The following is a 49,368-nucleotide window of genomic DNA, read 5'->3' as shown; positions in this document are numbered from 1 at the left end:
TTTGTCGCTCGGACAAAAGAGTAAGTCGCCGGCTACGCCGGCGAAACAGCGGCGCCCGCCAAGAACGACGAGCCAACAAAGCCCCCTGGGCCCCTCAATCCGCCTGGATCTTCGCCGTCCTGACCACCCCACCCCACAGTGTCAGCTCCCGCTGAATGCGATCAGCCAGCGGCTTGGGGCCGGAAATGTTGAGGTCATAGCCACCGGCAACCATGCGCTGCCTGAACGCCGGATCATCGCCAATGGTCTTCTGTGCCTTGATCAGCTTGTCGACCACATCGGCAGGCAGCTTCGGCGGGCCAATCAGTGCGTACCAGCCCGTCAGGTCATAGTCCTTGAGACCGGATTCGATCATGGTCGGCACATTCGGCAGCGCTGGATTGCGCGTCTTCGACGTGACGGCCAGCGCCCGCACCTTGCCGCCATTGATATGGCCGATCGCCGTACCCGTGATGTCGAACATGAACGTCACCTTGCCGCTTACCACGTCGGCCATGGCAGGCGAGTTGCCCTTGTACGGTACGTGCAGCATCTTGACGTGGCTCATCTGGGCGAGCAGTTCGGCCGACAGGTGGTTGGACGCACCAACGCCCGCCGAGCCGAACGACACATCGTCCGGATGCTTGCGTGCGTAATCGACCAGTTCCCCTACGTTCTTCGCCGGGAAGTCCTTGTTCACCAGCAGCACGTTGGTGTAGTCGGTGATCAGGCCAATGTACGTGAAGTCCTTGAGCGGGTTGAATTTGACCGAGCGCTGGATCAGCGGCGTCATGGTCATGGTCGGGCTGGCGACGAAGTACAGGGTGTAGCCATCCGGCTCGGACTTGGCCGTCAGATCGGCGGCAATGGCACCGCTCGCGCCAGCGCGGTTGTCCACCACCACGGGCTGATGCAGCGCACGGCCAAGCTGCTCGGCGTAGAGGCGTGCGGCCGTATCGACCGGGCCACCCGGTGCATAGCCTACGATCAGCTTTACCGGGCGCGACGGATACGCGTCCGCAGCCCATGCGGCCCCATGCAGCAGTGTCGCCATCATTGCGGCGACGGTCATCCAACGTTTCATCTTGTCTCCTCCAGGATTGCTTTGTGTTCCCCACCGGACACCGGCTGCCGGGCCGGCGGGAAGAAAAATCTGCGCCGGGCCGTCAGCCCAGCAGCGCCCGCAGCGGCTGCTTGAGCAGCTTGCCGCTCGCCGTCGTGGGAATCACGTCGATCACGCGCACTTCTGCCGGGCGCTTGTACGGTGCCAGGCTGTCGCGCAGGTAGGCATCGAGCTTGGCGCGATCGGGCTCGACCCCGTCCTGCATCTCGATGAAGGCCACCACCTCCTCGTTGCCGTCGCTGGTGCTGCGCCCGACCACTGCCGACTGGCGCACGCCCGGGAACGCGTTGATCACGGACTCCACTTCGATCGGGTACACGTTGAAGCCGGAGCGGATAATCAGGTCTTTGGAACGACCCGAGATGAACAGCGCGCCGTCAGCGTCCAGGTAGCCAAGGTCGCCGGTATTGAGCCAGCCGCCGGGCAGCAGCGCCTCGGCGGTCTGCTCCGGATTGCGGTAGTAGCCGAGCATCACGCCCGGGCCGCGCACGCGGATCTGCCCGCGCTCGCCGGCCGGCAGCGCATTGCCGTCGCCGTCGGTGATGCTGATCTCCACGCCTTCGACGATGTAGCCGGCCGAGCAATCGGCGCGCGGGGCTTCCATGCGCGTGATGAACAGCGAGCCGGCGTATTCGGTGATGCCGTAGCCATGGTGCAGCGGCTGGCCGAAATACGCTTCCACATCGCCCTTCAGGGTCGGATCGAGCGGCGCGCCGCCGGTATAGAGATAGCGCAGGCGCGGATAGGCCTTGCGCCCGCGTTGCTGCGCCACCGCCATGATGCGCGTGAACATGGTCGGCACGCCCTGCAGGATGCTGATCCCGGGAGTGTCCAGCGCCTCGAAGACCTCGTCCGCATCGAAGCGGGGACGCACGAACAGGCTGGCGCCGCCATACAAGGTGGCCAGCAGCACCGTGGCGATGCCGAAGATGTGCGACATCGGCAGCGCACCGTAGGCGACATCGTCCGGCCCCATATTGCGCGAGGTCGCGGAAATGCGGGCGAAGTGCGTGAGGCCTTCATGCGGCACCATCACGCCCTTGGGCGCACCGGTGGTGCCCGACGTATAAATCAGCGTGGCCACCTTGCGCGCCTGCCCGGCCGGCACGCGCTCCGGCGTGGTTGCAGCGCGCGCCACGGTCATGCCATCCGCATAGACCGGGCAACCTGTCGCCGTGGCATCCAGCCGCCGGCCGTGCGCGGCGGCGACGTCGGAAACATGGCCCGTGAACAGGACCAGGAGCGGCTGCGCGTGGTCGCGGATGTTGTCGATCTCGCGCGCCGACAGGCGTGCGTTGACCTGGATCGGCCACGCGTGCAGCGTGCTGCAGGCAAACATCGTGACGATCATCTCGTTGCAGTTCTCGCCGACCACGATCACGCGGTCGCCCTCGCCCACGCCCTGCGCGGCCAGCCAGTCCCGCGTGCTCTCGATGCGGCGCCACAGGTCGCCGTAACGGATCACGGTGCCGTTCTCATAGAGGCACGGCGCTTGCGGTGTCTGCGTGGCCCAGTGGCGTGGAAGGTCGTGGATAAACTCGGGGCGGAAGGAAGACATGATGCTCGCTGCTCGGTCGGGATTGGATACGGCGAATATGGCAAATACGGCGGATGCGTCGAAGGATGCACGGCAACGCACTTGCTGCAGGTCAGGGAGTTTGCGCCATGTATTCCGGCTAAGCCATTTCGAATTCGCTAAGGCCGTGTTCGGCGCCGCCACGTCCTCCGCGCAACGGTTCCGCCGGTACGAAGATCACCTTTGCCATTGGTGAAGAACCGAACGGCAAGCCCCTCATACAATCGGCCGGCACAGTGAAGGGCCGCCGCGCAGACGCCATGCGGCCCGCGTACCACAGGGGACATTCAGATGGATTTGCGTTTTACCGCTGAGGAACAGGCCTTCCGCGAAGAAGTCCGGACTTTCGTCCAGGCCAATCTGCCGGAGGACATCCGCAACAAGGTGCTGAACCACCAGCGAGTCGAGAAGGACGACTATGTCCGCTGGCACCGTATCCTCAACGCGCACGGCTGGGGCGCGCCGACCTGGCCCAAGGAATGGGGCGGCACCGGCTGGAATGCGCTGCAGCGCCTGATCTTCGAGATCGAGACCCTGCGCGCCGGCGCGCCGCGCATGCTGCCGTTCGGCCTGACCATGATCGGCCCGGTGCTGATGAAGTACGCCAGCCAGGCGCACAAGGAACGCTTCCTGCCGCGCATTCCCAACGTCGACGACTTCTGGTGCCAGGGCTATTCCGAGCCGGGCTCCGGTTCGGACCTGGCCTCGCTCAAGACGCGCGCCGTGCGCAAGGGCGACAAGTACATCGTCAACGGCCAGAAGACGTGGACCACCATGGCTCACTTCGCCGACTGGATCTTCTGCCTGGTGCGCACCGACCCCGAGGCCAAGGCCCAGGAAGGCATCTCGATGCTGTTGATCGACATGAAGTCGCCTGGCGTCACCGTGCGTCCGATCAAGACGCTGGACGGCGGCCACGACGTCAACGAGACCTGGTTCGAAGACGTGGAAGTGCCCGTCGAAAACCTGCTCGGCGAAGAGAACAAGGCCTGGACCTACGCCAAGTACCTGCTTGGCCATGAGCGCACCGGCATTGCCGGCATCGGTCACTGCCACCGCGAACTGCGCCAGCTCAAGCACTACGCCAGCCAGGCCACCGACGGCGCCGGCCGCCCGCTGATCGAAGACGTGCGCATGCGTGACAAGATCGCCCGCATCGAGATGGACATCATGGCGCTCGAAATGCTGCTGCTGCGCGTGGCCACGCAATCGGGCGGCCAGCCCGGCCCCGAGGCCTCGATCGTCAAGATCCGCGGCTCGGAGATCCAGCAGGACCTGGCCATGCTGATGATGGAAGTCGCCGGCCCCAACGCCTGGCCGTACTCGCCGGACTGGCTCGAACCGGGCGCAGTGCAGCCGGTGTCGGGTCCGGACTGGGCCGCCTCGGCGTCGTCGACCTACTACGATATGCGCAAGACCTCGATCTACGGTGGTGCCACCGAAGTGCAGAAGAACATCATCTCCAAGATGATCCTGGGTTTCTGAAGGGATAGCAGACATGGACTTCACCTACAGCGAAGAACAGCAGATGCTGGCGGACAGCCTGCGCCGCTTCATCGATACCGAATACACGTTCGACGCGCGCCGCAAGAGCTCGCGCGCCGGCGAGGCCCTGGACCGCGGCGTGTGGAACAAGCTGGCCGAAATGGGCGTGCTGGGCCTGACCGTACCGGCCGACTTCGGCGGCTTCGGCGAAGGCGCCGCGAGCCAGCTCGTGGTGCAGCGCGAACTGGGCCGCGGCCTGGTGCTGGAACCGGTCACGCCGAGCGGCGTGATGTCGGCGGCTATCCTCTCGGCCTACGGCAGCCAGCAGCAGAAGGAAGAATGGCTGCCGGCGATTGCCAGCGGCGAGCGCATCGTGACGCTGGCGTACCTGGAGCCGACCACGCGCTACCGTCCCGAGACCGCGCGCGCCAGCGCCGAACGCAGCGGCAACGGCTATGTGCTGAACGGCACCAAGAGCCTGGTCTGGCACGGCGCCTCGGCCGATGCCTACCTGCTGAGCGCACGCATTGCCGGCAGCAACGACGTCGCCCTGTTCCTGGTGCCGCGTGACAGCGCCGGCCTGAACGTGACCGGCTACCCGACCATCGATGGCATGCGCGCCGCCGACGTGTCGCTGCAGAACGTCACCGTGAGCGCCGACGCCCTGGTGGGCCAGCCGGCCGACGGCCTGGCAGCGCTGGGCCTGGGCATGGAGCACGGCGTGGCCGCGCTGTGCGCCGAAGGCGCGGGCGCGATGGAGAAGCTGATCGAGATCACCGGCGAGTACCTGGGCACGCGCCAGCAGTTCGGCAAGCCGCTGGGTGCCTTCCAGGCGCTGCAGCACCGCATGGCAGACATGCTGGTGCAGAAGGAGCTGGCCCTGTCGATGGCCTATGTGGCAGTCCAGGCGCTGGACGAAACCGATCCGGCACGCCGCCGCCGCATGCTGTCGGCCGCCAAGGTCACGCTGGCGCGCGCCGGCCGCTATGTCGGTCAGCAGGCCGTTCAGTTGCATGGCGGCATGGGCATGACCGACGAACTTGCCGTGGGCGACTACTTCAAGCGCCTGACCATGCTCGACCAGCTGCTCGGCGACAGCGACCACCACCTGCAGCGCTTCGGCGAAGTGATGGAAACCGCTGCCTGAGGCCAGCGTCGCCAGCGCCGGCGGCGTTCCTGCAAAGCGTCAGGAGCGCCCTCCCGCGCGCTAGCGACCCGGCTGCCTGATTTGCACACCGGTCAGGTCCGGGGCCGGCAATTGCGGCGATGGACTTCCCGAGACCTTCCCGAAGCGTTGATCGCCGCTGTTCCAATCGCGTGCAGCCGCCTCGATCTCCGCCTGGTTGCGCGCGACGAAGTTCCACCACACCAGGATCTCCTCGCCGAACGGCGCGCCACCGATCACCAGCAAGCGCGCTGGCCCGGAGCATTGCACGTGGAGCTGCGAACGCCCGGTGCCCAGATAGAGCAGCGTATCGGGCTCCAGCATTTCGCCTTCGATCTGCGCCTCGCCACTCAATACGAGCACGGCGTGCTCAAAACCCGCATCGAGCGGCAACGACGCCTGCGCCGCTCGATCGGCCGTGAGGTCAAGCCCGGTCAGCGGGGAATACACCTCGACCGGTGAGGTTTCGCCGAAAGCCGTCCCCACCAGCACCGTGACACGGAATCCTCCGTGCGCGGTGACCGGCAGGTCCGGATAGTTCCTGAACGCCGGCTTGCCATGGCGTTCGGCTTCAGGCAGTGCAATCCACAGCTGTGCCGCATGCAAGCCGCCGCCTTCCGGGGTGACGGAATCCTCCGCATGAGAGATGCCGTGGGCCGCCGTCATCAGGTTGACCTGCCCGGGCCGGATCACCTGCTCGGAGCCCAGGCTGTCCCGGTGCATGACCTCGCCTTCGATCATCCACGTGAACGTCTGCAAGCCGATATGCGGATGCGGCCCGACGCGCAGGCCGTCGCCGGGCCCGAACACGATGGGACCCGCATGGTCCAGGAAACACCAGGCGCCGACCATGCGGCGCTGGCGACTGGGCAGAGCGCGGTGGATGACCAGTTCGCCGACTTCGGCCTTGCGCGTCGAAATGCGCTCCATCACGGGGCTGCCAGGGCACGGCGGGCAATCGGTGGAGCGGGACACGCTCCGGTCCGCTGTGACATCACTCATGGGAATTCTCCTGTCCAAGTTCCTGCGTAATGTAGAGAAAAAACGCCCGCGCCATCTCCGTCTCCAGCGTGCGGTCTGACAAGCGGTACGTACCGGACCGGTTGACCAGCGTATAGATCAGCGTCCCCACCATGGCCTGGTAGGCAAAGCGGATACGCGTTTCCAGTTCGGGCGAAGCGCCCGCCGGATGCAGCCGCGCCAGGCGCGGCACCACCAGCTCCACGTAGTCCTGGTTCATCCGCTTGAGCGGGTCTTCGCCGGTGACGGCGCGCTCGATCAGCGACGCGCGCAATACCCCCTCGTTGCGGTACGCCCACATGCGGTTGTTGCGCGCGAGCGATTCCACCACCTCGCGCAGGGTCATCTGCCCGGCATCGAACAGCGCGACGCGCTGCGCCATCCCTTCGCGCAATTGCGCCACCAGCAAGGTCTGCAGGGCACGGAAGTAGCTCTCCTTGCCATCGAAGCGGCTGTAGAAGGCCCCGGTAGTCACGCCGGCATGGGCGCAGATGTCCTGGATCGGGACCTGGTCCAGCGTGCGGTCGCGCAACAGGCGGCGGCCGGCTTCCAGCAACCGCTCCGTCGTCCTCTTGCCGCGCGAGTAGCGCGGTACTGCGAATCCTTCCTGTCCTTCCAGGGGCGTCAGGGCTTGTTTCATCGTGGCCGGAATTCGTGTCCGTGTTTTCCCCAGTGTTGACAAGCTTATCAGGCGCACCACCGAGGGCTCGGACAAGACCTGACATGCCGCATCAGCCACTGAAGGAGGCGATAAGCGGAATATCCTGCATTGTGTAGACGATCAGCTGAAAAAAAAGTATCGCTTCCGGCCGGCAAAATTGTCGCCTATTCTCAACTGCAAAGCGCCTTTTCTCTCTGCCCACATCGTGGCCATAAAGGCGGCGGACCTGATCCGCCCTCAATCGCGAACGATGTCGGGCCGCGTGAAAATCAGATTGCAGACAGCGACAGCACGCGCATGGGTCCGGGCGGCATGGCTGATCGAAGCAACGGAAGGATGCCGGCAGTTGGGTGGAGGAAGCCCAAAGGCATTGTCCGCCCTGGCGTGCCACCGGAATCGAGCGCAGCGCGCATCTTCCGGATGGCAGGCAATGGCCGTTTGGGACAGCAGTTGCCGCGGTTGCCAACTGACTTTGATCCATGCGCCCCGATGCCGACGACATGAAGACCGAGCCGCCCAAGCCCTATATCACCTGGCTTGTCGTGATTTATGTGCTTTGCGGTCTGATATACATGGGCTGGCGCATCAGTACCATCAATCATGCAGCTGCGTGGCTCTCCCTTCCGCTCTACGCGGCCGAAATCTATGGCTACCTGAGCGGGCTGCTGTTCGTTCTGATGACGTACCGGTTGAGCGTGCGTGAGCCGGCGCCCGCGCCGGAAGGGCTCAAGGTCGACGTCTTCGTTCCTACCTACAACGAGTCGGTCGACCTGCTGCGCCGCACGCTGCTGGCGGCCAAATGGATGGACTACCCGCATGAGACCTGGCTGCTCGACGACGGGCGTCGCGAGAGCATGCGCAAGCTTGCCGCGGAGCTGGGCTGCCGCTACCTGTCGCGCGAAGACAACCTGCACGCCAAGGCCGGCAACCTGAACCAGGCACTGACGCGCACGGACGGCGAATTCATCGCGATATTCGATGCCGACCACGCGCCGCGCAAGGATTTCCTGATGAAGACGCTGGGGTTCTTCCGCGACCCAAAGGTGGCATTCGTCCAGACACCCCAGGATTTCTTCAACATCGATTCATTCGGGCACCGCCTTGGCAAGAAGCGCGTCTGGGACGAGCAGGCGCTGTTTTTCAAAATCATCCAGCGCGGCAAGGACGTCCTCAACGCCGCCTTCTTCTGCGGCAGCTGCGCAGTGGTCCGGCGCGCGGCGCTGAACGAGATCGGCGGGTTCGCCACGGAAACCGTGACCGAAGACGTGCACACCGCCATCAAGCTGCACAAGCTCGGGTACCGGTCGGTCTATTACGGCGAATCGCTGGCGTTCGGCCTCGCGCCACACAGCATAGACACCTACCTGAAGCAGCGCATGCGCTGGGGCATGGGTTCCATGCAGGTGTTCCGGCGCGAGAACATCCTGTTCGGGCGCGGCCTCACGCTGGGGCAGCGGCTGAACTATTTCGCCTCGGCGCTGTTCTTCTTCGAGGGCTGGCAGAAGCTCATCTTCTTCCTGACGCCGCCGGCCGTGTTCCTGTTCGGCCAATTGCCCATCGTCGCTCCGCTGGACACATTCCTGTTCCTGTTCTGCCTCTACTACCTGCTGTCCATGCTGGTACACCTGGAACTGGGGCGCGGCTACAACTCGCTGTTCCTCAGCGAACAGTATGCAATGGCCCGCTTCTTCGCCTTCATGTCTACCAGCATGGGGCTGTTTCGCCGCGATATCCCCTTCGCAGTCACCGATAAGCAGTTGTCCGATTCCGGCAAGGTATGGTTGTGGCTGTCGCCACTGCTGGTGCTTGCCGGCATCGCGGCCATCAGCGTGCCCGTGGGGGTGTACCGCATGTACACGGGCAGTATTCCGGTAGGTGCGGGCGTTGTCACCATGGTCTGGACGCTGGTCACGCTGGCCACCGCCGTTTCGGTGGCTACATTCGCCCGCCGCCATGCCGCCAACCGTCGCGTCGAGTACAGGTTTCCGCTGCGCTTGCCGATCACGCTCGAAGTGAATGGCGCGACTTACCTCGGGCTCACCTCGGACCTGTCTCCGAATGGCGCGCTTTATGTCGGACAACATGTCGGCGGCCTGGCGCGCGGCGGTACCGTGGACGTGCTCATTCACCTCCCCAGCCTGATCGTGCAAGACGTGGCCGTGGCCACCTTTGTCAGCCATCGTCGCAGCGACCCGGCCGGCGCCGCTACGGTCGGGCTGCGCTTCCAATGGGATGCCCGCGGCAATACGGGCGCGCTGGAGACCTTCCTGTATGGCAGTCGGCTGCAGCTCGACATGGGGAACCTGACGGAGACCGAGACACCGCCGCTGACACGGCTGGCCGAACTGCTGCGCCGGCAAGGCAGCGGTCCCTTGTTCGCGCAGAGCTGGGCGGCCGGGCTACTGATGCAGCCGCTGCGCCCGGGCAAGCTGCCGGTTGCCATCGCCACCATCGAAGGTGCCGCACCGTTGCTGTTCAGCAGCATTGAGCTGGACCTGGGGGCCGGCACCACGCTGCGTCAGTCCACTGCAGGTAAGCTGACCGAGCAGACCGTCAGCCTTACGCCCAGCGGCCGGCTCAGCACACCCACCGGCGATTTTCACCTGTACAACATTACACCGTGCGCAAGCACGGTCTGAAAAAGGGAAGCTTCATGACGCGGTGCATGCCCAAACCGTATCAGGTCCGCCCTGCAGTGGCGCCTCTTGCGCCCCTGGCACTTCCATTGGCCATGGCCCTGCTGGCCGGCGCGGCAGCGCTATCTCCGCTGCCGGCGCGGGCGGGAACCCTGTTCGGCGGCGCCAGCCTGGCCGGCGGCGGCGAGCGTAGCGAATATGTGGGCGTGACATCAGGCTGGTTGCCCGTACCCTACCTGACGCAGAAGCTCGTGGTGAGCGATTACCACTACAGCTACGGCTCCAACGGCACATCCGTGTCGGTGAACGGCCAGGCCGCCGAGGCGGCACTGGGGCTCCAGAAGGGCTGGGACACCGGCTGGCTGGAAGCCACCGCCGGCGCGCGCTACCGCTACAACCGCGTCTCGCCGCAAGGCGCCGACAACAGAAACGACGGCGGCCAATGGGGTCTGGCGCTGACCCTGCTGGGACAGCAGGAGTTTGCACAGCACTGGCTTGTCAACGGCATCGCCTCATATACCTTTGGCCCGCAGGCCTACTGGGCACGCGGGCGCGTGATGTACAAAGTGTTCGGCAAGGCCTGGGCCGGTGTGGAACTGATCAAGCATGGCGACCCGTTCTACCACTCCACACAAGGCGGCCTGGTATTGACGGGAATCCCGCTCACGCAAACCCTGAACCTGGGTTTCTTCACCGGCGTGAAGAAGACATCCGGCGTGTCGCGCGCCTTTTACGGCGGCCTGGAAATCAGCAAATCCTTCTGAAGGCCGTACCGCCCGCCCTGGAAACCAGAACCCGTCATGTCGTACGTTGCCGCACGCGCGCGCGTCGCAATGACAGACCAGGCGCGTCGTCGTTGCCTGGCTCGTGCCAGCGCGCTCGGCAGCAGCAATCCGGCAAAGCCCAAGAAAAAAGCGGCGGTGGAACCGAATCCCGATTCCACCGCCTCCCTTCTTCCATTCAAACCCGGAGCGCCTTACAACGTGGCAGCCGTCCCCAGGATCGCCGTCGCCTGACTGGACAGCGTACCGCCATTGCCATGGACCACGGCGACTTCCGCGTCCTTGACCTGACGGTCACCGCATTCGCCACGCAGCTGGCGCACGGCTTCGATCGTGATGAACATCCCATACATGCCCGGATGCACGCATGACAGCCCCCCACCGTTGGTGTTCACCGGCAGTCGACCGCCCGGAGCAATCCCGCCGCCACTGACGAAGTGACCGCCCTCGCCCTTCGGACAGAAGCCAAGGTCTTCCAGGAACAGCAGCGTGTTGATGGTGAACGCGTCGTACAGTTCAGCGACGTCGACATCCGACGGCTTGAGGCCGGCCATGGCGAACGCGCGCTCGCCGGATTCCTTCGCTGCCGTGACGGTGAGATCGGGCATGCACGAGATCTGGCGGTGCCATGTCGCGGTGGCGTTGCCGAGCACATAGACCGGCGGCTTGGCCATGTCCTTGGCACGGTCGGCACGAACCATCACGTAGGCGCCGGCACCGTCCGTCACCAGGCAGCAGTCACGCACCGACAGCGGGTCAGACACCATGCGCGCATTGAGCACGTCGTCGATGCTGAGCGGATCGCGCATCTGCGCTTCCGGATTGAGCTGCGCCCACTTGCGCGCGGCCACGGCCACTTCGGCCAGGTGTTCGCGCGTGGTGCCGTACTGGTGCATGTGGCGCGCGGCGGCCAGTGCGTACGACGTGATCGGGCTCAGCGGCTGGTACGGGTTTTCGTACGGCTGTGGATCGAGCACGGCGCGAACCTTGCCGATGCCGGCGCGGCCCACGGTCGAGGTGCGCTGGTTGCTGCCGTAGCAGACCAGCACCGCGTCGCACAGACCAGCTTCAAGCGCCATCATGGCCGGCAGCATGTGCGAAACGAAGCTCGAGCCGCCGATCATGGTGCTGTCGACGAACTTCGGCTTGATGCCGAGGTACTCGGCCACCGGCATCACCCACATGGTGGCGCCGACGCTGGCGGTGGCGATGCCGTCGATGTCGCGCATCGACATGCCGGCATCCTTCACGGCTGCCTTGGCGGCTTCCACCAGGATTTCCATTTCAGTCTTGCCGTGGGCTTCGCCCAGGCCGGCCTGGCCGACGCCGACGATGGCGACGCTGCCGCGCAGAGAAGACAGACTCATTTTGCTTGGCCCTCCACCGGATCGAACACGACGAGAGCGGGCTCGCCTTCTGCCTTGCCAGGCGCCACGCGCGCCTTGACGCGCATGCCGATGCGCACGGACGCCGGGGCGATGCCCTCGACCCGGCTCATCATGCGCACGCCTTCGTCCAGGTCGACCAGCACAATGTTGTAGTCGCCGCCGGCTTCGGGCTTGCGGCGGATCACGCTGGTGGAGTAGACCGTGCCGGTGCCTTTCGGCTCGGTCCAGTCAAGCGCGTCACCGCCGCAGTGCGGGCAGATGTTGCGCGGGAAAAATACGTGCTGCTTGCAGTCCTGGCAGTGCTGGATGCGGAACTGGCCGGCGGCCAGCATGTCCGCGTAGACCTTGTCCGGACCCGCCGCCGCTCCTTGTTGGGGCATGGTGTCTCCTTCACAAATGATGCCGCCATGGGGCTTCCATGGCACAGCTGCCAGATTGCCGCACTATGCGCGGTGCAGCAATTCGCATCTGCCAAAGGCAGGATTCCCGAATGCGGAAATCCCCCTTCGGGCACGCCGATGCTCAGATGACCAGCTCGATCAGGAACGGACCCTTGCGCTGGTTGGCCATGCGGAAGAGGTCGGCAAATGTCTTCATGTCGTGCGCGCATGCGCCCTCCACGCCCATGCCATTGGCCATCTGCACCCAGTTCAGGTCGGGGCTGCCGATGTCGAGCATGTCGAGCGCGGTCTTGCCCGGGTTGGCGCCCACGCCGGCCAGCTCGCCCAGCAGGATGGCGTATTTGCGGTTGGCCAGCAGCACCACGGTGACGTCGAGTTGCTCGCGTGCCATGGTCCACAGCGACTGCAGCGTGTACATGCCGGAGCCATCGGCCTGCAAGGCCACCACACGGCGGCCCGGCGCGGCCACGGCGGCGCCGGTGGCCAGCGGCAGGCCGGCACCGATGGCGCCGCCCGTGAGCTGCAGCCAGTCGTGCGGCGCGGCGTTCACGGTGCCCGGATAGAAGGCCCGCCCGAAGCTGACGCTCTCCTCCACGACGATGGCCTGTTCCGGCAACAGCGCCGTCAGCGTCTTCGCCACGGCTTCCGATGTGACCGCGCCGCGCGGGATGTTGGCAGATGCCGCAGATGCTGATTGCGGCAGCGCCGCGTTCCTTGCCCCAACCTCGTCGGCGAGCCGGGCCAGCGCATCGGCGAGATCCTCTTCGGGCCGCGCCAGCACGTGCACCACGGCATCTTCCGGATACGGACGCGGCGACTTGCCCGGATAGGCGAAGAACGTCACGGGCGCCTGCGCACCGACCAGGATCACGTTGCGGATGCCTGCCAGCCGGTCACGCGCGACATCGCCGGAATAGGGAATGCGATCCACCGCCAGCCGCCCGCGTCCGCGCGACACGCGCGCGTTCGACATGGGCGTGATCAGCCGTGCCTGCGTGGTAGCGGCAACGCGGTGTGCGTCGGCGAGCGGCGCTTCGCGCAGCGCGCCGCCCGCCAGCACGATCAGGGTTGGCTGGCCGGAGCGCAGCACGCGCGCGGCGTTCTGCACGGCGTCCGGCGCGACCTTGGGCACGGACAGCGGCGGCAGTGGCGCGGCCACTTCACCGCCGGCATCCCAGCAAACGTCCGAAGGGAGGATCAGGCTGGCGACGCCGCCCGGCGCGGCGCGTGCGGCCTGCACCGCCGCCGCGGCATCCGCGCCGACCGACGCGGCATGCGTGGCCGTGCGCGTCCACACCGACACCGGGCGGGCCCAGCCCTCGGTGTCGGCGGTGAGCGGCGCATCGAGCGGGCGATGGTAGGTGGCCTGGTCGCCGATGATATTGACCACCGGCGTCTGCGCGCGGCGCGCGTTGTGCAGGTTGGCCAGGCCGTTGGCCAACCCGGGGCCGCAATGCAGCAGCGTGGCGGCAGGCTTGTCGGCCATGCGCGCGTAGCCGTCGGCGGCGCCGGTGACGACACCTTCGAACAGTCCCAGCACGCAGCGCATGCCGGGAATGCGGTCGAGCGCCGCCACAAAGTGCATCTCGCTCGTGCCGGGGTTGGCAAAACAGGTGTCGACACCGCTGGCCAGCAGGGTCTTGACCAGGCTTTCAGCGCCATTCAACGCTTGGGAGGTTTCCATGGTTCGGGTTCCATGATTCAGGACGGGTTGGCTTCGGACGGCGGCCGGAACCCGGCCAGCAAGTCGAAATCGAGACAGACGAATTCCGTGGGGAATTCAATGCGGGCGTAGTACACGATCACATCGTCGACGCAGGCGTAGCGGCGCAGATCGGCCACGGGGGCCCCGACTGCAAGGTCCAGCGCCACAGCGGATTCCGCCCCGGCCGCGACGATGGTCAGCCGCTGGCGCGCGGCGCTGACCTGCAGGCCGGGAAAGCGGTCCAGCACCTGCACCGAGGCGCCATGCCGGAAGGCCTCCGGCTCGCGCGCAAAGACGCCGGCCTCGATGTACACCTCGCAGATGGCGAAAGGCCGCCCCTCCGCCCGGTGCAGGCGGCGCAGGAAATGATATTCAGGGGCCCGCCGGCCGCTGCACGGCAGACCCAGGTCGGCGGGCAAGGCCACGTTGCCCCCGGACTCCACCAGCGCCTCGGTGTCGATGGCATCGCCCACGGCAACGGCCTCGTCCCAGCTCGTGGACAGTGACACACGCCGCTGTGGCCGCCGGCCGGCCTTGACGAAAGTACCGCGTCCGCGCGAACGCTCGAGCAACCCTTCCTCGTCCAGCAGCGACAGGGCCTGGTGCATGGTCATGCGGGCCACGCCGTACTGGCGGCACAACGCCTCCAGCGACGGAATCTGCGCGCCGGGCCCCCACGCCCCGCTTTCGATCTGGCGGCGGAAGATGGTGGCGAGCTGCAGGTAGACGGGCTGGCGGCTACGGGAAAGGAGTTCTGTCGATGGCTTGTCCGGCATGGCTGGCCAGGCTGATGCTCTGCCCGGTTCAATCACCGTGCGTGGGGCACCCTGCACCAGACGGTATGCCGGACTTTATAAAGGTCTACAAACCTAGACTACTAGGGTTTACCGCGATCAAGGTTCTCTCTTTGTGGTTATTAATCATCATTCTTTTGATCGCTATCACCCGGCCATTAATGTGTCAACTCGCACATTCACATTTTGAAATTTTTCGTAACACTTTGAGATAATCGAATCGTGCGACAGCGACAATGGCGTTCGTTCGCGCCCTAGCGGTTCCCAGCGCAGCAGTTCAACAAGCAAGATTTTCAAATCTTTTCCGACACCCGGCCCGGCGCACGGATTTCCAAGATCAAAGTGGAAAAATCATCAACTTATTCGCGTGGCGAAGTAGCGCAGGCGCCCGCAATTCTTCCCGGCGCGCTAGAGACATGGTCCGGTACCCTGCAACGGCTGGGCGCAAGCCGGATCCTTGCCCTGGCAGTCCTCGCTCATGTGATTCTCTGGACACTTTTGCCAAGCCTGCTATTGCAGAATGCATCACTCGACATTATCGAGGCGCTGGGCTGGGGCCATGAATGGCAACTTGGGTATGAGAAGGATCCGCCGCTCTGGCCATGGGTAACAGAAGTTCTGACCATGTGGCCAGGCAAGAATCTTTGGGCCTGCTATCTTGCCGCCCAAGTCTGTATCGGAACGGTCTTTGTCGCGGTCTGGCAGTTGGGCCGCCGCATCACAACCAAGCGCGAAGCACTCATCGGAGTGCTTCTGCTGGAAGGCGTCTATTACTTCAACTTCCCCACCCCGGAGTTCAACGACATCATCCTGCAGATGCCGTTTGGCGCGCTGTTTGGCTGGCTGTTGCATCGCGCACTGACCGACAATCGCCTCGGCGACTGGTGCCTGAGCGGACTCGTTGCCGGCCTTGGGCTATGGGCGCGCTATTCGATGGGGGCCTATCTCATCCCCATGGCCATCTTTGTGCTGGCGCACCCGCAGGCCCGCCGTCGTCTCGCCGAACCGGGTCCGTGGGTATTGGTATCGACCGCGCTGCTCACGTTCCTTCCGCATATGCTCTGGATCGTCGATACCGGTTTCATGTCTATCGAATATGTTGCCCGGCGCGCGCCCGAGGCCGCCAGGGGCGCCTACCTGATCAAGCTGGTTTCGTTTATCGGCGCGCAGCTGGCCGCGGTCATTCCGATGCTGCTCCTCGCAATGATGCTGTGGCGCTGGAAGGACAAGAACGCAGCGCCAACGCCCTCGGAGCCGCGTCAATTCGACCGGGCCTATCTTGCCGCCCTGGCCCTGGGGCCCCTGCTCTTTTCGCTGGGCCTGTCGGCCATCACGCATAGACCGCCGCGGGTCATGTGGGCGGCGCCGCTGCTGTGCTTCGTAGGGTTGCTGATCGCTACCGAGATCAGGCCGGTGCTGACGACGGAGCGGCTCCGTACCTTCAGCCGCGCGTGGATGGTGGCCCTGCTGCTTCCCGCATTGTTGTTCGCGCTCGATCAACTGGGCCGGCCAATCCTCCTCGGCAAGGAAAGCCGGACGCATTTTCCGGGTCGGGAACTTGCCGCGGAAGTGACAACCCGATGGCAAGCCGAGACAGGCAAGCCGCTGAAGTACGTGATTGGCGATACATGGTATGCGGGGAATGCCGCGTTCTATTCTGACGATCGCCCCACGGCCTTTTTTGGCTACGGCGGCTATCGCTTCAACCCCTGGGTGACACCTGAGGACCTGGACAAGTCCGGTGCAATGCTGGTCTGGGATGCCGAACACGAGGGAGCAGGCATTCCGCCATTTTTTGCGGAACACTATCCTGGGGCAACCATACAGCCAGCAGTGACTCTCCATGGCCCGGCTTCGGACCATAAGCTGGGCATGGCAATACTCTTCCCCAACCAACGTGGTGAGTGAACGAGTCCCACCGTCATTCAACGGCTTCCCGGTGCAGGCGCAATGCACGGATGCCGTTGCGCGCTGCCAGCCTTCAGCGATGTTGTTGGCGAGCGTCTGACCAAGGCGAATAGCGCGGCTGCTCGCCATCATGCGCCCGCGTCTTATGGGAGCGGCGCTCTGCTCGCGCCCGCTTCAGCGTCGGCGGGCACCCGACGGCCAGGCCTTTCACGCGCCCGGCCTGCGTTGCCACAGTGCCAACGGCACCACATCCTCGCGCCAACGCCATGCAGCAAGCGGCCAGAATGCGTTATGCCCCAACTTCCCCGGGGCCTGCGCGACTGCCGCTTCGCAGTCATTCTCAGGAGTCAATCCATGTTGATGCGAGACGTGATCCCCCAAGTGCTGAACCGCGGTACTGCCATGCTGACCCAGGACCTGCTGGAGACACCCCCGCAGAAGACGTTCCACCACGCGATCGATATCTATCTCAAGGATTCCAATGCCTTCATGAATACCTATTTCGCCCGCTATTTCGAATGGCAGGGCATCTGCCGGGAACGCTGGTTCCACGAATGCATCCATGACAACCTGCTGGCAGCCGGCGGCGTCTTCGTGACCAAGCGCGCGCACCAGGAGTATGTCGAGGAGACGTTCCCATTCCAGCGCGTGGACTGCTACCTGAACACGTTCCAGGTCAAGCAGTGCTCGGCGTATCTGTTGTTCCGCTTCTGCGTCGGCGGCAAGCCGGTGTCGCTGGGGTACCAGCAGATCGTTTTTGCCGACAAGGAAAAGCGGATCAGCCGCTTCCCGCGCGGCATCATCGAGCGCGTCAAGGAATATGAACTGGTCCTGCCGGCACTGGCCAGCTAAGGCCAGGTAGCACTAGCAATCGTCGGCCCGCGGCCGGCAAGACCGCGGGCCGAGATGCAGGCCCGGCGCCGCCGGATCGGGTCAGCCGGCGACGCTGGCGCGCAGGCGCCCGTCCGCCATGGGCGTGAAGCGCGGCAGCCGCAGCGTGAAGGTGGTATGCGAGCCGGCCACGGACTCGCACTCGATGCGCCCGCCGAACGACTCGATGGCCCGGCGGCAGAACGCCAGCCCCAGCCCGGCGCCGGTACCATGCGCCTTGGTGGAGAAGAAGGGATCGAAGATGCGCGGCAAGACGTTCGCCGGAATGCCCGAGCCGGTGTCGCGGAAGCGCACGATGTGAAACGGGCCCTCGGCCGAGCCGACAATGTCGATACCGCCGTCGCCGCGCGCGCGGATCGCATGGAGCGCATTCTTCAGCAGGTTGAACAGCACGTACACCAGCAGCGTGTCCGAGCCCACGAAGCGCCAGGCGTCGTCGATGCCGCGCACCTGCACGCGGGCACGGTCGTCGCCCTGGAACGGATAGCGTTCGAGTGCGGCGCGCACGCAGTCGCCGATGCCGTGGGGCGCGAAGGTGCTGCGGTCCAGTCGCTCCAGCGTGACCGAGGCCAGCGCCATGTCGATGACGGTGCTGGTGCCATCCACCTCCCTGGTAATCGCGCCCACCAGGCTGGACACCCGCTCGAGCTGGCCGGGACGCATGCGGTCTTCGCACAGCCCGTGCTCCACGGCCAGCCGGTAGCCCTGCAGCACCTCGGGCCAGGTCCGCGCCATCTCCTGCGCCTGCATGCGGATGGAAGCGAGCGGCGTGCGCACTTCATGCGCCACCGTGGCGGCCAGCGAATACGGATGCATCAAGTCGTAGCGCACCACGCTGACCGCGAGCATGCCAAGGCTCAAGGCCACGAACACCACGCCGGGCGGGTAGAAGGCATAACCGTAGTTGGCCGCGTAGTCCACGGCCGCCAGCGAGTACAGCACCACCGCCATGAGGCACAGGTTGTAGCGCTTGCGGCGTTCCGCGGTCGCGTTGCGGCGGGCTTCGAGCAGGATCCAGGCACTGCGCATCGCCACCAGCACGGTCTGCAACAGATGCAGCGGATGCAGCGGGCCGGCCTTCGGGTAGTCACCGAAGAAGTACGTATAGTAGCCCGCCACCACCTGGTTGCTCGACAGCAGCAGCATGGCCAGGACCACGCTCATGCCATACGAGGCAAGCAGGATCGGCCGCTCATCGCGCCGCTCGGTCACCTCGGCGATGAAGTGATAGTACGTCGTCGGCAGGAACAGGATGAACAGGTAGCCGAGCCGCGCGAGCAGCGTGGCCACGTCGGGATGCTGGGCCTGGAACAGGAAGACCCACGTCCCCTGCCAGGCGAAGGTGGTCACGCACAGCAGAAAGAACGACGCCGACACGCGCGTCACGCCCTTGGTCACCAGCACATAGAGGCCGTAACCGAGAAAGGTGGACGAGACGAAGGCTGGCAGGGCGGCGTACATGCGTGGCGCGGTGAGTGGGTGTCCCCGAAGCAACACGACATGTTAAGTCGGGGCAGCCTGCGGCGTGCATCATTTGATTGCATTCTGAGCTAACTTGCGCTTAACGCATCCCCTACTAGCTGGGGGTTCCAGAAACACCAGGGCGGCGGCGGAGTGCTTGCGCACCCTGCCGCCGCCCCGCTTCCGGACTGCCGACGCTTACCAGCGCGCGTCGTTCTCCCACTGCTTCATTTCTTCCTCGACACGCTCCTTCGTGTAGCCGTAGCGCTCGCGGATGCGACCGGCAAGCTGGTCGCGCTTGCCCTTGATCTGCGTGATGTCGTCATCGGTGAGCTTGCCCCACTTTTCCTTGATCTTGCCCTTGGCCTGGTCCCACTTTCCTTCGATCTGTTCCCAGTTCATGTGGTGCTCCTTGTCGTCGATGTTCCGTGATGGTCGGCGCATGCCGGCTTCGGTACCGGCCGGCTTAGCGGCCGTACTTGGCCTTCACATCTGCCACGCACTTGTCCTTGCTGTCGCCTGTCATCGCGTCGCAACGCTCCTTGTCAGCCTTGTAGGCGGCGTCCATGGTGTCCTTGCGTGCATCGCGACGGGCTTCGGCGACATCGGTGCGCGTACCGGTCGCGGCGGCCTTTTCGATCTTGGCCTCACCCAGGGCCTTCTCATGGGCTGTCTTGGCGTCCTTCTTGCACACGTCCTTGTCGTTGCCGGACTTGTCGTCGCACATTTCCTTGGCCACGTCGTAGTCGCGGTCGGCCTTGGTCTTCATGGCCTTGGCACGCGCCTTTTCGGTACCGTCGCGCTTGGCTTCGGCGTCGGCCTTGGCGACGTCGCGGTCGCGCTTGGCCTCGGCCTTGCACACGTCCTTGGCGTTCCCGCTCATGCCATCGCACTTGCCCTTGGCTGCCTTGTAATTGTCGTCGGCCTGCTTGACTGCGGTGTCATAGTCGGCCTTGGACCCGGCTGGGTGGGTCTGGGCCATGACATAGCTTGCCGGGACGGCAACCATCATCGAACACACTGCTGCTGACAGCCATTTCTTCATCATGTCGGACTCCTTCCACGTGAATGATTGGCGGGATTGCCGTCGCAGCTGACAGCCGGGTTCCCCCGGCGGCCCTGCTGCATGTGTTCAGCGTAGGTTTTGAGCCGCCGCTCCTGCAGGAGTAGCGTTCCGAAAGCGGCGTCAGAGGATTCCGACAGAGCAATGGCCAGGCGAGGGAAAAGGGACGCCTGCGAGGCGAAGGGGCGATGCTGGGCATGGCCATTCCGTGCCCCGCAAACAAAAGGCCCGTCTCGGGAGACGGGCCTTGTTACCGCTTACATCAGGAGGACAGTGAGTCCGACAACCGGTTGTTCGGCTCGTCGACTTCCTCGTCCGGCCAGTTGCGCCCGACCATCCACTCGTACAGCGTGGGCAGCACGATCAGTGTCAGCATCGTGGCGGTGATCAGGCCGCCGATGATGACGATGGCGAGCGGGCGCTGGGTCTCGGAGCCGATGGCGCGCGAGATCGCCATCGGGAACAGGCCCAGCATGGCCAGCAGCGCCGTCATCAGCACCGTGCGCAGGCGGTCCATGGAGCCGGTCAGCACGGCCTGGCGCACCGGCATGCCTTCATCGCGCAACTGGTTGAAGTACGTCACCATCACCACACCGTTCAGCACGGCCTGCCCGAACAGTGCGATGAAGCCGATGGCCGCCGACACCGACAGCGGAATGCCCGTGAGAAACAGCGCGAACACGCCGCCGATCAGTGCGAACGGGATGTTCGAGATGATCAGCGTGGCGCTCTTGAACGACTTGAACGCATTGAACAGCAGCAGGAAGATCACCAGCACCGACAGCGGGACCACGATCGACAGCCGCGCCATGGCGCGTTCCTGGTTCTCGAACTCGCCCGACCAGCTGATCTTGACGTCGTCCGCCTTCACGTTCTTCGCCACCAGCGCCTGCATGTCCTTCACCACGCTGCCCATGTCGCGGTCGTGGATAAAGATGCCGATCGAGGTGGTGCGCTGGCCGTTCTCGCGGCTGATGTTCATGGCGCCCGAGGCAGCACGGAACGTCACCAGTTGCGACAGCGGCACCTGCGCGCCATCGGCGGTCTGCATGAAGATGTTCGGCAGGTTCGGCAGCTCGCGCTCCGACGGCTTCAGGCGCACGGCCACGCTGAAGTGCTTTTCCCCTTCCCACAGCTCCGTGGCGGCCTTGCCGGCCAGCGCGGTTTCCATCAGGTCCTGCACATCGGCCACGTTGATGCCGTAGCGCGCGGCCTGGGCGCGGTCGAAATCGAGCACGTACTGCGGCAGTTCGCCGTCACGGTCGATAAAGGCGCGCATGACGCCCTTGACCGACTGCACATTGGCCAGGATCTGGTCCGCCACCTGTTTGTTGTGCTCCAGGCTGTCGCTCTGCACCTTGATGACGATCTGGCCCTTGATCTGCGAGATCGATTCCAGGATGTTGTCACGCACCGGCTGCGAGAAGTTGGGCTCGATGCCCGGCAGCTGGCGCAGGTTGTGGTTGATCTCCTCGATGATCTTGCGCTTGTCGTAGCCGGCGCGCCATTGTTTGTCGTTCTTCAGGTCGACAAGGATTTCAACGGTGTTGATCAGCTTCGGGTCGGTGCCGTCGTCGGGGCGGCCCACCTTGGAGATGGTCGTGTTGACTTCCGGCGTCTTGCGGATCACGCCGCGCAGCTTGCGCGCCTGGTCGCGGGCCTCGTCGATCGAGACCGAGGCCGGCAGGTCGAAGCTGACCCACATCGAGCCTTCGTCGAGTTCGGGCAGGAATTCGCTGCCCAGGAACTTGCCCACGCCGACGGTCGCCACCAGCAGGCCCAGCGCCACGCCGACCACCGTCTTCTTGTTGTCGAGGGCCCAGGCCAGCATGGGCTCGTACAACCGCTTGCAGTAGCGCACCACGAAGTTGTCGTCGTGCGCAATGTTCTTCTTCAGCAGCAGGTGGCACAGCAGCGGCACCAGCGTCAGCGAGATGATCAGCGAACCGATCAGCGCGCCCGTCACGGTATAGGCCATCGGCGCGAAGATCTTCCCTTCATGCCGTTGCAAGGTGAAGATCGGGATGTGCGCGGCGATGATGATCACCATCGAGAACACGGTCGGCCGGCCGACTTCCGTGGTGGCCTGCAGGATCGCGTAGAGCCGCGCCTTGCTGTCCTGGATCTGCTGCTCCTTCAGCTCGCCCAGGCGCTTGAAGATGTTCTCGACCACGATCACCGCGCCGTCGACGATGATACCGAAGTCCATCGCGCCCAAAGACAGCAGGTTGGCCGGGATGCCGACCCAGGTCAGCCCGATGAAGGTCGACAGCAGCGCCAGCGGGATCACCAGCGCCACGATGGCCGCCGCGCGCACGTTGGCCAGGAACAGGTAGAGCACCGCCATCACCAGCAGCGCGCCTTCCACCAGGTTGCCAAACACCGTGTGCAGCGTCTTGTCGATCAGCGTGGACCGGTCGTAGTACGGCACGATCTTCACGCCCTTGGGCAGGATCTGGTCGTCGAGCAGATCAATCTTCTTCTTGAGCGCGTCCAGCACCAGCGACGGGTTCTCGCCCTTGCGCATCACCACGATGCCCGAGACGATGTCGTCTTCGTCGTCCTGGCCCATCAGGCCCTGCGGCGGAGCCGAACCGATCTTCACGTCGGCGATGTCCTTGACCAGGATCGGCGTGCCGTTGTTTTCGGCCACCACCACATTGGCGATGTCGGCCGACGTCCGGAAGCTGCCCAGCGAGCGCAGCAGGAACTGCTGGCGCCCGTGCGCCACGGCGCCGCCGCCGGCGTTCGAGTTGGCCCGCTGCAGTGCGGTGAACAGCTGCGCCAGCGATATCTTGGCGTCACGCATGCGCGCCACGTTCGGGTTGACCTCGTACTGCTTGGTGGTGCCGCCGATGGTGACCACGTCCGCCACGCCGGGCACCTGCCGCATGTTCTTCTCGACCACCCAGTCCTGCAGCGTGCGCAGTTCCTGCGGCGTGTAGCCCTTGCCGGTCAGCCGGAAGCGGTAGATCTCGCCGATTGCCGTGGACAGCGGCGCCAGGTCCGGGTGCACGCCGTCGGGCAGGTCCACGCCGCGCAGGCGCTCCAGGATCTGCTGGCGTGCGGTCACGTCGGTGGCCTTGTCGTTGAAGGTCACCATCATGAACGACAGGCCGAACTGCGTATGCGAGAACACGCGCACCGAATTGGGCGTGCCCGCCATCGCGGTTTCGATCGGGATGGTCACCTGGCGCTCCACTTCCTCGGCGGCGCGGCCGGGGTAGAGCGTAATGATGTTGACCTGGATGTCGGACACATCCGGGAAGGCCTCGATCGGCAGGTTCTTGAACGCGGCCAGGCCGCCGCCCACGAAGATCAGCAGGCCCAGCCAGACGAACAGCTTCTGGTGCAGGGCAAAATTGACGATACGCGAAATCATCTGGCGGCCGTCCTTATTGCTTGGCCGCAGCGCGCGCCTTGTTGACGGCGGTGGCGTCGCGCAGGATGTCCTGCAGGTACAGGTTGCCTTCGGTCACCACGATTTCGCCGTCCTTGATGCCGTCGAGCACTTCGCTCACGCCGGGCAACGTCACACCCAGCTTCACCGGACGGCGCACGAAGGTATTGGGCGCGGTGCGCACGAACACATAATTGCGGTTATCGGCCAGGAACACGGCCTTGGAGGGCACCGCGATGCCGGTGAACGAGGCGGCCTTCAGTTTTGCCGTGACGAACATCTCGGCCTTCAGGCGCCGGTCGGGATTGGGAACAGTGAGGCGGACCTTGATGCTGCGCGCGGTGGGATCGACATAGTCGGCCATCTTCACCACCGTACCGGTGAAGGTTTCGCCCGGGTACGCGGCGGTGGACAACTGCACGTTCACACCGGCCTTGAACAGGCCCATGTCCGCCTCGGCGGCATCCACCTGCGCCCACAGCGTGGTGGGGTCGGTCACCAGGAACAGTGGTGCGGCGGTGGGCTGGTCCGGGCGCAGTTCCATGCCCGGGTTGATGTTGCGTTCCACCACCAGGCCGTCAATCGGGCTGCGCAGGGCAAAGCGGTTGACGCCCTCGCCCACGATCGCACCGTACTGACGCAACGCGGCCTGCGTGCGCTGCAGGTCGGCGGTCGCGCGGGCTGCTTCAGCCTGGGCTTGTTCCAGGTCTTTCTGCGCGATCACACCGGCCGCGTACAGCTCACGTTGGCGAGCCAGCGCCTTGGAGGCCACAGCGTTGTCGGCGGCGGCCTTGCGCGCGTCGGCCTGGGCCACGCCGAAGTCCGACGAAGTGAGGTTGGCCAGCGGCTGGCCAGCCTTCACCGTGGTGCCGGGCTGCACCAGGATTTCCGTCACGCGGCCCGCGAACGGCGTGGACACGCGCACGGTCTTGTCCTCATTCCAGACCAGGCGGCCCGGCAGGCTCAACATGCGCTCGCCACCGGTATGGGCCGGCTCGCCCGCGATGCCTGGCAGCGCCTTCACGCTGGCCGGGAACTGGACGGTCTCGCCGCTCACCTTGGGCTCGTCATCGGCTTTGGGCGCTTCGTCCTTGCCGCACGCGGCAAGCGCGAGCGCGCACAGGGACAAGGCGGCCACGCGCGCGGGCATGCCGGCGCGGGAAAACTGGAACACTTCGGACAGCAGATTAGGGACGCGGCGCATCGGTACGGACCTGGGAATTCGGGATGGAGCTGACGGGAGTGGTGGTGGACTGCAACGCCGTGCGGTATGCCGACAAGGCTTTGGCGTAGTCGCCCTGTGCATTGGTGGCGTCGAGCCGGGTCTGGCGCAGCGCGCGGCGTGCATCGAGCAGGTCGAGCACGCCGGTGGCGCCCTTGGTATAGGCAAACTCGGCGCTTCCGGCTACGGATTCGGCGGCGGGCACGACCGATTCGCGCATCTGCCTGAGCGACAGGCGCGCGGCTTCGAGCTGGTTGCGCAGGCGCTCGACTTCGTTCTGGGCCTCGAGCAGCACCCGGTTGCGGTCGTCGAGCGCGGCGTAGTAGTCGACCTCGGCGCGGCGCGCTTCGCCGCCGTTGCTGTGGCGCACGAACAGCGGGATGGAGACAAAGACGCCGTAGCTGTTGCCGCTGCCGTTCGTGTTGGTCTCGGAAACCGGGTAGTGCTCGTATTGCGCGCCCACGGTCACGTCGGGCACGCGGCCAGCGCGGGCCAGGTCGCGCGCCGAGGCGGCGGCGGCCAGCCTGGCCTCGGCCGCGGTCACGTCGGGACGGCGCTGCGCGATATCCGGATCGACCGGCGGCGTCGGCTCGTCGAGCGATGGCCAGTCCGGCACCAGGCGGTTATCGGCCAGCGTGCCCGGCACCCCCATGGCCTGGGCCAGCTGCGCCTTGTCGCGCATATGGTCGGCCATGGCCTGCCGCATGTCGTTCTGCGCACGCAGGTTGTCGAGCTGGAGCTTGGTCACGTCGGCGCGCGAGACATCACCGGCCTTCAGCCGGGTCTCGTTGGCCTGTTGCGTGCGGGTATAGAGCGCCACCGTCTCGGTCAGCACCTGGACACGTTCCTGGCTGACCACGGCATCGTAGAACGCCTGCTCGACCGCGCCGGTCTGCTGCGCGACCACGGCCTGCAGTGCCTCGCCGGCCGCCACGCTGGCCTTCTGCGCGGCATCCTTGCGCAGATTGCCCTTGTTGGCGGTCTCGACCAGCTGGTCGATGCGGAAGGTCGAATCGACGGTCTTGCTGCGCAAGTTGCCCGAGCCGACACCGGCGTGCGGGTTGATGTTCTGCACGCCCACGCTCAGCACAGGGTTCGGGCGTTGCGATGCGATCTGGATGTCCGCCTGGCTGGCTTCTTCGCCGCGGCGCGCTGCAATGATGTCGCGGTTGCAGCGCAACGCGTCCTGGCGCGCCTGGGCCAGTGTCAGGCTGGCCTTGGGAGGCGGCGGCATGCAAGGCCCGTCGGGCGGAAGCGGCTGGCTGGCGGCTTGGGCCAGCGGGGCCGTCAGGCCAGCTACGGCCGCCAGGATGACGGCGGCGGCAGCGCTTGAAGCAGGAAAATGCACGATTCGGTCTGGCTCGGTTTGACAACAGTCAGAGGTAAACGACCGTGCCCGCCGATTGGTGCACCGAACTGACGATATTTCGTCGCCTGGCGCGTCATTGGCGGCGTTTTTTGCCTTGTCCGGTACTTGCGCACGATCTCCCGCCCGCATTCAACCCGAATCGGATTACAAAGCGCTTTCATCCTGGCAAAAAAACGCGCTAACTGCAGCGATAACACCGAATCGAGGGAAAACCCCAGTGCCCAAAATGCACCAAATAGGTGCATTTTGCCTTAGGAATATCGTCAGGTCTAGGCCCGATCATCCAGGCCCAGGCTTCTGCCGATAATTTCCTTCATGATCTCGCTGCTGCCGGCATAAATACGCGAGATACGGGCATCGGTGTACATGCGGCAGATACGGTACTCCTCCATGTAGCCGGCGCCGCCGTGGAACTGCACGCCCTCGTCGACCACCCGACCCTGCAACTCGGAAGTCAGCAGCTTGGCGGAAGCCGCGGTCTCGACGGTCAGCGTGCCGGCATTGTGCTGCAGCACGCACTGGTCGACGAACGTCTGCAGGGCGTCGAGCTGGGCACGCAGCGCCGCCAGCCGGAAGCGCGAATCCTGGAACGTGCCGATGGCCCGACCGAACGCCTTGCGCTCCTTCACGTAGTCCAGCGTGATGTCGAACGCCACCTGCGCCGACGCCATGTAGCCGCAGGCGCCGATCAGTCGTTCCTCGGCCAGGTGCCGCGTCAGGTAGCGGAAGGCCTGGCCGGGCTCGCCCAGCACGTTGGCCTTGGGCACCTTGACGTTGTCAAAGAAGAGTTCAGAGGTGTCCTGCGAGTGCAGCCCCATCTTGCGCAGCTTGCGCCCGCGCTCGAAGCCGGGCATGTCGCGCTCGACGATGAACAGGCCCAGCCCGTGGCTGCGCTCGGGATCGGTACGCGCCACCACCACCACGTAATCGGCAAGCTGCCCGTTCGAGATATAGGTCTTGGCGCCGTTTAGCAGCCAGTGGTCGCCCTTGTCTTCGGCGCGGGTGCGGATGCCCGCCAGGTCCGAACCGGTCTGGGGCTCGGTCATGGCAATGGCGAAGATCTTCTCGCCGCGCGCCGCGCCGGGCAGGAGGCGCTGGCGCTGCTCTTCGTTGCCGATGCGGCCGACATACGGCGCCACCAGCCGCGAATGCAGCGTGCCGAAGAAGCCCGTGTCGCCATGGCGCGCATTCTCTTCGATGAGGATCTGCTCATAGCGGAAGTCCTCGACGCCGGCGCCGCCGTACTGCTCGTCCGCCCACATCAGCAGGTAGCCCTGCTCGCCGGCCTTGCGGAACACATCGCGATCCACGCAGCCCTGCTCGCGCCAGCGCTCGCCGTGCGGAGCGACCTCGCGCTGGTAGAAGCGGCGCGCGGACTCGCGGAAGCTCTCGTGTTCGGCGTCGAAGATAAGGCGTTGCATGCGGTTGTCTCCTTTCTTGGTTTTGCTGACGGAATCGGTCCAGTGTCGGCCTTGCGGCCGGTGTCAGGTTCGTCGGAAAGGATGATTTTTGGGCGCAGGTTGTGGCGCCGGCAACCGCAAAGGCTGCAACCGCTAGGCTTGCGCGGCAACCTTGCGCGGACGCCCGCCCAGCCGGCCATTGCGCCTGGCGGCGGCTGCCTTCTCCGGGCTGGCACTGGCGCCGCCGCGGCGACCCATATCGGCGGCCATCCACCGCCGCGAGCCAAGAAATCCCTCAAGCAATGCCGGCAGGTACAGATCGGCATCGAGCCGGGGGAAGTGGATACCCAGGCCGGAAGGGCTGACCTGCGCGTCGACCAGATCGGCAGGCCGGGCGTGTTCGAGGCCCTGTACCGCCGCCAGCGGGAATGCCAGCTCGAGGCCTGAAGACAGGGCAATCACCACGCGTTCCACGCGCCGGTCATAGCGCACGGACACCACTGCCGGATTCGCGGCCTTTCGTGCAGCGCCACGTGCGTTGGCTGCAGCGATCTCAGCATCAGTCAGGACCATGGATGGTTCTCCATTCCGTACACAAGCCAGTCAGGTGAGCGCTCAGTCCATTGATGATCCGCATCAGGTCTCGCGCGCCAAAGTCGTAGTTCTCTCGCAACTCCGGAGGCCCGAACGGGCAATGCAAGTGGAACACGGCCTCGCATCCTTTCCCGATCACATGGACATGCGCGGGCCGATGATCGTTCGGGTAGATGACCACGCGCAATCCGAGTAGCGAAAGGACAGTCGGCATTCGATTCTAGCAAACCTAAACAGGTTGGGTTATTGAATCTCTGCCCGATCGTATTTCGCTACGGATGCTGCCGCCATGAGACAACAGCTCGTTCAATGCAACTTTATTGATATGAAACGAAGATAACTTTCATTGTTCAACCCACTCGCCCAGACCGATACTGAAGGCATACAAAACATGAAGAGGGAGCGGGAAATGGAAGTCGCCCTGTGGACAGCCGGTGCGCTCGGGCTGGTGGCGCTTGGCGCGACCATGACTTACCTGATCGGCGTGGCCGTGCCGGAGCCGGTGTTCGAACGCGCCCAGCAGCATGGCCGCTATGCCGGGCTCGAAGCCGCGGCAGACAGGCGCCGCGGTGGCGGCAGGCGGATTCGCCGGACGCGCATCCTGCCGGCCGCACATCCCGTTCCCCGCCTGATGCCGGTCCGCGCCTGAGCGCCTTCGGCCACTTTCAAGACTGCGGAAAATCCCAGCGCTGCGACCAGTCCGATTCCTCGGTCCGCTGGCGCTCCAGTACATCCTGCAATACGGCGGCAGCGGCTACTTCCGGACGCGGGTCAAGCGAAGCGGGATGGACCGGCGGGATGCCATGCGCCATGCGGCGGCGTGGCTGCCAACCATACCATGGCCCCAGCGCATCGCGTGCGTCACTTACCCCTCGGCGCCGCGGCGGCGGGCATGGCTGCCGGCACGGCACGCACAGGCCCCATCGGCAACGACGTGCCTGGCAGCTCCACTCGCGTCATCCCCGTGCGTGACGGCCGCATCGGTGCCATGCCTTCGGCGGGATGCAGGGCCTGGCCGTTGTCGTAGCCGGTGGCCACGGACTCCAGGTAGCCCGGCGGAAACTTCTGTTCCGGCGTGACGGCGGATGGCACGGGCAACGTGCCTTGTGCCAGCGCCACGCTGTTCGCGCACAGCCCCAGCACACGCAGCAGGATGACGGCGCGCCGTACCTGGCGCAGTACAGTACGGGCGCCCGGCGGCTCGCCTCGGGATTCGGAAGGGGTCGTCATCACGGTTCTCCAGGGGAGCCATTGCTCCGGTTGGGACATCGAGCACGGCGTTGCGCTCGACGCTCGATCCGCAATGACCGTGCCACGCGCCGGATCACCCGTGTGGCGTGCATTGCGCCACTTGCCGGGACCTAGAAGAACGAACGGCGCCAACAGGCGCCGTTTGCGGTGTTGGCCGTGAACCAACAACCGGAACGCGAGGCCGCTAGCGGGCGCGCACCATGGGCGGCGGATACCAGTTGCCCCCGGCCACGGCGGCATCCGGCCCATAGGTACGGAAGGTCAGGTGGTAGTCCTGCCCGCCCGGCGTGGGCAGCCAGTTGGCATCCGGCGCACCGGTCGGCCTGGTCGGCGCGAAGTACAGGGTCAGCGAACCGTCCTTGCCATATTGCAGGTTCGATTCCTTGTTGAGCAGGTACCGCTTCTTCGGGTTCTCCATCACGCGGAAGTTGACGGCGTCGACCGCGATCACGGACCAGAAGTACCGCACGTGGCCAGCTGGGAGGTCGGCCTTCGGGAAAGTCATGGCGTAGGCATTGGCGCCATTGAGGCGGTTTCCCTCGCCATCCGTGGCACCCTGGAAATACACCACCTCTTCCGCGGTATTCGCCCAGATACCGCCGAAGTTGATGCGCGACCTCGCCTTGTAGTCGTCACCATACTGGCCGATGACCGCCGGGCGCGTCCAGCCATCGCGCCGGACACCGAGTTCCGTGGTCATCGACTGCATGAACTGCGGGATTGCCTTGTCCCGGATCACGCGGTCGACGCGTTCGCGCCCGGCCGGGTCGGCTGCCACCTCCGCCGCGATTTGCCGCACGCGCGCCTGCAACGGTTCCATGCCGGGATTGATGTCAGGTTCAGAATCGAGCGCCGCGGCGGCCGCATCAAACGCCTCCACCCCAGGCAGCCGCGTGTTGGCAAAAACCGGCGTGGCCGGCACCGGATCGATACGCGGCGTGCCCGTCATGCGGATCTGGATCTGGCGCTGCAACTGCACTGCCTGCTTGCGGTTCTTGCCGATCTCCACACGCGCCAGGACCCTGGCCGTCCTGCCCGGCAGGTCGATGCGGCGAATGTCGGGCTGCAATGGCACGCCGGCCCCCTTCAGGCACAGTCCATAACGGCTTGCCGCCCGCTGCGGATAGTTGCGCTCGTTGATATTGGCAACCGTCTCGCCCCAGCCATTGAGGATCTGCACGGTGTAGTAGCGCCCCTTGATCAGCGGCACGCTGAGGACGATGCAGGTACGCTCGTCCACGCCGATCCATGCCTCGCTGTAGACCACGTCCAGGTTCGGGTTGGCCCAGCTCACACCGCCGACGTCGCGGTGAAGCATCTCGTTCCAGCGGAAACCCTCCTTCTGGAAATCGAGCTGCTCCTGGCGCAGCACCAGCAGCCGTCCGAGCAGATAGACATAGGCGTCGGCCACGTCCTGGTCGGCAGCGGCAGCGGCAGCGGCAGCGGCAGCGGCAGCGGCAGCGGCAGCGGCAGCGGCAGCGGTATCGGGCACCGGTGCTGCCTCTTGCTTGCAAGCGCATGCTGACAGCAGCGCGGCAACCGTGATGGTCAACAGGACTGCGTGAGGTCGCATACGCGTCTCCGGTCGATGGCTCGGAACCCGACAGATTGCGCCAGCTCACGGCACCGCGCAATGCCCGATTGCGCCGGATATGCGCCTTAACACACAATACCGCGCGGCCGCTGTCCGCCATCACGCATGTGCGGCCGCCCAGCCCTACGCAGGCTTGACCGCCCATGCCAGCACAGCCGGCATGGGCACGACAAAGTCATTGCCTTTCATATAGGCCGCTACCGTGCCGCGCAGCACGGCGCGAATCTCGTCGCGCGCCTTCGAACTTTGCGCGCGCAGCGTGGCCGCGGCGCGCACCGTGCCTTGCGCCAGCGCGTCAAAGAGCTGGTCCGGCGTGGAGAAACGCCACTGCTGCGGCACCTGGCGGCAAGCCGCCGCGGTAAAGCCCGCGCCCTGCAAAGCGGTGATGCATTGCGACGGGTCGCTGAACTGGAAGAAATTGGGACCGGCCGGCAGCCCCACATCCATCGAACCATAGGCCCGGATCGCGGCGTACACCGCGCCGAAGCCAATGGCGCGTTCCGGCGCGTCCCACACCGTGAAGCCAATGCGCCCGCCGGGACGCAGCACGCGAAAGGCTTCGCGCAGGGCCTGGTCGGGATCGGTGAGGTGGCACATGCCGAAGCCATTGACTACGGCATCGAAGCTGCCTGCCTCGAAGGGCAGGTCCTGTGCATCGGCTTGCTCGAAGCGCAAGCCGGGATGGGTCTTGCGCGCCAGCTCCACCTGGGCCGCGGAGAAATCAATGCCGACGGTGTCCGCGCCGCGCCGCGCCGCTGCCGCCGCAACGTAGCCGGCGCCGCTGGCTACGTCCAGCACGTGCTGGCCGCTGGCAACCTGGGCACTGTCCAGCAAGGCATCGACTGATTGCGTGGTGACGACTGTGAGCTGCTCGTGGTAGCGGCTGACAACCCCGGGATCTTCCCAGCCGGCCAGCTCGAAATCACGGAAACTCTCCCCCGTGTGATCCATTGCACCCTCCCTTGGCGAAAAGTCGCTGCGGGGCGCTGGACTGCCGCCCATTCTGGCGACGCGAGCCCTCCCGGGCGCGTCATCGCCAGATAAGCGAAGTATAGTCACCACGGGCCCGTCGGTCAGCAGGGTGTGCAAGGCATCCGGTGCGGACACCACCGGGCTGGTTATGGCACGCCAAGACGGAGCGTCAGCGCGCTCCGCTCACTCGCCATACGGTATTGCCGACATCGTCCACGACCAGCAGTCCGCCGCGCTTGTCGATGGCGACACCGACCGGGCGGCCCTGCGCATCGCCACTCTGGTCGATGAAGCCGCTCAGCACGTCGAACGGCGCGCCACTGGGACGGCCGTTGTCAAACGGCACGAAGATCACCTTGTAGCCGGCCAGCGGCTTGCGGTTCCACGAACCGTGCTGGCTAACGAACATGCCGTGCTGGAACCGGGCAGGCAGGCTGTTGCCAGACGCCGCTGTCATGCCCAGCGAGGCCGTGTGCGCGCCGACCGCATAGTCCGGCACGATGGCCCTGGCGACCATGTCCGGCGCCGCGGGCTTGACGCGCTCATCCACATGCTGGCCGTAGTAGCTGTAGGGCCAGCCATAGAAGCCGCCGTCCCTGACCGAGGTGATGTAGTCCGGCACGAGGTCGCTGCCGATCTCGTCGCGCTCGTTGACCGAGGTCCACAGCGCGCCGGTCGTGGGCTCCCACGCCATGCCACTGGGATTGCGCAGGCCGCTCGCGAACACGCGATGCTGCCCGGTCGCGCGGTCGACTTCCCAGATGGCCGCGCGCCCCGCTTCCTTGTCGATGCCGTTCTCGCCAACATTGCTGTTCGAACCCACGGTCACATACAGCTTGCTGCCATCAGGGCTGGCGATGATGTTCTTGGTCCAGTGGTGGTTGATGGGACCGTCGGGCAAGTCCACCACCTTCTGCGCCGGCGCCGTGATGCTGGTCTGCCCCGGCTGGTACGGAAAGCGCAGCACGGCATCGGTATCGGCCACGTAGAAGTCATTGCCGACCAGCACCATGCCAAACGGCGAGTGCAGGTCCTTCAGGAATACCGAGCGCACGTCGGCCACGCCGTCGCCGTTGGTGTCACGCAGCAGCGTGATGCGGTTGGCGCTGGGCGTGCCGGCCCCTGCGCGCGCCAGCACCTTCTTCATGATCCAGCCGCGAATGCCCTTGCTGTCGCCGGGCTTGGGCGGTGCGTTGGTCTCGGCGACGAGCACGTCGCCGTTGGGCAGCACGTAGACCCAGCGCGGGTGGTCGAGCTTGCCGGCAAAGGCCACCACGGACAGGCCCTCGGCGGCCGTCGGCTTTGCGCCGTCGGCCCAGCCTTTCGCCGGTGCGATATGGATGGTCGGAATGGCAGTCTTGTTCGGTGGCGGCAATTGCGGCGTGGGGCCGAAGCCCGCTTCCGAAGGAAGCTTCGCCGATTCACCGCACCCGGCAAGGACCACGGCAACAGCGAACGCGGCAATGGCGCGCGCACGTGAGTGCAACACGGGATAGCGTGGCTGCGGCATGGCGGCACCTCCGGTCAAAGCGGTCTGCCTTGACTATAGGTGCGCCCCCGGAACGTCTCTGTCAGTGCAGGCGGATCGCGCTGTAGGACATTGCCCGACAAGCGCGCCTGCGCACCGCGAGCATCAGCCGCGATGCGGCGTATCGAGGCCCTTGATCACGGCCGGCCTGGCCACGAATGCTTCCAGCGCGCGCGTCACGTGCGGGAAATCGGCAATGCCCACCAGCTCACCGGCCTCGTAGAAACCGAGCAGGTTGCGCACCCACGGGAAGGTGGCGATATCGGCAATGGTGTAGTCCTGGCCCATGATCCACGGCCGGTCGGCCAGCCGCTGGTTCAGCACGTTGAGCAGTCGGCGGCTTTCGGCCACATAGCGGTCGCGCGGGCGCTTGTCCTCGTAATCCTTGCCGGCAAATCGATTGAAGAAGCCCACCTGGCCGAACATGGGCCCGATGCCGCCCATCTGGAACATCACCCACTGGATGGTCTCGTACCGGCCCGCGGCATCGGTGGGAATGAGCTTGCCGGACTTGTCGGCCAGGTACAGCAGGATGGCGCCCGATTCCCACAACGGCAGCGGCTTGCCGCCCGGGCCATCGGGATCGATGATGGCCGGGATCTTGTTGTTGGGATTGAGCGAAAGGAACTCCGGCGACAACTGGTCGTTATGGTCGAAGCGCACCAGGTGCGGCTCGTAGGGCAGCCCGGTTTCCTCCAGCATGGTCGACACCTTCACGCCGTTGGGCGTGGGCAGCGAATAGAGCTGGATGCGGTCAGGATGCTGCGCGGGCCATTTGCGGGTAATGGGGAAGGCGGACAGGTCGGACACGTAGACTCCTGGCGAATGACGCCGCCGCGTGCGCGGCCGCGCCTAAAATCCCGATAATAAACCGCGCCTGCCGCCTGTGCAGGCGGCACCGCGATCGTATTGCACTTGGCGCTGCCGAGCTTGCTCTGCGACACGACAGCGTCAGGCTGCATCGCGCGACGAACTTCAGCGACTCGTACGGCATGGCGTGCTGGCCGGAAAGCGTCAACGGTCAACGCCAGGCGTCAGAGGAAAACCAGAAGAAGAAAAACGGAAAACCCGGCAGAAGACCGGAAAGACGAATAGACGAAAAGCGGGCGAACGGAATAGCGGAGGTGGTGCCCATGGGCAGGATCGAACTGCCGACCTCTCCCTTACCAAGGGAGTGCTCTACCACTGAGCCACATGGGCGACGTCCGGTGCAGGGCACTGGAGCGGGAGACGAGTCTCGAACTCGCGACCTCAACCTTGGCAAGGTTGCGCTCTACCAACTGAGCTACTCCCGCGTTGTTTGGCTCCCCGACCTGGGCTCGAACCAGGGACCTACGGATTAACAGTCCGGCGCTCTACCGACTGAGCTATCGGGGAACAACGCTTCCTCGTTGAGAGGAGGCCGGATTGTACAACGATGGACCGGCAGGGTGTCAAGGGATGCGCCGCAATTTTTTTGGTTCTTCGCCGGATTGCGGGGGATGGGTAATGATGGGGTTGTCGTGCTTGGCATGCGCTGCTGTTTCGCCGGCGTAGCCGGCGACCTACTTCTTGTCCGAGCGACAAGAAGTAGGCAAGAAGCGCGTTTACTTGCCCTAACGGGCGAATATTGATCGTAGCGTGCTGACGGTGCTGTATGGGTATGGGCTTCAGAGTGTGCCTGGCTGCCTGCCGCGTGGTGCGCGTGCGTCGGTAGGCTTTCGAACAATGATTGAACGAGCCCCGAAACTGTCCGTGGCCCCTGCTGCTGCAGGTATCGCATCATCGCCTTCGGCTGCGCTGCGCGCGGCTCAGTAGTCCGGGCACACAGGCCGCAGGCCTTGGACGAGCGCCCGCGCAGCCTCATGACCACACCCGATCCGGCGCTACACTCTCCCACTACGCACCCGGAGCCCACCCCATGCCAACCCTGCGCACTCTCTACCCCGCCATCGAACCCTACGCCACCGGCACGCTCGATGTCGGCGACGGCCATGTCATCTACTACGAGCGCGTCGGCACGCCCGGCGCCAAGCCGGCGGTGTTCCTGCACGGCGGCCCCGGCGGCGGCATCAGCGCCGACCACCGGCGGCTGTTCGATCCCGCCCGCTACGACGTACTGCTGTTCGACCAGCGCGGCTGCGGCCGCTCCACGCCGCACGCTGGCCTGGAGGCGAATACCACATGGCATCTCGTGGACGATATCGAACGCCTGCGCGAACTCGCGGGCGTCGGGCGCTGGCTGGTGTTCGGCGGGTCCTGGGGTTCCACGCTGGCGCTGGCCTATGCGCAGAAGCACCCGCAGCGCACCAGCGAGCTGGTGCTGCGCGGCGTCTATACCGTGTCACAGGCCGAGCTGGACTGGTACTACCAGTTTGGCGTGTCGGAGATGTTCCCGGAGAAATGGGCGCGCTTCCAGGCGCCTGTCCCGCAAGCGGAACGCGGCAACATGATGGCCGCCTATAGCAAGCTGCTGACGGGCGACGACCATGAAAAGCAGTTGGAGGCGGCACGCGCCTGGAGCGTCTGGGAAGGAGAGACCATCACCCTGCTACCCGACGCCGGCAACAGCGCCAAGCACGACGACGCGCATTTCGCGCTGGCGTTCGCGCGGCTGGAGAACCATTACTTCACGCACCGCGCCTGGCTGGAAGACGGACAGCTGTTGCGCGACGCCCATCGATTGGCGGGCATCCCCGGCACGATCGTGCATGGCCGCTACGACATGCCCTGCCCCGCGCGCTACGCGTTTGCGCTGCACCAGGCATGGCCCGATGCCGACTTTCACCTGATCGAAGGCGCCGGGCACGCGTGGACCGAGCCCGGCATCCTCGACCAGCTTATCCGCGCAACGGACCGCTTCGCGCAGTGCTGATATCCCCCCGGCCTCAGTCGCGGTCTGGCGCACCCGGCGGAAACAGCTTCCGGTAGGGCCGCGCCTCGTCCACCACGCGGGCGAACGCCGGACGGGCCAGCAGCCGGCTGCGATAGCCCCGCACATTGGCGAGCGCGGGACCGATCGGGTGGACCCAGTCGGCATAAAACAGCGACGGCGCCGCGGCGCAATCGGCCAGCGTGAACGCGCCCCCGGCAGCCCACTCGCGCCCCGCGAGCGCACCGTCCAGCCACTGGTAGGCGGTGTCGAGCAGCTTCCTGGCATCGGCGACGCCCGACGCATCGCGCTGCGCGGGCGCGCGGAGGTAGTCGAGCACGATGCGCTGCATCGGCGTCATGACGTAGTTGTCGAAGAAGCGGTCCATCATGCGGACTTCGAGCGCGGCATCCGGGTCCTGCGGAATCCAGTGCACGGGGCCGCGATGGTGCGTGTCGAGATACTCGATGATGATGCTCGACTCCATGACGCTGCGCCCGGCATCGACCAGCAAGGGCATGCGCTGCAGCGGCCAGAGCTCGGCGTGCTCGGCAAGTACGTCGGCGTGGTCCGGCGACAGCATGCGCCATTCGAACGGTATGCCGTTCTCGTACAGCGCGATCAGGACTTTCTGGCAGTACGAGGAAAACGGGTGCGCATACAGCTGCATGGTTGTCTCCGGGGTGATGGATCGATCAGAACACGCCTAGCGCAAGGCCGGCGGCGAGACCGGCGCCCATCTCGGCGCAGCGCTCCAGCTCGTCGGCGCCGATCTGCTTGGGCGCGAGGATGCGTTCGGGCGTCTGCGCGTGCGTGCAGACGATCAAACCCGGCACCACGCTTTTCAGGCGCCAGCCGGTCGCGATGCGCTCGATCTGCCGCAGCGCGTTCTGCCCGTCGCTGCCCGCGCAGATCATGACCGCGTAAGGACGGCCGTTTACGCGGTCGAGCGCGGCGTAGTAGCAGCGGTCGAAGAAATCCTTCATCAGGCCGGACATGGCGGCCAGGTTCTCCGGCGTCGCGAACAGGTAGCCGTCGGCGGCCAGCACATCGTCCGGCCCCGCCTCCACCGCACGCCGCAGGCTGACCGTGACGCCCTCCTGCTGAGCCGCGGCGTCGGCGGCGGCCCGGGCCATCTGTCCGGTGCCGCCAGTCATGGTGTGGTAGACGATCAGCAGGGTCTTCATTCGTGCACGCTCGTGCTTGCCGTGTTGGGGCGACTGTAGCACGCGCGTGCGCGCCGCCTACCGCTGCGCCAGCCGCTCGGACAGGCGTGCCAGCAGCGCCGCGCCATCGCCGCGCCACGCGCTGCCATGCATGCACGCCAGCGTGGCAGGATGCATGTGGTAGAGCAATGGCCTGTCATCCACCACCAGGTACTGGTTGAAGGAAAAGCCGCCCGGCATGTCCTGCGGCGGGACGGGCGTGGAGATGCGGTAGATGCCGCCGGCAATCTCGTCGACGGTGGTGGCGGGTCCGGTGTGTTCCATGTTCACGTCCGCTCTTTCCGCCGGGGCAACCCGGCCATCACGCATTGCAGGGCATGCCCTGCAGCTTCGCTGACCCGCTCGGGGTCATGCAGCAATCCGGTCAGCCGCTGCCACGCGGGGTAGTCGAGGATGACCATGGCCAACGCGAACGTCCTGTCATCGACGCGCGCGCCGGCAACGCGCTCCAGTACCTGGCGCACGAGCTCCCCGGTCTGGCTGCGGCCGGCTTCCGCGATCTGCGCGAGCGCGGGCAGCATTTGCGCATCGCGCGGCATCCATCGCATCCACGGGTCCATGTACGCGTACTGGCCGTGCAGCATGTCGACCAGCCCCTGCATCAGCGCGCTGCTGTCGCGCAGGCCGAGCAATGCCTGCACATCGACGCGCGGCGCCTGCTCCGCCACCATTCCCGTGCAATGCGGCAGCAAGGCCTCGCGCGAGGGAAAGTGCTTGTAGACGGTAGCGACCGAAACGCCGGCCGCGTGCGCGATCTCGGCATGCGTGGTCGCGAGCGCGCCCTTCTCGGCATGCAGCGCCACCGTGGCCGTGACAATCCTGCGGATAGTGTCGGCTTCCATCTCTTTGCGCAGAGTGTTGTCGTAGGCTCGCGGACTCATGGGCCTTTGCTGACCGGGTTCGACTGGTATTGGATATAGAAGGTCTATACCCAAATGGCAAGGCGAAAAAACGACACCGGGCGCCGCACGGGCACCCGGTGTCGCTTCATTGCATGGGCGCGCAGCTTGCGTGAATCACCAGCGCCCGTCGAAGCGCCCCGCCAGCCCCTTCGTACGAAACGCGTCGACCACGAACTCGATGAACACGCGCGTGCGGGCCGGCAGCAATGTGCGGCTCGGATAGTAGAGCGAGATCGGGCCATTGTCGGCATACCAGCCGGGCAGCAACCGCATCAGCGCACCGCTCTCCAGGCGCGGCGCCGCGTGCGGCATGGGCAGCAGCGCAATGCCCAGCCCGTGCATGGCGGCGTGGGCCATGGCTTCCGGATCGTCGAAGATCAGCCGCGCGCGGTGTTCGGCCGGTGCCTGCTCGCCGACCTGGTTGCGCAAGGTCCACGCACGCAGGCGTCCGGTGGCACCCGAGCGCCGCACAATGCCATCGAATGCGGCCAGGTCGGACGGGTGCCGGGGCAACGGCCGTCCCTTCATGTATGCCGGCGATGCCACCGCTACCACGTGGGTGTGCGCCAGTTCGCGCGCGACCACGCCCTCGGTCAGCTCGATGCCGCCGCCAATGGCCGCATCGAAGCCGTCTCGAATCAGGTCGGTCGGCCGGTTCTCAAAGTGCCAGTCGGGCACGATGGCCGGATACCGCGCAAGGAATTCGCCCAGCAGCGGCACCAGGTATTCGCGCCCGAACGCCAGCGCCATGCTGACCTTGAGCACGCCAGCCGGCTTGCCGGCGTCCTGGGCCGCTCCGGCAAACGCATTGCGCAGTGCCGAGTAGGGGTCGGACACCTGCGTGAAGAACTGCTCCCCGCCCGTGGTCAGCGTCAGCCGCCGCGTACTGCGGTGGAACAGGCGCAGGCCCAGGTGCCGCTCCAGGCGCGCCACGTTCTTGCTGACGGCCGCCGGCGTGAGCCCGAGCCGGCGCGCCGCCGCCGAAAAACTGCCGGTCTCGGCACTCTGGACGAAGGATTCAAGCAGGTTGAGGGCTTCCATGCCCACCAGCTTATACCAGCGGTTGAAAAACATGATCCGCATTCATGCCTACTGGTAGGGGAATGCACTAGCCATACTTCCGTGCACCACCCCCTTGATCCTTTCAGGAGCACAAACATCATGAGCACACCTCTTTCAGGCAAGGTTGCATTCGTTACCGGCGGCGCACGTGGCATTGGCGCCGCGGTAGTTCGCCGCCTGGCACGCGAAGGCGCAGACGTGGCCTTCACCTATCAGAGTTCGGGCGCCGGCGCGCAGGCGCTGGCGGAATCGATCCAGGCTGCCGGCGGACGCGTCAAAGCCTTCCATGCCGACGCGGCGGACGCGGCCTCGCTGGCGCGCGCTGTCGACGATGCGGCAAGCCATTTCGGCAAGATCGACATCCTGGTCAACAACGCCGGCGTGCTGCTGCTGGGGCCGGTCGACAGCTTCCCGCTCGAGGACTTCGACAAGACCCTGGCCGTGAACGTGCGCGCGGTGTTCGTGGCGGCCAGGGCAGCCCTGCCCCACATGGGCGAAGGCGGCCGCATCATCAACATCGGCAGCTGCAATGCGGACCGGATTCCGTTCGCCGGCGGCAGCGCGTATGCCATGAGCAAGGCCGCACTGAAGGGCCTGGTGCAGGGCATGTCGCGTGATCTCGGGCCCAGGGGCATTACCGTGAACAACGTGCAGCCCGGCCCGACCAATACCGACATGAATCCCGAGCACACCGACTTTGCCAGCTCGCTGCACGGCCTGATGGCCTTGCAGCGCCACGCGGATCCGGACGAGATCGCCGGCATGGTGGCCTACCTCGCCAGCCCGGAAGCAGGCTTTGTCACCGGCGCCAGCCTGAACATCGACGGCGGCTTCAGCGCCTGACGGCACGCCACTGCCTTCGCGGGGATAAGGGTCCTCCGCCCGCCGCATAAGGAAGCGCGGAGATATTCGTTAGTGCAGGGCAGCGCCCGGGTTACGGTTGCGTGCTGAGCGGGCTGGCTCCAGCCCCATGATCCCCAGGCACGCACACCGATGACTGCATCCCGACGACAATTCCTCCGCTATGGCACGGCGGCCACCGCCGCCATCGCCACCGACACCCTGCGGCTTGCCGCCTTCCCTGGCGCCGGGTCCGCACGCGCGCAGGGCCGTCCGCTGCTGAAGGCAGGCGACCAGAAAGGCGGCCTGCGCGCGCTGCTCGAATCCGCCGATGGCCTGCGCGGACTGTCCTACGACATCCAGTGGACCGAGTTCCCCGCCGCCGCGCCGCTCGCTGAAGCGCTCAATGCGGGCGCGGTCGACTGCGGCCCGATCGGCGATGCGCCGGCCATTTTCGCGCTGGCCGCGGGCACGCGCATCCGCCTGGTCGGCGCCAACCGCTCCGACCCCTATGGCACAGCGATCCTGGTGCGGCCCGACTCCGCTCTGAAGACCGCGGCGGACCTGAAGGGCAAGAGCATTGGCACCAACCGCGGCTCGATCGGGCATTTCGTCGCGCTCAAGGCGCTGGAATCGGCCGGGCTGCGGCCGGAGGATGCCAACATCCGCTTCCTGCCGCCCGCCGATACCAAGCTGGCGCTGGCGAGCGGCTCCGTCGACGCGTGGGCCACGTGGGAGCCCTATACCGCCATGGCGGAAACCAGTGGGCATGCGCGCGTGCTGGTCAGCGGGCGCGGCTTATGGTCTGGCCTGAGCTATCTCGCCGCCACCGACGCTGCGCTGGCGGCAAAACGCGCCGTGCTGGCCGATTTCCTGCAGCGCGTGGTGCGCGCGCAGGCCTGGTCCTACCAGCACGTGCCCGAATTCTCGGCGACGCTGGCGCGCATCATCGGCATTTCGCCGGAGGCTGCGCGCCTGCAGTTCGAACGCCGGCGGACGCAGTGGCAAAAGATCGACGATGCCGTCATCGCCGAGCAGCAGCGCACTGCCGACTTCTACCTGAAGGCCGGCCTGCTCAAGCAGCGGCTCGACGCACGCGCAACCTTCGACACGGGCTTCGCCATCGCCTGATGGTCAGTGGTCAATAGCCGTAGCTGACCGGGGCTTCATAGTAGTAGCCGTGCGGCTGCGGGGCGCAAGGCACGTAGCCGCCGACATCGTCGCGATAGCAGTAGCCCGGCGGGACGGCCGGCGCGGCATAGCTCACGCGGGCCGGCGGCGCATAGGCAACCGGTGCCGGCGCATAAGCGACCGGCGCGGCCACGACTGGCCCGGAGGCAACCGCCGCGCCGAATGCCAGGCCGACCAGCGCGCCAAGGGCCAGCGCCACGCCGGCCTGAGAGCCGCCGCCATGGTGATAGCGTTCATGCGCCGACGCCGGCCCGGCAGCCAGCAAGGCCAGAGACACGGCGGCAGCGGAAGCGATACGGATTGAGGGGCGCATGTCTGACTCCTGTTCAGGTACTGATGTCGTGATGCCATCATGCACAGGAAACCCGCACTCAGGTGTTTCCGCGCAGGCCCGCAGTTGTTAGCGTTGTAACGCGCGCTTCCCCTCGTAACGGACAATTACATTGTTCTCGCCGCCGCACTGCGCATAGGGGCCCGTGTGATCTGAACGCTTTCGTATAATCTCGGCTCGGCGTCCAGATCCCCAGCCAACTGGCCGCCCTGCTCCAGCCGGCTTGCCGCGCGCCAGACAGGCCCGACGGCGGCCCGTGTGCGCTTGCCGCGCTGCGCTGGTCAATTTCGTGGAAGCGGCTTGCCCGCCATGCGGCAGCGCTTCCTGTGTTCGTCTTCCGCGCCCCCGGAACCATCCGCACCCTCAGGCCCTTGTTCCCCGCCGTCCGGCGTACCGGACTTGCCGGAGCCTTCACAGCGATTTCCGGGCGGCCACGTCTCAACGTGAATCCGCCAATGCGCAGACTATCCTGGCTCGCCCTGAGCCTTGTGCTGACAGCACTGTTCCACCTGATGCCGGCCGCCATGGCCGCCGACCCGGCGTCCGCGCCAGCAGCGGACCAGCCGCCGGCCCTGACGCACGCCGAGGCCATGGCCGAGCTCAAGCGCCTGCAGACCGAGCAGGACCGCATCAAGCAGTCCGCCTCGAGCGTCAACGGCAACACGCGGCTCGGCGAGATGGACGAGGCCCTGCACCAGCTCGCGACCGACGTCGACAAGCTGAAGGCCGCGCTGACACCGCAGCGCGCGCAACTCCAGGCGCAGCTCGACGTGCTGGGGCCGCCGCCCGCGCCCGGCACCACGCCTGAAACGGCTGCGGTGGCACGGCAGCGCGCCGAGCTGAACGCGCGCAAGATCCAGCTCGACAACGCGCTGAAGCAGACGGCCGAGGGCAAGGAGAACATCGAGAACCTGAACGCCCAGCTCGCCAAGCTGCAGCGCAGCCGGCTGAAGGACCAGTTCGCGCTGCGCTCGGAGAGCATCCTGAACCCGCAGTTCTGGGCACCGCTGTTCAAGCCGTCCGACGACGACAGCGCGCGCATGGCGGCGTTTGCGGATGAAGTCGTGCCGCTCATCGAGACGGCCTGGGAGCCCGGGCAACGCGCGGCCACGGCCCTGCTGCTGGTGCTGGCGCTCGCCATCTGGACGCTGGGCCGGCGCCTGGCCGAGCGCGCCGCCGCGTGGTTCTGCCTGACCTGCCTGCCCGAGAACCGCTTGCGGCGCAGCGCGCTGGCGCTGGCCACGGCACTCACCACGGTGGTCACGACCGCGCTCGCCGTGCAATTGGTCTACTACGCCTTCACGCGCAGTTACGAACCACCGGCGGACCTGCAGGACCTGCTGAGCCAGATGGCCAGGCTGATGCTGACCAGTGCGCTGATCGCGGGGCTTGGCCGCGCGCTGTTGTGCACGCACCATCCGTCGTGGCGGCTGCCGGCGCTGGCCGACCCGGTCGCGCTCGCGCTCAAGCCGTTCCCGCGCGCGCTGGCCGGGCTGTTGCTGCTGGCGGGCACGCTTGAACTGCTGAACCACATCGCCGACACCAGCGTGCCCTTCACGCTGCTGGGCCGCGGCCTGGTGTCGCTGGTGGTGGTGTTCACGATCGGCGCCGCGCTGCTGCGCGCCAACCGCGTGCGCAGCGGCCTGGCCGCGGCCGGCGAGCGCGCCGAGGCGCGCGCCACGCTGGCGGGCATGATCCACGCAGGCGTCACGCTCGCGGTCATCATTGCGCTCATCGCGCTGCTCGCGGGCTATGTCAGCTTTGCCCGCTTCGTGACCTACGAGCTGGTGTGGTTCGACATCGTGCTGTGCACGCTGTACCTGCTGACGCAGCTCACGCGCGACACGTTTGAAAACCTGCTCTCGCCGCAGCACGCCAGTGGCCGCGTGATCCGGCAGCTCTTCGGCATCGACGACATCCGGCTGGAACAGTCTTCGACGCTGCTGTCGGGCCTCGGCACGAGCTTGCTCACGATCATCGCCGTGATCGCGCTGCTGACCGGCGGCTTCGGCACCACGCCGGCCGAACTGCTCGACAGCCTGCTGACCGTGCTCGGCGGCGACAAGCTGCGCAGCTACAACATCATGCCCGAGCGCATCGTCAATGCCGTGGTCGCGCTGTCGGTCGGCATCTGGCTGCTGCGCTCGGTGCGGCGCTGGCTGGACGCCGAGCTGCTGCCGCGCATGTGCATGGAGCCAGGCCTGCGCGCGTCGCTCATCACGCTATTCAGCAATGTCGGCTATGTGCTGATCGTGCTGCTGACGCTGTCGCTGCTCGGCGTGAGGTGGGAGAACCTGGCGTGGATCGTCAGCGCGCTGTCGGTGGGGATCGGCTTCGGCCTGCAGGAGATCGTCAAGAACTTCGTGTCGGGCCTGATCCTGCTGACCGAACGCCCGGTGAAGGTCGGCGACATGGTCAGCATCGCCGGCGTGGAGGGCGACATCCGCCGCATCAACGTGCGTGCCACCGAGATCCAGCTGGGCGACCGCTCTACCGTGATCGTGCCCAATTCGCAGCTGATCTCGCAGAACGTGCGCAACGTGACCATGAGCCACAGCACGCAGGGCGTGGCCACGCTGCAGCTCACCTTCCCGCTGAACATCGATCCCGAGCAGGTGCGCGAGCTGCTGCTCGACGCCTACCTCGACAACGAAACGATCCTGGACCACCCCGTGCCATCGGTCACGTTCAGCCAGCTTGCGCCCAACGGCATTACGCTGAGCGTGACCGGCTACGTGTCCAACCCGCGCATTGCCGCATCCACGAAGAGCGACCTGCTGTTCGAGATCCTCAAGCGGCTGCGCGCCGCCGGCATCCCGCTGACCATGCCGCAGACGCTGCGCGTGGAAAACCTGGCGGGGATGACGGCGGAGACGCTGCTGCCGGCGCCCTAGCGCAAGGCGAGCGGCTATGGCTAACGGTAGGTCTGCAGGTATGCCAGCAGGTCGTCGATCTGCTGGTCATTGCCCAGGCCCCAGAAGCGCATGCGCGTCCCCGGCACGACCTTGCCGGGCGATTTGACGAAGGCGCGCAGGGTATCGGCCGTCCACACCACGCCGGAAGCGGTCATTTCCGGGGAATAGCGATAGTCGGCAGTGCTGCCCGCGCGCCGGCCGACGACGGCATTGAGTTGCGGGCCGAAACCGCCACGCGCGGACGGTCCTACGCTGTGGCAGGACGCGCAGCGGGTGGAGAACACTTCCTTGCCGGCCTGGACGTCGGCGGCGAAGGCGGGATGGGCAAGGACAAGGCAGGTCAGCGCCAGGACAAGGCGCGGTACAGCGTGATGCATGGGTCATGCTTGGAAAGCGCCCTGGCGGGCAGCCCCGCATGATAGCGCAGCGCGAGCCATGCAATAGGCATTTGCGCTGCATTCCAGGTCCACATTCCACTCGCAATCCGCCTAGGCCGGCACATACTTTGAAGGGTGCTTGCCGCGCATCGGCGCGGTCGTCTGAGCCGGGACAGCGGGGCTCGCTCATCGGAGAAAAACAACATGATCACCAGTGCACGCAACCAGTTTTCCGGCGAAGTCGCCCAGGCCCGCCACGGCGCGGTCAATGACGAGGTCATCCTGCGCCTGGACGGCGGCCAGGAAATCGTCGCCACCGTCACCAGCGAGAGCGCGTCGCGCCTCGGGCTGGCAGCCGGAAAGAAGGCCACCGCGATGGTCAAGGCCACGTCGGTGATCGTCATGGTCGACGTGGATGTCAGCAAGGTCTCGGCCCGCAACGCGGTGAGCGGCAAGGTGTCGGACATCAGGAAAGGCGCCGTCAACACGGACGTGACCATTACCGACGACACCGGCCTGGCAATTTCCGCCATCATCACCAACAGCAGCGCCGACCGGCTCGGGCTGGCCGTGGGCAAGCCCGCGGCGGCGGTATTCAAGGCCTCGAGCGTGATTGTGGCGGTGGGCTGAGTCCGGCTGTGGCGCATGGCCCGCCCGCTCAAGCCCTGCCCCATTTCTGACGACAACCAGCATGCGGGATTCCCCGAAGCCATGCGTGACGGGGACCCCGTATCCGTTCAATCCTTTCAGGGACCAACAATATGAGTACCTCCCTCGTCAGCGCGGTGAGCGCTGCGGACACGGGCGCAGACCCGGTGTCGCTGCTGATGCTGCGAAAAACGCTGGACCTGCAGGCCCAGGGCGTGGCCAGCCTGGTGCAGGCCGCCACGGCGGCCGCACCGGTGGCCAGCAATCCACCCCATCTTGGCCAGAACATCGACGTGAAGGTCTGAGCTGACCGCCTCGCGGCGTCGCACGCGACGCCGCGGCAATGATGATGAGGCCCCGCCAATGCGGGGCCTCATCGCTTGTCTCACGGATCGAATTGCGGCGCCGGCCCGTCGCTGGTCGGCAGCGCATGCAGCATCCGCCAGCGCGGATTGCTGAAGTAGCCGTAGCGCGTATGCAGTCCGGATTCTCCCTTGCTGCGCGAGCGCATAAGCGTCGGGAACTGACCATGCGGGCGCCAAGCGGCTTTTTCGCACGGACTCATGAAAAGTCATTTGGTTGGAGCTTCCAAGCGCGTATGCTGAAGTTGCCATTTGGCAAACAACGCACCAGGAGCAAGCCGTGGCCAAGAGTCAACTACGCAGCACTCGCGAAGCGAAGAAGCCCAAGCAGCCCAAGAAGCCGTCAGTGCCGGCAACCCCCTTCAGCACGGTTCATTCGAGGGTTGGAAACGAAGGTGTCGCCAAGAAAAAGACGTAACCGGTTGGCCGCGGATACGCGCCACAGTGATCACACGCAACTTGTAACGCTCACCTCAGGGAACTGATATCTCTACATTGAAAGCGCAGACCGCTTCGGGAGGCGCATCATGATCCATCACAATACGGATCCAACTTTTCGCGGACTTCCGCTCTCCGCCGAGCAAGACTCGGAAATTCGTCACTACCTGCGCAGGAAGGCCAGGCTGGGCAGGCCATGGAATACCCCAGAGCTGCGCGGGATGCTTGAGGACATGCTGATGCCGCCGAGTACCGAGGACGACGGCGAGAGCGACATCCCGCGCGACGCGTTAGCCGCCGCAGAGCGGGCCGCGGCGTTCGTCGACCAGGACATGGAGCCAATCGAGGCGTACGAGGAATTACATGCCGCGATGGAAGCCGAGAGCATGAAAGGAGATACGCAATAGCGGGGCGCACTTTGCGCTGGCAGCGTGCGTAGCGATCCGGCCTGTCAAAGGCATAGAACGTAGGACGAAAACATGGCACTTAGTTTTCCCAATCCCAGCCGCAGCTATGACGGGGCCAGGCATGGCGTATGGTTCTGGGGCTATGACAACGCACGCGAGATTGCCTTCATTGTGGACGACCGCGTACTGATGAAATTCGACTCGGCTCTCGGTTCCGACGAAGCCGGGGTGCTGGCCTCCTTCGACCGGCATCGCAACGAGATCCTGAAGATGGCCATGGACCTCTATGCCGAGGGGCCGCAGGTTCTTTACCTGCTGCACTAGGAGGTGTGCAAGTACTCCCGGGAGATATTCATGCTGCTGCGCCGCCATGTATGCCTGCTCGCCTTACTCGCCAGTCTGACGCCCCTGTTCCATGGCCATGCGCAGACACAGCGGCCATCTCCGGCGGACGCCACGATCAACGACGCAATCTCTGACGCCGTGCGTGAGGGGTCATACCGGTTCCAGCCCACCCCCACGCAACCGCCTTCCCTTGATGAGCAGTGCAATCAGCTGGCCGAACAGATCGGCGAGACTCCGCGCCGCAGCTACCGCCCCTCGGGCGCGCCAGTCGAGAATAGCCAGGGCAATGAAATCTCCACCGTCGTGCGTGACCGGACGCGCAGGCAATTGCAGCGGGTGTATCAGGAAAAGTGTACGCAATAGGCTCGCCACGCTTGCCGCGCGGCTGTCCTGCGGAGTGAGTCGAGCGTTTGGACCTGCGGTACGCGAGGCCCCGGGGCCTTGAAGGCCCCGACATGACTTATCCGAAGCCCGCGTTGCCCTCCTTGAAAGCCGGTTCCGCAGAGCGTCTCGCACCTCTCCCATCAGTCGCGGGCAATTTCCCCCAGCATCCGCGTCATCAGGTAAAGCCGCGGCACGATGGAATCGAGTTCAATGTACTCATCACGGGCGTGAAAGCCGAAACCGGCCAGCCCCAGGCTTTCCAGGACCGCAGCCTTGCCCGAGCGTCCAGCGAAGCCAGCGTCGGTGCCACCGCCCGTGCCTTCCATCAGCGTCAGCTGGCGTGCCTCGAGCTCTGCATAGATTTCCTGCGCGCGCCTGGCCAATGCGCGACCGCGCGCATCCGCCACGAATGCCGGGCGGGACTCTCCCAGGCTGACAGTGACCTGTGTGTCGGGGATAAGGCGATCGGCATTGACCTTGTCCTGCAGCGCGACCTTGAGCTTCTCGGCAGTGCCGTTGGCCGTGAAACGCACGTCGCCATAGGCAACGGCGCTCTCGGGAATCTGGTTAAGTACCTTCCCCGCGGTGGCCTGGGTCCAGTTCAGTTGGGAACCCGGAACGAGTTTCGCCACGTCGCGCGTCTGCTGCAACTGGTGGGCGAGTTCAAGCAGAGCGTTGCGTCCGAGTTCCGGTGCCGCGCCGGCATGAGCAGAGCGGCCCTTGACCTCCATGGTGGCGGTGGCCGTGCCGGACGCGCCCAGCAGCACCGCCTCCGTTTTCATCACGGCCTTGGCGCCGGTGGGCTCGCATGACAGCACGACGTCGTGCTGGTCGGCCAGCGCGGAAATGATCTCGCCGGAGCCCACCGAGCCCACCTCCTCGTCGGGATTGAACAGGACGGTGACCTGCGCGTAGTCGCGCCAGCCCGTACGCTTCAGGATCTCCAGCGAATGCAGGATGACCGCGATACCACCCTTGTCATCGGCGATGCCCGGGCCATATAGCCGGTTGCCTTCTTCACGGATCGGCTGGGTAGCCAGCGTGTTTGCCGGATAAACCGTGTCCATGTGAGCGATCAGCATGATGCGGCGCTTCCCCGTTCCGGTAAACGTGCCCTTGATGATGGTACCGGGGCCCTTCGTGGCGGGCAGCCGCTCCACCTGGGCGCCCAGCGCTTGCAGGCGCGCCCCGGTGTAGTCGGCCATCTGTGCCAGGCCTGCCGCGTTGGTGCTGCCGGACTCGATCGAGACCATCTCCTTGAGCGACTGCACTACCGCCGGCTGTGCGGCGCGGGCGGCTGCCAAAAGGGTCGCATCCGCCGTGCCGGCGGCCATCGCGCTGGATGTGGCAAGCGTCAGCGCAACGGCAGCAGCCGTGGCGAGCGGGCGAAGGTGGAACGGCATGATGTCTCCTCGATGATCTTCGTGATGGTTGTGGGCCACGTCTTGCAGACGGGTGATCGCGAAGATGGTAGCCTTTGCGCGATCCGAGAAGCGGATCGATATCGCCATTCGCCGGTACGATTTCGCCATCAGCCGATGCCTGCCCCACCCAAAGCCATGTCAGCCCCCGCCACACCCGCGCCCTCCGGCCCTGCTCCGCTACATGTGCGCCTGCTCTGGCTGCCGCAAGCCATGCCCGGCACGCTTTTCACCACGCTAGGGAACTGCTGATCAATGAGGTTTGCGCTTGATGTTGCACAAGCCAATGATTTCGGTTTT

Annotated in this window: 48 protein-coding genes and 3 tRNA genes; 16 read left to right on the top strand and 35 right to left on the bottom strand. The window is 65.7% G+C overall.

Translation table 11 applies throughout. The features are described from left to right. Positions 1-94: 94 nt before the first annotated feature. Entirely contained in the window at positions 95-1,063 is a 969-nt protein-coding gene (locus AC3FNH_RS29305) for a Bug family tripartite tricarboxylate transporter substrate binding protein (RefSeq protein WP_488722562.1), read from the bottom strand. An 82-nt stretch (positions 1,064-1,145) separates the two neighbouring features. Further along, on the bottom strand, positions 1,146-2,660 hold the full coding sequence (locus AC3FNH_RS29300) for a class I adenylate-forming enzyme family protein (protein WP_488722561.1): 1,515 nt from the start codon (positions 2,658-2,660) through the stop codon (positions 1,146-1,148). 309 nt (positions 2,661-2,969) lie between these two features. On the opposite strand from AC3FNH_RS29300, the gene AC3FNH_RS29295 reads away from it, so the two are divergent. Both AC3FNH_RS29295 and AC3FNH_RS29290 read left to right on the top strand, forming a co-directional pair. Further along, positions 2,970-4,163, top strand: coding sequence for an acyl-CoA dehydrogenase family protein (locus AC3FNH_RS29295; protein WP_276103096.1), 1,194 nt, complete (start codon positions 2,970-2,972; stop codon positions 4,161-4,163). A gap of 13 nt (positions 4,164-4,176) precedes the next feature. Beyond that, positions 4,177-5,310, top strand: coding sequence for an acyl-CoA dehydrogenase family protein (locus tag AC3FNH_RS29290; RefSeq protein ID WP_488722560.1), 1,134 nt, complete (start codon positions 4,177-4,179; stop codon positions 5,308-5,310). Positions 5,311-5,370: 60 nt separating this feature from the next. On the opposite strand, the gene AC3FNH_RS29285 is transcribed toward AC3FNH_RS29290, so the two are convergent. Both AC3FNH_RS29285 and AC3FNH_RS29280 read right to left on the bottom strand, forming a co-directional pair. Beyond that, positions 5,371-6,330 (bottom strand): pirin family protein, encoded by a 960-nt coding sequence (locus tag AC3FNH_RS29285; protein WP_488722559.1) that lies wholly within the window; start codon positions 6,328-6,330, stop codon positions 5,371-5,373. Then, entirely contained in the window at positions 6,323-6,988 is a 666-nt protein-coding gene (locus AC3FNH_RS29280) for a TetR/AcrR family transcriptional regulator (RefSeq protein ID WP_488722558.1), read from the bottom strand. The genes AC3FNH_RS29285 and AC3FNH_RS29280 overlap by 8 nt, the downstream gene beginning before the upstream one ends. A 500-nt stretch (positions 6,989-7,488) precedes the next feature. Between AC3FNH_RS29280 and AC3FNH_RS29275 the strand changes: the two genes are divergently transcribed. Beyond that, entirely contained in the window at positions 7,489-9,648 is a 2,160-nt protein-coding gene (locus tag AC3FNH_RS29275) for a glycosyltransferase family 2 protein (protein ID WP_488722557.1), read from the top strand. A gap of 92 nt (positions 9,649-9,740) precedes the next feature. Continuing rightward, positions 9,741-10,409, top strand: a complete 669-nt coding sequence (gene bcsS, locus AC3FNH_RS29270; RefSeq protein WP_276103090.1) for a cellulose biosynthesis protein BcsS — start codon at positions 9,741-9,743, stop codon at positions 10,407-10,409. 212 nt (positions 10,410-10,621) lie between these two features. Here bcsS and AC3FNH_RS29265 read toward each other — a convergent pair whose 3' ends face one another. From AC3FNH_RS29265 to AC3FNH_RS29250, 4 genes are all read right to left on the bottom strand, one after another. Further along, positions 10,622-11,794, bottom strand: a complete 1,173-nt coding sequence (locus tag AC3FNH_RS29265; protein WP_276103089.1) for a thiolase — start codon at positions 11,792-11,794, stop codon at positions 10,622-10,624. Beyond that, entirely contained in the window at positions 11,791-12,195 is a 405-nt protein-coding gene (locus tag AC3FNH_RS29260; protein ID WP_488722556.1) for a Zn-ribbon domain-containing OB-fold protein, read from the bottom strand. Before AC3FNH_RS29260 ends, AC3FNH_RS29265 begins: the two co-directional genes overlap by 4 nt. A gap of 142 nt (positions 12,196-12,337) precedes the next feature. Further along, the gene (locus tag AC3FNH_RS29255) at positions 12,338-13,882 is read right to left on the bottom strand and encodes an acetolactate synthase large subunit (protein WP_488722564.1); all 1,545 of its coding nucleotides are present in this window, start codon (positions 13,880-13,882) and stop codon (positions 12,338-12,340) included. A 35-nt stretch (positions 13,883-13,917) separates the two neighbouring features. After that, positions 13,918-14,697 carry a GntR family transcriptional regulator gene (locus AC3FNH_RS29250; protein WP_488722555.1) on the bottom strand — a complete coding sequence of 260 codons (780 nt, stop codon included), beginning with the start codon at positions 14,695-14,697 and terminating at the stop codon, positions 13,918-13,920. Between the two features lie 360 nt (positions 14,698-15,057). On the opposite strand from AC3FNH_RS29250, the gene AC3FNH_RS29245 reads away from it, so the two are divergent. Both AC3FNH_RS29245 and AC3FNH_RS29240 read left to right on the top strand, forming a co-directional pair. Continuing rightward, a complete protein-coding gene (locus tag AC3FNH_RS29245) occupies positions 15,058-16,623 on the top strand; it encodes a glycosyltransferase family 39 protein (protein ID WP_488722554.1) in 1,566 nt (521 codons plus the stop codon). A gap of 354 nt (positions 16,624-16,977) precedes the next feature. Beyond that, complete coding sequence (locus AC3FNH_RS29240) at positions 16,978-17,475, top strand: acyl-CoA thioesterase (protein WP_276103084.1); 498 nt, start codon at positions 16,978-16,980, stop codon at positions 17,473-17,475. Positions 17,476-17,556: 81 nt separating this feature from the next. On the opposite strand, the gene AC3FNH_RS29235 is transcribed toward AC3FNH_RS29240, so the two are convergent. The 9 genes from AC3FNH_RS29235 to AC3FNH_RS29195 all read right to left on the bottom strand — a co-directional run bounded on the left by AC3FNH_RS29235 (position 17,557) and on the right by AC3FNH_RS29195 (position 28,237). Then, the gene (locus AC3FNH_RS29235; RefSeq protein ID WP_276103083.1) at positions 17,557-18,975 is read right to left on the bottom strand and encodes a sensor histidine kinase; all 1,419 of its coding nucleotides are present in this window, start codon (positions 18,973-18,975) and stop codon (positions 17,557-17,559) included. A gap of 198 nt (positions 18,976-19,173) precedes the next feature. Beyond that, a complete protein-coding gene (locus tag AC3FNH_RS29230) occupies positions 19,174-19,377 on the bottom strand; it encodes a CsbD family protein (protein ID WP_276103082.1) in 204 nt (67 codons plus the stop codon). A 64-nt stretch (positions 19,378-19,441) separates the two neighbouring features. Next, a complete protein-coding gene (locus AC3FNH_RS29225) occupies positions 19,442-20,023 on the bottom strand; it encodes a hypothetical protein (RefSeq protein ID WP_276103081.1) in 582 nt (193 codons plus the stop codon). A 277-nt stretch (positions 20,024-20,300) separates the two neighbouring features. Beyond that, the gene (locus AC3FNH_RS29220) at positions 20,301-23,420 is read right to left on the bottom strand and encodes an efflux RND transporter permease subunit (RefSeq protein WP_488722553.1); all 3,120 of its coding nucleotides are present in this window, start codon (positions 23,418-23,420) and stop codon (positions 20,301-20,303) included. A 13-nt stretch (positions 23,421-23,433) separates the two neighbouring features. Continuing rightward, positions 23,434-24,642 (bottom strand): efflux RND transporter periplasmic adaptor subunit, encoded by a 1,209-nt coding sequence (locus AC3FNH_RS29215; protein WP_488722552.1) that lies wholly within the window; start codon positions 24,640-24,642, stop codon positions 23,434-23,436. Continuing rightward, positions 24,626-25,894, bottom strand: coding sequence for a TolC family protein (locus tag AC3FNH_RS29210; protein WP_488722551.1), 1,269 nt, complete (start codon positions 25,892-25,894; stop codon positions 24,626-24,628). Before AC3FNH_RS29210 ends, AC3FNH_RS29215 begins: the two co-directional genes overlap by 17 nt. A 404-nt stretch (positions 25,895-26,298) precedes the next feature. Then, positions 26,299-27,450, bottom strand: coding sequence for an acyl-CoA dehydrogenase family protein (locus tag AC3FNH_RS29205; RefSeq protein WP_488722550.1), 1,152 nt, complete (start codon positions 27,448-27,450; stop codon positions 26,299-26,301). A gap of 132 nt (positions 27,451-27,582) precedes the next feature. Next, positions 27,583-28,002 (bottom strand): DUF2442 domain-containing protein, encoded by a 420-nt coding sequence (locus AC3FNH_RS29200; protein WP_488722549.1) that lies wholly within the window; start codon positions 28,000-28,002, stop codon positions 27,583-27,585. Then, entirely contained in the window at positions 27,989-28,237 is a 249-nt protein-coding gene (locus AC3FNH_RS29195) for a DUF4160 domain-containing protein (RefSeq protein WP_488722548.1), read from the bottom strand. The genes AC3FNH_RS29200 and AC3FNH_RS29195 overlap by 14 nt, the downstream gene beginning before the upstream one ends. Positions 28,238-28,432: 195 nt before the next feature. Here AC3FNH_RS29195 and AC3FNH_RS29190 point away from each other — a divergent pair, with 195 nt between their 5' ends. Beyond that, positions 28,433-28,672: a hypothetical protein gene (locus AC3FNH_RS29190; protein ID WP_488722547.1), complete on the top strand. Its 240-nt coding sequence runs from the start codon at positions 28,433-28,435 to the stop codon at positions 28,670-28,672. Positions 28,673-28,884: 212 nt separating this feature from the next. Here the strand turns inward: AC3FNH_RS29190 and AC3FNH_RS29185 are convergent, their stop codons facing one another. The 8 genes from AC3FNH_RS29185 to AC3FNH_RS29150 form a co-directional block, all read right to left on the bottom strand. After that, on the bottom strand, positions 28,885-29,253 hold the full coding sequence (locus AC3FNH_RS29185; RefSeq protein WP_488722546.1) for a hypothetical protein: 369 nt from the start codon (positions 29,251-29,253) through the stop codon (positions 28,885-28,887). Between the two features lie 205 nt (positions 29,254-29,458). Then, the gene (locus tag AC3FNH_RS29180) at positions 29,459-30,847 is read right to left on the bottom strand and encodes a DUF1214 domain-containing protein (RefSeq protein ID WP_488722545.1); all 1,389 of its coding nucleotides are present in this window, start codon (positions 30,845-30,847) and stop codon (positions 29,459-29,461) included. 144 nt (positions 30,848-30,991) lie between these two features. Continuing rightward, a complete protein-coding gene (locus AC3FNH_RS29175) occupies positions 30,992-31,819 on the bottom strand; it encodes a class I SAM-dependent methyltransferase (protein ID WP_488722544.1) in 828 nt (275 codons plus the stop codon). Positions 31,820-32,009: 190 nt separating this feature from the next. Then, positions 32,010-33,350, bottom strand: a complete 1,341-nt coding sequence (locus tag AC3FNH_RS29170; RefSeq protein ID WP_488722543.1) for a PQQ-dependent sugar dehydrogenase — start codon at positions 33,348-33,350, stop codon at positions 32,010-32,012. 123 nt (positions 33,351-33,473) lie between these two features. Beyond that, entirely contained in the window at positions 33,474-34,178 is a 705-nt protein-coding gene (locus tag AC3FNH_RS29165) for a glutathione S-transferase N-terminal domain-containing protein (RefSeq protein ID WP_276103072.1), read from the bottom strand. Positions 34,179-34,493: 315 nt separating this feature from the next. Next, positions 34,494-34,568 (bottom strand) — tRNA-Thr (locus tag AC3FNH_RS29160). A gap of 19 nt (positions 34,569-34,587) precedes the next feature. Continuing rightward, a tRNA-Gly gene (locus AC3FNH_RS29155) sits at positions 34,588-34,663 on the bottom strand. A 6-nt stretch (positions 34,664-34,669) separates the two neighbouring features. Then, positions 34,670-34,745: transfer RNA gene (locus AC3FNH_RS29150), tRNA-Asn, on the bottom strand. Between the two features lie 523 nt (positions 34,746-35,268). On the opposite strand from AC3FNH_RS29150, the gene pip reads away from it, so the two are divergent. Continuing rightward, positions 35,269-36,222 (top strand): prolyl aminopeptidase, encoded by a 954-nt coding sequence (pip, locus tag AC3FNH_RS29145; RefSeq protein WP_488722542.1) that lies wholly within the window; start codon positions 35,269-35,271, stop codon positions 36,220-36,222. Between the two features lie 13 nt (positions 36,223-36,235). On the opposite strand, the gene AC3FNH_RS29140 is transcribed toward pip, so the two are convergent. The 5 genes from AC3FNH_RS29140 to AC3FNH_RS29120 form a co-directional block, all read right to left on the bottom strand. Then, on the bottom strand, positions 36,236-36,889 hold the full coding sequence (locus AC3FNH_RS29140) for a glutathione S-transferase family protein (protein WP_488722541.1): 654 nt from the start codon (positions 36,887-36,889) through the stop codon (positions 36,236-36,238). Between the two features lie 25 nt (positions 36,890-36,914). After that, entirely contained in the window at positions 36,915-37,406 is a 492-nt protein-coding gene (locus tag AC3FNH_RS29135) for a flavodoxin family protein (protein ID WP_276103069.1), read from the bottom strand. 57 nt (positions 37,407-37,463) lie between these two features. Next, a complete protein-coding gene (locus tag AC3FNH_RS29130) occupies positions 37,464-37,709 on the bottom strand; it encodes a hypothetical protein (RefSeq protein WP_488722540.1) in 246 nt (81 codons plus the stop codon). A gap of 2 nt (positions 37,710-37,711) precedes the next feature. Further along, a complete protein-coding gene (locus AC3FNH_RS29125; protein WP_276103067.1) occupies positions 37,712-38,326 on the bottom strand; it encodes a TetR/AcrR family transcriptional regulator in 615 nt (204 codons plus the stop codon). Positions 38,327-38,461: 135 nt separating this feature from the next. Then, positions 38,462-39,388, bottom strand: coding sequence for a LysR family transcriptional regulator (locus tag AC3FNH_RS29120; RefSeq protein ID WP_488722563.1), 927 nt, complete (start codon positions 39,386-39,388; stop codon positions 38,462-38,464). Positions 39,389-39,508: 120 nt separating this feature from the next. On the opposite strand from AC3FNH_RS29120, the gene AC3FNH_RS29115 reads away from it, so the two are divergent. Beyond that, positions 39,509-40,252 (top strand): SDR family oxidoreductase, encoded by a 744-nt coding sequence (locus AC3FNH_RS29115; RefSeq protein WP_488722539.1) that lies wholly within the window; start codon positions 39,509-39,511, stop codon positions 40,250-40,252. 150 nt (positions 40,253-40,402) lie between these two features. Continuing rightward, positions 40,403-41,380 carry an ABC transporter substrate-binding protein gene (locus tag AC3FNH_RS29110; protein ID WP_276103065.1) on the top strand — a complete coding sequence of 326 codons (978 nt, stop codon included), beginning with the start codon at positions 40,403-40,405 and terminating at the stop codon, positions 41,378-41,380. A gap of 10 nt (positions 41,381-41,390) precedes the next feature. On the opposite strand, the gene AC3FNH_RS29105 is transcribed toward AC3FNH_RS29110, so the two are convergent. Further along, positions 41,391-41,753: a mechanosensitive ion channel protein MscS gene (locus tag AC3FNH_RS29105; protein WP_276103064.1), complete on the bottom strand. Its 363-nt coding sequence runs from the start codon at positions 41,751-41,753 to the stop codon at positions 41,391-41,393. Positions 41,754-42,226: 473 nt separating this feature from the next. On the opposite strand from AC3FNH_RS29105, the gene AC3FNH_RS29100 reads away from it, so the two are divergent. Further along, the gene (locus AC3FNH_RS29100) at positions 42,227-44,665 is read left to right on the top strand and encodes a DUF3772 domain-containing protein (RefSeq protein WP_488722538.1); all 2,439 of its coding nucleotides are present in this window, start codon (positions 42,227-42,229) and stop codon (positions 44,663-44,665) included. Positions 44,666-44,685: 20 nt separating this feature from the next. On the opposite strand, the gene AC3FNH_RS29095 is transcribed toward AC3FNH_RS29100, so the two are convergent. Beyond that, positions 44,686-45,063, bottom strand: a complete 378-nt coding sequence (locus AC3FNH_RS29095) for a cytochrome c family protein (RefSeq protein ID WP_276103062.1) — start codon at positions 45,061-45,063, stop codon at positions 44,686-44,688. A 204-nt stretch (positions 45,064-45,267) separates the two neighbouring features. Here AC3FNH_RS29095 and AC3FNH_RS29090 point away from each other — a divergent pair, with 204 nt between their 5' ends. Together AC3FNH_RS29090 and AC3FNH_RS29085 are read left to right on the top strand one after the other, a co-directional pair. Then, positions 45,268-45,693 carry a TOBE domain-containing protein gene (locus AC3FNH_RS29090; RefSeq protein WP_276103061.1) on the top strand — a complete coding sequence of 142 codons (426 nt, stop codon included), beginning with the start codon at positions 45,268-45,270 and terminating at the stop codon, positions 45,691-45,693. Between the two features lie 131 nt (positions 45,694-45,824). Beyond that, a complete protein-coding gene (locus AC3FNH_RS29085; protein ID WP_276103060.1) occupies positions 45,825-46,016 on the top strand; it encodes a YjfB family protein in 192 nt (63 codons plus the stop codon). 80 nt (positions 46,017-46,096) lie between these two features. On the opposite strand, the gene AC3FNH_RS29080 is transcribed toward AC3FNH_RS29085, so the two are convergent. Beyond that, entirely contained in the window at positions 46,097-46,222 is a 126-nt protein-coding gene (locus AC3FNH_RS29080) for a hypothetical protein (protein ID WP_488722537.1), read from the bottom strand. 378 nt (positions 46,223-46,600) lie between these two features. On the opposite strand from AC3FNH_RS29080, the gene AC3FNH_RS29075 reads away from it, so the two are divergent. The 3 genes from AC3FNH_RS29075 (at position 46,601) to AC3FNH_RS29065 (ending at position 47,626) form a co-directional block, all read left to right on the top strand. Then, on the top strand, positions 46,601-46,918 hold the full coding sequence (locus AC3FNH_RS29075) for a hypothetical protein (protein ID WP_488722536.1): 318 nt from the start codon (positions 46,601-46,603) through the stop codon (positions 46,916-46,918). A 72-nt stretch (positions 46,919-46,990) separates the two neighbouring features. Next, entirely contained in the window at positions 46,991-47,242 is a 252-nt protein-coding gene (locus AC3FNH_RS29070; RefSeq protein ID WP_276103057.1) for a DUF1488 family protein, read from the top strand. Between the two features lie 30 nt (positions 47,243-47,272). Beyond that, positions 47,273-47,626 (top strand): hypothetical protein, encoded by a 354-nt coding sequence (locus tag AC3FNH_RS29065; RefSeq protein ID WP_276103056.1) that lies wholly within the window; start codon positions 47,273-47,275, stop codon positions 47,624-47,626. A gap of 161 nt (positions 47,627-47,787) precedes the next feature. Here the strand turns inward: AC3FNH_RS29065 and AC3FNH_RS29060 are convergent, their stop codons facing one another. Then, positions 47,788-49,050, bottom strand: coding sequence for a glutamate carboxypeptidase (locus AC3FNH_RS29060; RefSeq protein WP_488722535.1), 1,263 nt, complete (start codon positions 49,048-49,050; stop codon positions 47,788-47,790). Positions 49,051-49,178: 128 nt separating this feature from the next. After that, a partial coding sequence (locus tag AC3FNH_RS29055) for a hypothetical protein (protein WP_488722534.1) occupies positions 49,179-49,368 on the bottom strand: 190 nt, incomplete at its 5' end.

The sequence above is a fragment of the Cupriavidus sp. 22TCCZM01-5 genome, assembly GCF_057798915.1.
Note: the sequence above shows the minus strand (reverse complement) of the source record. Positions and strands in the feature narration are given on the sequence as shown.

Excerpts from the sequence above, each read along its gene's own strand:
- AC3FNH_RS29215 (WP_488722552.1), bottom strand. The coding sequence starts at position 24,642 with ATGCGCCGCGTCCCTAATCTGCTGTCCGAAGTGTTCCAGTTTTCCCGC.
- AC3FNH_RS29275 (WP_488722557.1), top strand. The coding sequence starts at position 7,489 with ATGCGCCCCGATGCCGACGACATGAAGACCGAGCCGCCCAAGCCCTAT.
- AC3FNH_RS29240 (WP_276103084.1), top strand. The coding sequence starts at position 16,978 with ATGTTGATGCGAGACGTGATCCCCCAAGTGCTGAACCGCGGTACTGCC.
- AC3FNH_RS29120 (WP_488722563.1), bottom strand. The coding sequence starts at position 39,388 with ATGGAAGCCCTCAACCTGCTTGAATCCTTCGTCCAGAGTGCCGAGACC.
- pip (WP_488722542.1), top strand. The coding sequence starts at position 35,269 with ATGCCAACCCTGCGCACTCTCTACCCCGCCATCGAACCCTACGCCACC.
- AC3FNH_RS29210 (WP_488722551.1), bottom strand. The coding sequence starts at position 25,894 with ATGCCGCCGCCTCCCAAGGCCAGCCTGACACTGGCCCAGGCGCGCCAG.
- AC3FNH_RS29220 (WP_488722553.1), bottom strand. The coding sequence starts at position 23,420 with ATGATTTCGCGTATCGTCAATTTTGCCCTGCACCAGAAGCTGTTCGTC.
- AC3FNH_RS29200 (WP_488722549.1), bottom strand. The coding sequence starts at position 28,002 with ATGGTCCTGACTGATGCTGAGATCGCTGCAGCCAACGCACGTGGCGCT.
- AC3FNH_RS29075 (WP_488722536.1), top strand. The coding sequence starts at position 46,601 with ATGATCCATCACAATACGGATCCAACTTTTCGCGGACTTCCGCTCTCC.
- AC3FNH_RS29170 (WP_488722543.1), bottom strand. The coding sequence starts at position 33,350 with ATGCCGCAGCCACGCTATCCCGTGTTGCACTCACGTGCGCGCGCCATT.
- AC3FNH_RS29290 (WP_488722560.1), top strand. The coding sequence starts at position 4,177 with ATGGACTTCACCTACAGCGAAGAACAGCAGATGCTGGCGGACAGCCTG.
- AC3FNH_RS29295 (WP_276103096.1), top strand. The coding sequence starts at position 2,970 with ATGGATTTGCGTTTTACCGCTGAGGAACAGGCCTTCCGCGAAGAAGTC.
- AC3FNH_RS29205 (WP_488722550.1), bottom strand. The coding sequence starts at position 27,450 with ATGCAACGCCTTATCTTCGACGCCGAACACGAGAGCTTCCGCGAGTCC.
- AC3FNH_RS29250 (WP_488722555.1), bottom strand. The coding sequence starts at position 14,697 with ATGCCGGACAAGCCATCGACAGAACTCCTTTCCCGTAGCCGCCAGCCC.
- AC3FNH_RS29235 (WP_276103083.1), bottom strand. The coding sequence starts at position 18,975 with ATGTACGCCGCCCTGCCAGCCTTCGTCTCGTCCACCTTTCTCGGTTAC.
- bcsS (WP_276103090.1), top strand. The coding sequence starts at position 9,741 with ATGGCCCTGCTGGCCGGCGCGGCAGCGCTATCTCCGCTGCCGGCGCGG.
- AC3FNH_RS29130 (WP_488722540.1), bottom strand. The coding sequence starts at position 37,709 with ATGGAACACACCGGACCCGCCACCACCGTCGACGAGATTGCCGGCGGC.
- AC3FNH_RS29280 (WP_488722558.1), bottom strand. The coding sequence starts at position 6,988 with ATGAAACAAGCCCTGACGCCCCTGGAAGGACAGGAAGGATTCGCAGTA.
- AC3FNH_RS29100 (WP_488722538.1), top strand. The coding sequence starts at position 42,227 with ATGCGCAGACTATCCTGGCTCGCCCTGAGCCTTGTGCTGACAGCACTG.
- AC3FNH_RS29070 (WP_276103057.1), top strand. The coding sequence starts at position 46,991 with ATGGCACTTAGTTTTCCCAATCCCAGCCGCAGCTATGACGGGGCCAGG.
- AC3FNH_RS29115 (WP_488722539.1), top strand. The coding sequence starts at position 39,509 with ATGAGCACACCTCTTTCAGGCAAGGTTGCATTCGTTACCGGCGGCGCA.
- AC3FNH_RS29305 (WP_488722562.1), bottom strand. The coding sequence starts at position 1,063 with ATGAAACGTTGGATGACCGTCGCCGCAATGATGGCGACACTGCTGCAT.
- AC3FNH_RS29225 (WP_276103081.1), bottom strand. The coding sequence starts at position 20,023 with ATGATGAAGAAATGGCTGTCAGCAGCAGTGTGTTCGATGATGGTTGCC.
- AC3FNH_RS29060 (WP_488722535.1), bottom strand. The coding sequence starts at position 49,050 with ATGCCGTTCCACCTTCGCCCGCTCGCCACGGCTGCTGCCGTTGCGCTG.
- AC3FNH_RS29180 (WP_488722545.1), bottom strand. The coding sequence starts at position 30,847 with ATGCGACCTCACGCAGTCCTGTTGACCATCACGGTTGCCGCGCTGCTG.
- AC3FNH_RS29085 (WP_276103060.1), top strand. The coding sequence starts at position 45,825 with ATGAGTACCTCCCTCGTCAGCGCGGTGAGCGCTGCGGACACGGGCGCA.
- AC3FNH_RS29080 (WP_488722537.1), bottom strand. The coding sequence starts at position 46,222 with ATGCGCTCGCGCAGCAAGGGAGAATCCGGACTGCATACGCGCTACGGC.
- AC3FNH_RS29135 (WP_276103069.1), bottom strand. The coding sequence starts at position 37,406 with ATGAAGACCCTGCTGATCGTCTACCACACCATGACTGGCGGCACCGGA.
- AC3FNH_RS29195 (WP_488722548.1), bottom strand. The coding sequence starts at position 28,237 with ATGCCGACTGTCCTTTCGCTACTCGGATTGCGCGTGGTCATCTACCCG.
- AC3FNH_RS29090 (WP_276103061.1), top strand. The coding sequence starts at position 45,268 with ATGATCACCAGTGCACGCAACCAGTTTTCCGGCGAAGTCGCCCAGGCC.
- AC3FNH_RS29185 (WP_488722546.1), bottom strand. The coding sequence starts at position 29,253 with ATGACGACCCCTTCCGAATCCCGAGGCGAGCCGCCGGGCGCCCGTACT.
- AC3FNH_RS29110 (WP_276103065.1), top strand. The coding sequence starts at position 40,403 with ATGACTGCATCCCGACGACAATTCCTCCGCTATGGCACGGCGGCCACC.
- AC3FNH_RS29140 (WP_488722541.1), bottom strand. The coding sequence starts at position 36,889 with ATGCAGCTGTATGCGCACCCGTTTTCCTCGTACTGCCAGAAAGTCCTG.
- AC3FNH_RS29175 (WP_488722544.1), bottom strand. The coding sequence starts at position 31,819 with ATGGATCACACGGGGGAGAGTTTCCGTGATTTCGAGCTGGCCGGCTGG.
- AC3FNH_RS29300 (WP_488722561.1), bottom strand. The coding sequence starts at position 2,660 with ATGTCTTCCTTCCGCCCCGAGTTTATCCACGACCTTCCACGCCACTGG.
- AC3FNH_RS29265 (WP_276103089.1), bottom strand. The coding sequence starts at position 11,794 with ATGAGTCTGTCTTCTCTGCGCGGCAGCGTCGCCATCGTCGGCGTCGGC.
- AC3FNH_RS29190 (WP_488722547.1), top strand. The coding sequence starts at position 28,433 with ATGGAAGTCGCCCTGTGGACAGCCGGTGCGCTCGGGCTGGTGGCGCTT.
- AC3FNH_RS29125 (WP_276103067.1), bottom strand. The coding sequence starts at position 38,326 with ATGAGTCCGCGAGCCTACGACAACACTCTGCGCAAAGAGATGGAAGCC.
- AC3FNH_RS29095 (WP_276103062.1), bottom strand. The coding sequence starts at position 45,063 with ATGCATCACGCTGTACCGCGCCTTGTCCTGGCGCTGACCTGCCTTGTC.
- AC3FNH_RS29105 (WP_276103064.1), bottom strand. The coding sequence starts at position 41,753 with ATGCGCCCCTCAATCCGTATCGCTTCCGCTGCCGCCGTGTCTCTGGCC.
- AC3FNH_RS29065 (WP_276103056.1), top strand. The coding sequence starts at position 47,273 with ATGCTGCTGCGCCGCCATGTATGCCTGCTCGCCTTACTCGCCAGTCTG.
- AC3FNH_RS29230 (WP_276103082.1), bottom strand. The coding sequence starts at position 19,377 with ATGAACTGGGAACAGATCGAAGGAAAGTGGGACCAGGCCAAGGGCAAG.
- AC3FNH_RS29260 (WP_488722556.1), bottom strand. The coding sequence starts at position 12,195 with ATGCCCCAACAAGGAGCGGCGGCGGGTCCGGACAAGGTCTACGCGGAC.
- AC3FNH_RS29285 (WP_488722559.1), bottom strand. The coding sequence starts at position 6,330 with ATGAGTGATGTCACAGCGGACCGGAGCGTGTCCCGCTCCACCGATTGC.